Source organism: Nocardioides sp. 1609 (assembly GCF_004522105.1).
Classification (GTDB): Bacteria; Actinomycetota; Actinomycetes; order Propionibacteriales; family Nocardioidaceae; genus Nocardioides.
The window spans coordinates 230687-287844 of sequence record NZ_SPUJ01000002.1; the positions used below are offsets into that span (position 1 = coordinate 230687).

The following is a 57158-nucleotide window of genomic DNA, read 5'->3' on the forward strand; positions in this document are numbered from 1 at the left end:
CGTCGGCGTCGGCCTTGCCGCTCGCCTCGTCGTCGCTCCCGCCGCCGCAGGCGGCGAGGACGAGACTGGCGGTCGTGGCCAGGGCCGCGAGCTTGATCGCGGACCGGGACGGGGATGACCAGATCTTCATGGGGGTCTCTTCTCTCTGAGAGGACTCGCGGGTCGCTGTGACGCAGGTCGCACCGAGGACGTCGTGGGTGACCTTAACCACTTTGAGTCACTTGCCACAAGAGGTGAATCAACTAGTCCAAAACTTTGCTCGCCTGTCTTCGAGATTGATGCCTAGACTGCGGCCATGCCCCGCACCGCCGAACCCGCTGCCGCCGGCGATCCCGCCCCGGCCCCCCGCAGCCGTGCCGCGGACCGTCGCGAGGGCTCGGGAGCGCCGTCCGAGCTGATCGCCGCCGCCGAGCGCCTGTTCTCGGCCCGGGGCATCGACGGCGTCTCGCTGCGGGAGATCACCCGGGAGGCGAACCAGCGCAACACCACGGCGCTGCAGTACCACTTCGGCGGGCGCGACGGGCTGCTCCGCGCCCTCGTCGAGAAGCACATGGACACCGTCGCCGTGCGCCGGGCCGCACTCCTCGACCACGTCGAGGGACGCACCGACCTGACCGCTCGCGACGGCGCGTCGATGCTCGTGCAACCGCTCATCGCCAAGCTCACCAGCGACGACGGCGGACCGGCGTTCCTGCAGGTCGCCGCCGAGATGCTCAACCGCACGCACCGGCTGATCGACCCCGACGAGCCGGTCGGCCCGGTCATCTACGACGCGCTCGGCTCGCTCGACCGATGGTCGGCGACGTTCGAGGACGTGATGCCCGCCGGCTCCACCGGGGCCCCGCTGCACCGCCGCTTCGCGGTGATCCGCTTCGCCCACATCGAGATCGGCCGGCGTGCCCGGGTCGGCCCGCCGATCAACGTCCCGCTCTTCACCAGCCAGCTGATCGACATGGTGGCCGGCCTGCTCACCGCCGAGCTCTCCGAGGAGACCCAGCGCCTGCTCGCCGAGCGCGAGACCAGCGGCGGCACCGGCTCGTAGCCGGCCGGCGTCAGGCGGGGGCGCCGGCCCAGGCCGTGGCGACGTCGTCGAGGGTGCTGGCGCGGCCGGGGGACGCCGGCACGGGGTCGCCGGCCGAGAGCCGCGGGGCGGCGCCGCCGACGGCGTACCCGTCGGCGGTGGCGACCAGCGAGGAGCGAGCGGCGACGTGCGGGTGGGACGGCGCCTCGGCGAAGGTCAGCACCGGGGTGACGCACGCGTCGGTGCCGCCGAAGACCTGCTCCCAGTGCGCGCGCGGCCGGCTCGCGAAGACCTCGGCGAACCTCGTGCGCAGGGGCTCCCATGTCGAGCGGTCGTCGCGGTCGGGCAGGGCGGCGACGTCCAGGCCCAGGCCCTGCAGGAGCAGCGCGTAGAACTGCGGCTCGATGGACCCGACGGCCATGAAGCCGCCGTCGGCGCAGCGGTAGGTGCCGTAGTACGGCGCGGCGCCGTCGAGGAGGTTGTCGGACCGCTCGTCGCGCCAGTCGCCCGTCGTCCGGAGCTCGAGGATGCCGGCGAGCAGCAACCCCGCGCCGTCGACCATCGCGGCGTCGACGACCTGCCCCTCCCCCGTCGTCGCGCGCTGCACCAGCGCCGCGAGGACGCCGTTGACGAGCAGCATCGAGCCGCCTCCGTAGTCGCCGACGAGGTTGAGCGGCGGCAGCGGCTGGCCGGCGGTGCCGATCGCGTGCAGGGCGCCCGTGAGCGAGATGTAGTTGATGTCGTGCCCGGCCGTGGTCGCGAACGGGCCGGTCTGGCCCCACCCGGTCATCCGCGCGTAGACCGTGCGCGGGTTGCGGGCGCGCACCTCGGCGGGACCGAGACCGAGCCGCTCCATCACGCCGGGACGGAAGCCCTCGACCAGCACGTCGGCGCCGGCCACGAGGTCGAGCACCCGGTCGCGCTCGTGCGGGTCCTTGAGGTCGGCGGCGACGGTCGTCCGGCCGCGGAGGGTGTGCTCGCTCGGCGGCTCCACGACGCCGGGCCGGACGACGCGCACGACGTCCGCGCCGAGGTCGGCCAGCATCATGCAGGCGTGGGGGCCGGGCCCGATGCCCGCCATCTCGACGACGCGGACACCGGTGAGGGGCTGGTTCATGCGGGGGACTCGCTTCCATCGGGACGACGTGGGGACGACGTCGGGCGGGTGGGTCAGACTCCGGCGACCTCGCGGGCGCGGCGGAGCAGGACGAGGGTGGCGGCGTGCAGGCGGTCGCCCACGTCGCGCGGCGCCAGGCCGGCGCGGGAGCGGGCGTAGGTGCCCTCGAGCACGATGCCGAGCTTGAAGCAGGCCATCGCGACGTACCAGTCGACGGCGCCCAGGTCGCGCGTCGAGTGCTCGCCGTAGTGGCGCACGAGCTCCTCGCGGGTCGGCAGCCCGCCGGCCCGCCCGATCGCGGCGTCGACCACCTCGACGTCGTCGCCGCGCGGCCAGGTGGCCAGCAGGGCGCCGAGGTCGAGCAGGGGGTCACCGACGGTGGCCATCTCGAGGTCGACGATCGCCGCGACGTCGCCCGACGTGGGCGTGAGCATGACGTTGGCGAGGTGGTAGTCGCCGTGGATCAGGCCCGGGGTCCAGTCGACCGGACGGTGGGCGTCGAGCCAGTCGCCGAGCGCGTCGACCCCGGGGAGGTCCGGGCCGGCGTACCCCGCGAGCGAGGAGTACGACGCGAGCTCGCCGCGCCAGCGCTCGACCTGCCGCTCGAGGAACCCGACCGGCTTGCCGAGGTCGCCGAGCCCGACGGCCTCGTGGTCGACGGCGCCGTACGCCGCCAGCGCGCGGGCGACCGCGAGACCGGCCCGGTGTCGCAGGGCCGGGTCGCCGGCGTAGGGCTCGGGGAGCTCGAGCGCCGGGTTGAACCCGTCGACCGGCTCCATCAGGTAGAAGACCGCGCCGTCGAGGACGTCGGTGTCGAGGCAGGCCGCGACCAGCCGCGGGTGCGGCACGTCGGTGCCGGCGAGCCCGGCGAGGACCCGGATCTCGCGGCGCAGGGCGTCGTTCGAGCGCGGCCGCAGGTGTCGGGGTCCGCGCCGGAGCACCAGGTCGCGGTCGCCGCGGCGCAGCCGCAGCATGATGTTCTGCGTGCCGCCGCCCAGCGGGCGGACGTCGGTGACGGGGCCGGCGCCGAGCCCCTCGGCGTCGAGCCAGCCGAGCAGCACGTCGAGGTCGACCCCGTGGTCGACGCCGGGCCCGCTCACCCGGTCAGGCCTCGACGCCGTAGAGCGCGCGGGCGTGCCGCTCCTGCTCGTGCCGGACGTAGGAGGGGAACTGGGCGTCGTCGGCCTTGTAGTCCTTGAGCACCTCGCGGGCCACGACCATCTTGTGCACCTCGGTCGGGCCGTCGGCGAGACCGACGTGGAAGGAGTTGATGACCCACTCGGCGAACGGCATCTCGTGACTCAGCCCGAGCGAGCCGTGCAGGTGCAGGGCGCGCGAGGAGATGTCGTGGAGGACCTGCGGCATGATCGCCTTGACCGCGGAGACGTTCTTGCGGATCGCCTTCCAGTCCTGCCCCTGGTCGGCCATCCAGGCGGTCTCGAGCACCAGCAGGCGGAACTGCCGCAGCTGCACCCACGAGTCGGCGATCTTCTCCTGCACCATCTGCTTGCGGGCGAGCACCTCGCCCTTGGTGCTGCGCGACAGCACCCGCTCGCAGGTCATGTCGAAGGCACGGGTGGCCTGCGCGAGGGTGCGCATGGCGTGGTGCATCCGGCCGCCGCCGAGGCGGGTCTGGGCGATCGCGAAGGCCTGGCCGGGCTCGCCGAGGATGGCGGAGTGCGGCACCCGGACGTCGGTGAGACGCAGGTGGGCGTGCGTGTCCTCGCGCTCGCCGTAGAAGCCGTAGTTGCGCACGATCTCGATGCCGGGGGTGTCGGTGTCGATGATGAACATCGAGGCCCGCTGGTACGGGCTCTCGGCGTCGGGGTCGGTGACGACCATCATGATGTAGAAGGCGGCGGTCTCGGCCTCGGAGGCGAACCACTTCTCACCGTTGATGACCCACTCGTCGCCGTCGCGGACGCCGGCGGTCTGGAACAGCAGCGGGTCGGCCCCACCCTGGGGCTCGGTCATCGAGAAGCAGGAGACGACCTCGTTGGCGAGCAGCGGCTCGAGGTACGTCCGCTTCTGCTCCGGGGTGCCGAAGTGCGCCAGGATCTCGGAGTTGCCGGTGTCGGGCGCCTGGGCGCCGAAGACGATCGGCCCGAAGCGCGACATGCCGAACTTCTCGTTCATCAGCGCGAGCTTGAGCTGGCCGTAGCCGGGGCCGCCGAGCTCGGGGCCGAGGTGGCAGGCCCACAGGCCCCGCGCCTGGACCTCGGCCTGGAGCGGGCGCACGAGCCGGACGAACTCGGGGTCGTGGATGTTCCACTGGCTGCCGAGGAGGTAGTCGAGGGGCTGCACCTTCTCGCGGACGAAGGTGTCGATCCAGTCCAGCTCGGGCTGGAACTCGGGGTCGTTCTCGAAGCTCCACATGGCGGTTCGACCGTCCTCTCGCGCCCGCCGGGTCGTTCCCGCGGCGTCGCCACCTTGCAGTACGGACGCCCGACAAGTCAATGCGTCCTACTCATTAAGTCATACAGTTGCATTATCGAGGAGGGTGAGACCGCGCTCGAACAGCACCGGCACGCCGCCGCCCATCAGGGCACTGACCTCGTCGACGCGCCGACCGGTGACGTGGAGGTGCAGGTTGAACGCGGCGATCGCGCCGTAGCGGAAGCACGCGAGGGCGCGGTACCAGTCGTAGTCGGGCAGCGGCGCGCCGCCGGCGTCCTCGTACCAGCGGAGCAGCTCGGCGGGGTCGGCCTCGGTCGCCAGGACGGCGCGACGCTCGGCGTGCCAGCACGCGGGATCGGTCATCATCGACAGCCAGCCGAGGTCCAGCCCGACCGGACCGACGCCGGCGATCTCCCAGTCGATGACGGCCACGAGCCCGCCGGCCGCGTCGTAGAGCACGTTGTGGGTCTGGAAGTCGCCGTGGAACACCCCGACGCGGTGCCGCCCGGGGTCGTGCGCGACGAGGGCCGCGCCGAGCCGGTGCCCGGCCCCGACCCAGGCCGGCTCGGGAGAGCGCTCGAGCAGCCGGCCCCAGAAGGCGACCTCGGACGCCGCCGTCCGCGGCTCGTCCCAGCCGGGCAGGGCGGCCTCGGCGTCGACGGCGTGCAGCGGCACCAGCGCCGCGACCGCCTGCCGGAGGTACGGCGCGACGGCGTCCGGGTCGACCCGCGCGGCGCCGGCCCGGCCGTGCATCGGCAGCGGAAGGGCGTCGAGGTAGGGCTGGACGACGGCGTCGGTGCCGAACCAGGCGGGGTCGTCGGTCGACCAGAGCACCGGGGCGACCGCGACCCCGTGCCGCTCGAGCGCGCCGATCAGCGGCACCTGGCGCAGCACGTCGGTGTTGCCGCTTCGTCGCACCCCCGGCGGGGAGAGCCGGACGACGAGACGCTCGGCGCCGCCGTCGTGCCCCACGCGGAAGCCGAAGCTCAGCCCGGCGTTGCCGGGCATCGGGGCGACGTCGCTCACGACGGCCGTCGGGCCGTGGCGCTCGCGCGCCCACGGGGCGAGCAGGCCGGTCATCCGGGCCACGTCGAGGGGGGCGGCGGGTGACGGCGGCATGCCGTCGAGACTAGCGTGGAATCCGAACGAGCGTTCGGGTATGAATGGGGCCATGCCGCAGCCGACGTACGACGACCTCACCGCCCGGACCGACCTCCTGCCGGCCTACCAGCGGCTCGTCGTGCCGCCCGAGTACGAGGACCACAACGGGCACATGAACATCGCGCACTACCTGACCACGACGTCGTGGGGGGTCCAGCACGCCTTCCACGCCTGGGGCGTCCCGGAGAGCTGGATGGGCGAGGCCCGGGTCGGCACGTTCAGCGCCGAGCACCACCTCGCCTACCTCGGCGAGGTGCACGTCGGCTCCGAGGTGTCGGTCCGGGTGCGCTGCGTGGCGCGGTCCCCGCGCGGCCTGCACGTCGTCGGCTACCTGCTCGACGACACCCACCGCACGCTCGCCTACGTGATGGAGCTCCTGACCCTCCACGTCGACCTGACCACCCGGCGCACCCGCACCTGGCCCGACGACGTCGCCGCCGGGCTCGACCGCGCGGTCGCCGCGCACGCCGTCCTCGACTGGCCGGTCACGGGCTGCCTCGCGGTCCGCTGAGACGACCCGCCCGCACCGGTGGGTCGCGGCGGACCGGTCAGCGGGCGCCGCGGACCATCGCGCCGCCGATGATGTGCTTCATGATCTCGTTGGTCCCGCCGTAGATCTTCTGCACGCGGGCGTCCTGGTAGGCCCGGGCCACGGGGTACTCGACCATGTAGCCGTAGCCGCCGTGCAGCTGCAGCGCCCGGTCGACCACCCGCGTCTGGACGTCGGTGGCCCACCACTTCGCCTTGGCCGCGTCGACCTCACCCAGGTCACCGGCGTTCCAGGCACGCACGCAGTCATCGACGTAGGAACGGGTCACGTCGGCCTCGGTGGCCAGCTCGGCGAGCTCGAAACGGGTGTTCTGGAAGTCCGCCACGGCCCGACCGAACGCCTGGCGGCCCACGGTGTACTCGAGCGTCGTGGCGACCACCGCGTCGGTGACCGCGACCGCCTGCGCCGCGATCGAGAGCCGCTCCAGCGGCAGCATCCGCTTCAGCTGTGCCAAGCCCCCACCCTGGACGCCGAGCAGGTTGTCCTCGGGCACGAACACCTCGGTGAAGGCCAGCTCCGCGGTGTCCTGGGCGTGCAGCCCGATCTTCCTCAGCTGCCGACCCCGGCTGAACCCGGGCATGCCCCGCTCGACCACCAGCAGGCTGAACGCGTCACGCCCGGCGTCCGGGTCGGTACGGGCCACCACCACGACCACGTCGCACTGGATGCCCGAGGTGATGAACGTCTTCGCCCCGTCCAGGACCCACCCGCCCTCCACCCTGCGAGCCGAGGTCCGGATCCCCTGCAGGTCACTGCCGGTCCCCGGCTCGGTCATCGCGACCGCAGCGATCAGCTCACCGCTGCACAACCCCGGCAGCCAGCGCGCCTGCTGCTCGGGGGTGCCCAGCTCGGTGAAGTACGGCACCAGGATGTCGTCCTGGAGCGAGAACGACGACGCGAGGCTCCCGGCGTACACCCGGGCGAGCTCCTCCAGCACCACCATCCGGTAGCGGTAGTCGCGCGCCACCGCACCACCACCGTGCTCCTCGGGCCCACTCAGCCCCACCACGCCCTGCCGGCCCGCAGCCACCCAGGTCTCGCGGTCCACGTGACGCTGCTCGTCCCACCGCTCCACGTTCGGCTCGACCTCACGCGCGACGAACTCCCGCACGCTCGCGCGGAACTGCTCGTGCTCGGCCTCGTACAGGTGTCGCTTCATCGGGTGCCCTCCAGGGTGCCGGGATCGGAGCTGCTCGGGTCGAGGTCGCTCGGGTCGAAGACGGGGGCGGGGAACGCCGCGAGGACGTCGGGGACGTCGTCGGGCACGCGGTCGACGAAGACCGGAGCCCGCTTCTCCAGGAACGCCGCGATGCCGTCGTGCGCGTCGGCGCTGACGCCGCGCAGGTTGATGCCGAGGGTCTCGGCGGTGTGGGCGACCACCGGGTGCTCGGCGCCGAGCATCCGCCACATCATCCGCCGCGTGAGCGCGGTCGAGACGGCGGCGGTGCTGTCGGCGATCTCTCGGGCCAGCGCGTACGCCGCGGGCAGCAGGTCCTCGGGCGCGTGCAGGCTGCGGACCAGCCCGCGCTCGTGCGCCTCGGCGGCCTCGACGACGCGCCCGGTGTAGACCCACTCGAGGGCGGTCTGCATCGGGACCACCCGCGGCAGGAACCAGGTCGAGCAGGACTCCGGCACGAACCCGCGCCTGTTGAAGACGAAGCCGAACCGGGCCGTCTCCGACGCCATCCGGACGTCGCACGGCAGGGTGATCGTCGCGCCGACCCCCACGGCGGCCCCGTTGACCGCGGCGATGATCGGCTTGTCGAGGTCGAACATCCGCAGCACCACCCGGCCGCCGCCGTCGCGCCGCACGGGCAGGTCCTGGCCCGGGACGTCGTACGTCGTCCCGGGCGGTGCGGTGTCCGAGGCGCGCCAGCGCGCGAACGCCTCGGCGGACTCCGACAGGTCCATGCCGGCGCAGAAGGCCCGGCCGGTGCCGGTGAGGACGACGACCCGGACGTCGGGATCGGCGTCGACGGCGTCCCAGACCGCCATCAGCTCGGCCTCCATGACGTCGGTGAAGGCGTTGAGCCGGTCCGGGCGGTCGAACCGCACGGTGGCGATCCCGTCGGCGACCTCGAGGGTGATCTCCTGCATGCTCCCACGCCCTTCTAAACGTTCGTTCGGTTTTCTGAGCCTAGCCGAGGACCACCCCCGGGACGCGCGGAACGACGGGGGGTGGTCCGAGCCGCACGGGTCCATGACACGGTGGGGGTCCGGCGCCGCGTGCGTGCCGGCTCCCCAGCCGGTCGGCGTCGATCCCCCCATCTACCCGACGCGCACGTATGGAGGCACCCCCATGCCTGTCAACCTGAAGATCCACACCCGCCTCGCCGGACTCGCGGCCACCGCCGCGGCGACGGCGCTCGTCGTCGTCGGACCGGTGCCGACCAGCACGGCGTCCGCCCCCGCACCCGCGGCCGGCCCGACGTCCAGGGCAGCATCCGGGCCGCCGCCCGGCCACCCGATCACCGAGCTCGTCGGGCAGTTCCCACTGCCCAAGCTCACCGAGACCGAGGCCCACCTCAGCCTGTCGAAGTGGGGCTACCGGTTCCAGGCCGGCATGGCCGACAACCAGGTGAGGATCACCGAGGTCGGCAACCGGCTCCGCTTCGCCGACGCCGCCGCGCGCCGCTGGGCGCACCTGCCGAAGACCTGCCAGCGCCGCCCGGCCGACGTCGGCATCGCCGCGTCGTGCCGGATCCCGGCGAGCTTCAGGAGCAGCCGGATGTTCCTCGAGGTCTGGCCGCGCCTGGGCGACGACACCGTCGACGGCTCGACCCTGTCGGCGAAGTACCGCATGTGGGTGCTGGTCGACGAGGGCGACGACACGATCCACCTCGGCGCCGGTGCCGACTTCGCGAACGGCGCGTTCGACGACGACACCGTCACCGGCGGCCGGGGCAACGACTGGATCCGCGTCGGCACCGGGTCGAACGCCGTCGACGGCGGTCCCGGCCGGGACCGCCTGATGGGCGGCGACGACCGCGACCTCATCCGCGGCGGACCGGGCGTCGACCGGCTCGGCGGCCACGGCGGGCAGGACGTCCTGTGGGGCGAGGGAGCCGACGACATCGTCGTCGGCGGCTCGGGCAGCGACGTCGGCTACCGCGAGGGCGAGGACCGGTTCCGCGAGGTCGAGTCGGTGCGCTGAGCAGGCACCACGCGCCTCCGGGACGTGTGACGCCCCCCGCACCGTGGTCGACGGTGCGGGGGGCGTGCTCGTGGTGCAGCGGGCCGGGTCAGGCCGGCTGCAGGGCGCCGAGGATCGCGCGGACCTCGGCCTCGGTGCCGGCCGCCTGGAGGCGGGCGACCTGGTCGGCGTCGACGAAGATCTCGGCGATCTTGGCGAGCAGCTTGAGGTGCTCGTTGCCGGCGGAGGCGATGCCGATGACGAACCTGACCTCCTTGCCCTTCCAGTCGACGGGCTCGGCGTAGCGCACGAACGTGATCGCGGTCCGGCTGACGCCGCTCTTGGCGTCGTTGGTGCCGTGCGGGATCGCCAGCAGGTTGCCCATGTAGGTCGACACGGAGCCCTCGCGGGTGTGCATCGCGTCGGCGTAGGCCTGGTCGGCCGCCCCCGAGGCGACGAGCAGGGCACCGGCGCGGGTGATCGCCTCGTCCCGCGACTCCGAGGGCGCGTCGAGCACGAGCGAGCCCTCGGGGAGCAGCGAGTCGGCCGAGGCCAGGGACTCCGTGGTCGCCGGCTCGGCCGCGGTGGCCGAGGCTGCGCCGCCGGCACCGTTGCGCTGCTCGACCAGCTCGACGATCTCGTCGTAGCGCGGGCTGTTCATGAAGTTCTCGACCGACACGTGCGCCGCGGACGGCGTCCGCTGCTGGGCCCGGGCGGTGAGGTCCTGGTGGGTGACCACGAGGTCGATGTCGTCGTTCAGGTTCGAGATGGCCTTGTTGACGACCGAGACGTCGGCGAACCCGGCCGCGCGGATCTTCTTGCGCAGCACCGAGGCGCCCATGGCGGAGGAGCCCATGCCGGCGTCGCAGGCGAAGACGATGCTGTTGATCGGGCCGCTGGCGGCACCGGTCAGCATCGAGGAGACCGAGGACTTCTTGCCCTTCGTGGCCTCCATCTGCGCCGTGGCGGCGGCGAGGTCGCCGTCGTCCTCGGACCGGTCGGTCTTGAGCAGCAGCGAGGCGATCGCGAAGGTCACGGCGGCCGAGGCGGCCACCGACAGGGCGACGCCGAAGTAGGAGCCCTTCGCGGTCTGGGCGAACACCGCGATGATCGAGCCGGGCGAGGCCGGGGCACGCAGGCCGGTGTCGAAGGCGACGTTGACCGCGACGCCGGTGGCGCCACCGGCGATGACGGCGAGGAGCAGCTTGGGCTTCATCAGGACGTAGGGGAAGTAGATCTCGTGGATGCCGCCGAAGAAGTGGATGATCGCCGCGCCGGGGGCCGAGGCCTTGGCCAGGCCCTTGCCGAAGAACGTGAACGCCAGCAGGATGCCGAGCCCCGGGCCGGGGTTGGCCTCGAGGAGGAAGAGCACCGACTTGCCGTTCTCCGCGGCCTCCTGGAGGCCGAGCGGGGTGAGCGCGCCGTGGTTGATCGCGTTGTTGAGGAAGAACACCTTGGCCGGCTCGATGAACACCGAGGTCAGCGGCAGCAGGTTGTTGTCGACGAGGGTCTCGACGATGTTGCTCGCGATGTTGGTGATCTCGTTGACCAGGCGGGCCACGGCGAAGAAGCCGAAGATCGCCATCGCCAGGCCGGTGATGCCGGCCGAGAACTGGTTGACCAGCATCTCGAAGCCGGACTTGACCTTGCCGTCCCAGAGCGAGTCGAGCTGCTTCATCACCCAGGCCGACAGCGGCCCGAGGATCATCGCGCCCAGGAACATGTGGATCTGGCCGAGCTCGGTGAACTCCGCCTGGGGCTTGCCGGCGGCGAGCCAGTCGGTGAGCGCGTCGGCGTTGGTGTTGGCGATCAGCAGGTCCGAGCCGGCGATCGCACCGATCACCGCGAACGCGCCGACGACGGCACCGCGGTCGCCGTAGATCATCCGGCCGCCGGTCGCGGCGATGATGATCGGGAGCAGGTAGTGGATCGCCGGGCCCACGATGGTGGCCAGGTCCGCGTTGGGCAGCCAGCCGTCCGGGATGAAGAGCGCGGTGAGGAAGCCCCACGCGATGAGTGCCGGGATGTTCGGCATGATCATGTTCGACATCGCGGTGCCGAACTTCTGGATGCGTACGCGGAGCCCGTCCGAGCTCGTCGCGTGCGTTGTGCTGGTCGCCATCAGCGCCTTCTCCCTACACGGGGGCTCTCGGCCCCGACCTGGGCACGGACCGCCGGACACCCGCCGGAGCGGCTGTGACGGCAGTCACGCGAATCTGTGAATGCCTTTATATCTTCGACCTGAACCCCCGTCAAGCAAAACGAACCAACATGTTCGGGTCCAATCCCACATTTGTGCGTTAGGGTCCCTTCATCCCGGACAACGACGTTGAGGAGAGACACCATGAAGGCCCTGAGGTTCTACGCACCCGAGGACGTCCGACTGGTCGACGTCCCCGAGCCCGAGTGCGGCCCGGACGAGGTCAAGATCAAGGTCAAGAACTGCTCGACGTGCGGCACCGACGTCAAGATCAAGAAGAACGGCCACGTCAACATCACCGGTGAGACCACGCTCGGCCACGAGGTCGCCGGCGAGGTCGTCGAGGTCGGCGCGGACGCGCTCGGCGGGTTCCAGGTCGGCGAGCGCGTGCAGTGCATCGCCGCCGTCCCCTGCGGCGAGTGCCACGAGTGCCGCAAGGGCTGGATGGAGGTCTGCCAGAACCAGACGTCCGTCGGCTACCAGTACGACGGCGGCTTCGCCGAGTACATGATCGTCCCGCAGCAGGTCCTCAAGGTCGACGGCCTCAACCGGATCCCCGACAACGTCGGCTACGACGAGGCCTCCGCCGCCGAGCCGTTCGCCTGCGCGATCAACGCCCAGGAGCAGCTCGGCATCGAGGAGGGCGACTTCGTCGTCGTCTTCGGCGCCGGCCCGATCGGCTGCATGCACATCCGCATCGCCCGCGGCGTCCACCAGGTCGGCACCGTCGTCCTGGTCGACATCAACGACGAGCGGCTGAAGATGTCGGCCGACGCCGTCCAGCCCGACCACGTCATCAACGCCGCCGACGTCGACGTCGTCGCGAAGGTCATGGAGCTCACCGGCGGCCGCGGCGCGGACGTCGTCATCACCGCCACCCCCGCGAACGTGACCCAGGAGCAGGCGATCGCGATGGCCGCGCGCCAGGGCCGGATCTCCTTCTTCGGCGGCCTGCCCAAGAACGACCCGTTCATCAAGGCCGACTCGAACCTGATCCACTACCGCCAGCTGCACGTGCACGGCGCCAACGGCTCCTCGCCCGAGCACAACAAGCGGGCCCTCGAGTACATCTCGACCGGCCAGGTCCCGGTCAAGGACCTCATCACCCGCCACGTCCCGCTCGACGACGTCATGTCGGTCTTCGACATCGTCGCGAAGGGCGAGGCGATCAAGGTCACCGTCGAGCCGTAGGTCCGTGGCGCGCTGACCCGTCACCCATTGGTGACGGGTCAGCGTGATCTCGACGCTGACCCGTCACCTATCGGTGACGGGTCAGCGGGAACGGGGGGCGAAGGGAGCGCCGGGGGCGAAGGCGCGGCCGGCGAACCGCTCCCCCACCAGCTGGTGCGTGGCGGCGTCGGGGTGCAGCCCGTCAGGGAGCGGGTGCTCGGCCTCGTCGGGCTCGCCGTACAGGTCGGGACCGTCGAGCAGGTGCAGGCGGGGGTCGGACGCCGTCCGCTCGGCGACGACCCGCGCGAGCTCCTCGCGGACCACCCGGAGCGTGAGCCGGCCGGCCGGGACGTCGGCGGGGTCGCCGGTGGCGACGAAGCCGAGCCGGCCCTCGGCCAGCGCCGCGAGGTCGGGGGCGAGCGGGCCCGGGGTGTCCTCGTGGAGGGGGCAGCGGAGCGGGGTGACGAGGAGGAGCGGCACGTCCGGGTGTCCCTCACGGATCGTGTCGAGGAACCCGTGCACCGCCGGGCCGAACGCGCGACGCCGCATCAGGTCGGTGTTGACCACGTTGATGCCGACCTTGATGCTGACCAGGTCGGCGGGGGTGTCGCGCAGCGCGCGCGCCGTGAACGGGTCGAGCAGTGCACCGCCGCCGAAGCCGAGGTTGACCAGCTCGACGCCCGCGAGCCGGGCCGCGACGACCGGCCAGGTGCCGGTCGGGGTGGCGGCGTTCGAGCCGTGGCTGATCGAGCTGCCGTGGTGGAGCCAGGTACGTCGTCCGGTGCGGTCGAGCGGCCCGACCGGGGCGTCGGCGCGCAACGCGACCAGCACGGTCGTCTCGTCGTGCGGCAACCAGATCTCGACGTCCTTGGTCCCGGCGGCGAGGCCGTCGAAGCGCACCGTCGCCGGCGCGCCCGCCTCGTGGCCGAACGTGCCGGTCGTCATGTCGACGGTCAGGACGTCGCCGCCCACCGCGCTCCCCCGGGCGACGACGGCTCCGTCGACCACGAGGTCGTAGCTGCCGTCGGGCCGGCTCGGGGCGCCGACGTAGACCCGCTTGGTCGGGATCGTGTCGAGCTCGAGCACCGTCGCCGCGGTGCGGAACGCCAGCCGGACGCCGGCGGGCTGCGACTCGGCCATCGCCAGCTGCGGGTCGGCGTTCTGCGCGCGGGCACGGGCCGGGAGCCGGTGCGGGACGAGCCCGCGGTCGGTCCGCTCGAGCTCGATCGCGCCGCGCACCAGGTGGTCGAGCGGGATGTCGGTCAGGGTGGGCACGTCAGGTCCTCGGGTCGTCGTCGGTGGTCGGCCACGAGCGCAGGAGCGCGTCGAGGCTGTCGATCACGCGCACCCAGGACTCCTGGGAGTCGGGCGCGCTGTGGCTGAAGGCGCCGCGGAGCTCGAGGCTCACGTAGCCGTGGAACACGCTCCCGAGCAGCCGGACGGCGTGGGTCCGGTCGGGCTCGGCGAGGTGGTAGTCGCGCAGCACGGCGCGGGTCATCGCCGCGTGCCGGGGGCCGGCGCTGGCCAGCGCGGTCTCGTGGTCGAGGGGGTGCTGCGCGGCGGCGTACCTCCCGGGGTGCTCGCGGGCGTAGTCGCGGAACACCCCGCCCAGCGCGGCGAGCGCGTCGCGGCCGGCCCGACCGGCGAGCTCCCCGGCGGCCAGGTCGGCGAGCTCGGCGAGCGCGAGCAGCGCGATCCGGGTCTGGAGGTCGCCCAGGCCCGCGACGTGGGAGTAGAGGCTGGCCACCTTCACGCCGAGGCGCTCGGCGAGCGCCGACAGCGTCACCTCCCCGAAGCCCACCTCGTCGGCGAGGTCCGCTCCGGCGACGGTGACCCGTTCCGCGTTCAGTCCTGCTCGCACCATGTCTCCATCGTAATTCACCTACAGGCATTAGGTAAATTCCGATTTTCTTCAGTCTCGGCAGGGCGTGGATGGGTGGTGCGGCCGACGGCGTGGTGGGATGCACGCATGACGAGCACGAGCAGCAGCCACAGCCCCGTCGGCATCGACTTCGGCGGCTCCGGGATCAAGGGGGCCCTGGTCGACCTGGAGCGGGGTGACTTCGACGGGGAGCGCAGCCGGATCCCGACACCGGAGCCCTCGACCCCGGACGCGGTCGCCGCGGTGCTGGTCGAGCTGCTGGAGGCGCTCGGCGGCGACGGGCCCGTGGGGGTCACGGTGCCCGGGGTGGTGCGTGAGGGCGTCGTGCGCAGTGCCGCGAACATCGACCCCTCCTGGATCGGTGCCGACGCCGCCGCCGTCTTCGGCACCGCCACCGGACGCCGGGTGCTCGCGCTCAACGACGCCGACGCGGCCGGCCTGGCGGAGGCGACGTACGGCGCCGCGCGGGGCCAGCGCGGCCTGGTCATCGTCACCACCCTCGGCACCGGCATCGGCTCGGCGCTCCTGCAGGACGGCGTCCTGGTGCCGAACTCCGAGCTCGGCCACCTCGAGGTCGAGGGCCGCAACGCCGAGTCGCACGCCGCCAACAGTGCCCGCGAGAAGGAGGACCTCTCCTGGGAGGAGTGGGCCGAGCGGCTCACGACCTACTACGGGACGGTCGAGCGGCTGCTCTCGCCCGACCTGTTCGTCGTCGGCGGCGGGGTCAGCAAGCACGCCGACCAGTTCCTGCCGATGGTCCGCATCGACACCCCGATCATCCCCGCGGTGCTGCGCAACAAGGCCGGGATCATCGGCGCCGCGCTGCACGCGAGCCGGGCCTGAGAGCCGGGCCTGAGAGCGGGCCTGGGACGACGATGAGCGGCGACAACGAGGGGCAGCGCTCCGACTGGACCGACGCCGGGCGCGGCTGGGTCGCGCAGGAGGCCGTCTTCGACGCCGCCTTCGCGCCCGTGACCGAGGCCATCCTGACGGCCGCCCGGCTCACGACGGGTGATCGCGTCCTGGACGTCGGCTGCGGCTCCGGCACCCTGCTCGCCGCCGCGACCGCGGCCGGTGCCGAGGCGGTCGGGGTCGACATCTCCCCCACGATGGTCGAGGCGGCCCGCCGCCGGGTGCCGGCCGCGACGGTCGCGCTCGCCGACGTCCAGGAGAGCGACCTGCTCGACGTCGCCCCGGGACGCCCGTTCGACCGGGTGGTCTCGCGCTTCGGCGTGATGTTCTTCGCCGACCCCGTCGCCGCGTTCTCCCGGGTCCGGGCGGCCGTCGCCGACGACGCCACCCTCGTCTTCGCGTGCTGGCGCACCCGCGAGGAGAACCCGGTCTTCACCCGCGGCACCGACGTCCTCACCCGGCGGCTGCCGGCCGCCGAGCCCGAGGCGGACGACGCCCCCGGCCCCACGACGTTCGCCGACCCCGCGCGGCTCCGCGCCGTGCTGTCCGCGGCCGGCTGGGCGCCCACGGTCGCGCCGTTCGACTTCGTGTGCGACTACGCCGCGGCCGACCCCACCGGGCGCAGCGACGGGGTCGAGGAGCGCCTGGCCGTGGTGCTGGCGACCTCCACCGGCGCCCGGGCCCGCGCCGTCCTCGAGCCCGGGCTCGGCCCGGACGGATGGGCCGCTCTCGTCGAGGAGGTCCGCGCCGACCTGCGCTCGCACCTCGACGACGACGGTGCGCTGCGGATGCCCGGTGCCGTCTGGCTCGTCACCGCGACCCCGGCCTGACCGCACGGCGCGTCTCCGCGGTCAGGACTGGACCGCCACCTCCCCGCCGGCACGACTACGCTGGTCGTCCAAGGGTGCGAGCCGGGGTCCTCCACCGAGATGGCAGCGGGGAAAGGGGCCGGACGTGCCGCACGGCGACCTCTACCGCCAGATCGTCCGGTCCTTCACGGACGGGATCGTCGCCCTCGAGCTCGACGGCACGATCCGCTTCGCGAACCCGAGCGCCGAGGCGCTGCTCGGCGTGGCGCCGCTCCAGGGGCTGCACATGGAGCAGTTCCTCGACGACGCGGGCCGAGGTCACGGCGCCGACTACCTGCAGCGTGCCGCCGGCGGCGAGATCGTCGGCGTCGAGCTCGACACGATGCTGCTGCGCCACGACGGCTCCCCGCTGTGGGTCAAGCTGCGCCAGACGGGACTCATGGACGGCGACCGCGTCGTCGGCGTCATCCTGCGGCTGACCGACAACCACGAGACCAAGCAGCTCCTCGAGGACGTCAGCGCCAGCCGGGAGCGCCTCGTCCGGGCCGAGCGGATCGCGCGCAGCGGCAGCTGGACCTGGGACGTCGCGGCCGAGGTCGCGTCGTACTCCGACGGCCTGGTCGAGCTCTACGGCGAGCACACCGAGGCCCTGATGGGACGCCGGCGCGAGGCCCTCATGGCCATCACCCACCCCGAGGACCACCAGCGCCTGGACGCCGCGATCGACGCCCTCGCCTCCGGCGCGGAGCCGGTCGTCGACCTCGAGGTCCGCCAGCGCGGCCGCAAGGGGTGGATGTGGGCCCGGCTGCGGGCCATCGGCACCTACGACGAGGACGGTGGCCTGGTCGAGGCGGTCGGCACCTACCAGGACGTCACCCGCGCGCGGGACACCGAGGACCAGCTCCAGGACCTGGTGGCGCAGAACTCGCTGATGCAGGCCGTCGCCACCGCCGCGAACGAGGCCGCGTCGCTGCACGAGGTCCTCCTCGAGGCCCGCCTGCTGGTGCTGGTGCACGACGACTGGACCCGCGCCCGCGCCTTCGTCCCCTCCCCCGGGGCGACCTCCTTGGTGCCCCTCGTCGTCGACCCCGACAGCAGGTTCACCCCGGTCGAGGACCCCGACGACCCGGACGACCCGGACGCCGCCGCACGTGAGCTCGCGACCGCCGAGGAGGCCTACCGGCGCGGCGAGCCGGTGTGGGACACCGACCGCCGACTCACGATCGCGTTCCCGGTGATCCTCGACGACGAGATCCTGGCCGTCCTCACGATGACGTCGCGCCCGCCGCTCTACCGGCACGAGATGATCCGGGCCATGGCCGAGCAGGCCGCGGTCCAGCTCGCCCGCGTCGCCGAGCGGGAGCGCTCGGCGCGCCAGCTCGCGGCCGCCCGCGACCGGGCGGTGCGGGCCTCCGAGCACAAGTCGGACTTCCTGGCGACGATGAGCCACGAGATCCGCACCCCGCTCAACGGCATCATCGGGCTCAACGAGCTGCTCCAGTCCACCGACCTCTCCGACCGCCAGCAGCACCTGGTCTCGGGCATCGCGGTGTCGAGCCGGTCGCTCATCGAGCTCACCAACGACATCCTCGACTTCGCCAAGATCGAGGCCGGCCTGCTCGAGGTCGAGGCCGTCGACTTCGAGGTCCGCGAGGTCCTCGCCGAGGTCGCGAACGTGCTGGCCGAGAGCGCCCGCGCGCGCGACATCGAGCTCCTCGTCTCGTGCAGCCCCGACGTCCCGGGCGTCGTCGCCGGCGACCCGGTCCGGCTCAAGCAGGTGCTGCTCAACCTGGGGTCCAACGCCGTCAAGTTCACCGCGTCCGGCTCGGTCGAGATCCGCGCCACCACCGAGCCGACCCCCGCGCCCGCCGAGCCGACCACCGAGCCGCCCGCCGAGCCGACCGACGCCGGCGCCGTGCTGCGCGTCGAGGTCCGCGACACCGGGATGGGCATCACGCCCGCGCAGCTGCGCCACATCTTCTCGCCGTTCGCCCAGGGCGACACCTCCACGACCCGGCGCTTCGGCGGCACGGGGCTCGGGCTGGCGATCTCCTCCGAGATCGTGGCCGCGTTCGGCGGCGAGATCGGGGTCGAGAGCCGGCCGGGGGTCGGCAGCACGTTCTGGTTCACCGCCCGGTTCGGGGCCGCACACGGCGGCCCCGTCACCGCGACCCTCGCCCGGGCCCGCCGCGCCCTCGAGGGCAGACAGGTGCTCGTGGTCGGCGACGAGGCCCCCAACCGCACGATCCTGCGCGAGCAGCTCGGCTGGTGGGGCGTGGTCTCCACCGAGACCGGGAGCTCCCCGGAGGAGCTCGCCGCCCTGACCGGCACGACCCCCGACGGCCGCCCGTACGACGCCGTCCTGCTCGACCTGGCGGTGCCCGACGCCGACCGGCTCGCGCTGGCCACGACGGCGCCGCGGGCCGCCCACCCCGGTGACCCGGCGATCATCCTGCTCACGTCCGCGGCGGCACCGCCCGACGACACCCTCGCCGCGCTCGGCATCACCGGCTGCCTGACGAAGCCGGTGCCGTCGGTCACCCTCCGCGAGGTCCTCCTCGCCGCCCTGGTGCCGCACGCCGACCGCGACGCCGCAGCACCGCCGGAGAGGGCCCCGAGCGGGCGGGGCGTGGTGCTGGTCGTCGAGGACAACGCGATCAACCAGCTTGTCGCCCGCGGCCTCCTCGAGGCCATGGGGTACGCCGTGGAGACCGCCGACGACGGCGAGGAGGCCCTCGTCCGCATCGAGGGCGGCGCCTTCGACGCCGTCCTGATGGACGTCCAGATGCCCCGTCTCGACGGCTACGACACGACGCGGGCGCTGCGTCGCGCCGATGCTCGCGACCGGCGCGGACGCCGGCTGCCGATCCTCGCCATGACGGCGGCCGCCGTCTCCGGCGAGCGGGAGCGGTGCCTGGCCGCCGGCATGGACGACTTCATCACCAAGCCGGTCTCACCGACCGGGCTCGGCGCCGCGCTGGCCCGCTGGGTCGGCGAGGACCACGACCCTGCCGACGTCCCCGCCGACGTCCCCGCCGACGGTCCCGTCGAGGGCGTCGAGGGCGACGGGGACGCCGCCGAGGTCGACGGCCGGCGCGAGCCCACCGGCGAGCACCTCGACCGCGAGCGGCTGGGCATGCTGCTCGAGCTGCGCCCCGACGACACGTCGTACCTCGACCGCGCGATCGGCAACTTCCTGGGCCGGCGCCACGAGGTCGTCGCCACGTTGACCCGGGCCGTCGAGGACGCCGACGCGACGGCCCTCGTCGCCGCGGCCCACTCGCTGCGCGGCAGCGCCGGCAACCTCGGGCTCCCCGTCGTCGCCAGCCTCTCCGCCGCCCTCGAGGAGCTCGGCCGGCTCGGCGGCACCGCCGGCTCCGCGGCGCTGCTCGACGACCTCCTCCTCGAGCTCGACGAGTCCTGCGTGGCCCTGGAGCGCTACCGGTCCTGGTACCAGTCGCGGGCCGCCACCCCGTGACCACGGCGCGCGCCACCCGTGCGTCCGGCGCGTCGTCCTCCCCGGCTTCCCGCTGACCCGTCAGCGATCGCTGACGGGTCGGCGTCGAACGCGCGGTGACCCGTCAGCGATCGCTGACGGGTCGGCGAGGCGGCGAGGGCTGGCGACCCGGACCCGGCGCCGGACGCCGTCGACGACGGCGGCCAGGACGTCGTCCCAGCGGTCGTCGTGGGTGCCGTGCTCGACCGCGCGGGCCAGGTCGGCGTCGTCGTGGCACCCGAGGCCGGCGAGCAGCCGTGCGTGCGCGCGCTCGTCGTCGACCGCGACGAGCTCGCGGACGACGGTGTCGAGGACCCCACGCGCGACCCGGGCCTCGAACCCGGCCGCGCCGGGCTGGCGCATCGGGCCGCCCTCCAGGTAGTCGCGGACCCCGCCGAGCAGGTCGACCGCCGTCGGCCGGCCGTGCACACCGGTGGCGCCGACGGCCGGGCCGGTGGCGCCGGTGGATGCCGCAGGGACGCCGTCGCCCGGCAGCGCGTGCCCCAGCTCGAGCAGCACGTCGTGCTCCTGCTCGCACGCGCGTCGACCGATCGCGACCAGCTCCACCGAGCGCTCGACGCCGCTCAGGTGCCGCTCGGCCATCACGCCGCACATCAGCCCCCACCGGACCGTCCCCCAGAGCTCCCACCAGCGCAGCTCGTCGAGGCCGGGACGCCAACCCGCGACGGCGGCGTAGCCGTCGAGCAGGTCCTCGCGCGACCCGAGCCCGCCGACCGGCGGCTCCGCCCCGAAGCGCCAGACCTTCGCGCACAGCCACCCGAGGTCCTCCAGCGGGTCGCCGAGGTGCACGAGCTCCCAGTCAAGCAGCGCGGCCAGGCCGTCGGGGTCGACCACCACGTTGCCGAGGCGCAGGTCGCCGTGCACCAGCACCGGGTCCCGCCGCGCCGGGGCGTGCTCCCGCAGCCAGCGCAGCCCGAGCGCGATCCCGGACGGCGGCGGCGCCGGCCCACCGAGGTCGGCCAGGAGCAGGTCCACCGGGTCGCCCGCGGTGGCGGTCACGACCGCCGGCGGCGCGGCGGCGTGCACCCGGGCGGCGGCCTCGCCGAGCGCGCGGGCCAGGCCGGCCCGCGCCCCGGCGTACTGCTCGTCACGCAGGATCCGCCGGGCGATCGTCTCCCCCGGCACCCGCCGCATCACCATCAGCGTCCCGCCCAGGTCGGGCGCCGCCTCGACCCCGAGGACGTCGGGCACCGGGGTGCCGGTCGCGGCGGCGGCGGTGATCGCGGCCGCCTCGGTCGCGAGCGGGACGCCGCGCGCGTCGTCGAGCGCGATCCGCGCCACCGCCGCGACCGCCTCGCCGCCGACCAGGAGGTCGACGCTCCACGTCTCGCGGCTGGCGCCGCCGGTCAGCCGCACCACCGAGGAGGCCGCCGTCGCGCCGGCGACCCGGGCGGCGGCGGCGCCGACCAGCGCGGCCCGGTCGGCCGGCTCCGGCGCGGCACTCACAGGAACCCGAAGAGGTGCCCGGCGACGCGACGGATCTGGATCTCCTCGCTGCCCTCGGTGATCCGGTAGCGCCGGTGGTGGCGGTAGATGTGCTCGAACGGCTCGTGGCGGGTGTAGCCCAGCCCGCCGTGCACCTGCATGGCCCGGTCGGCGGCCTCGCAGACCAGCCGGTTGGCGCGGTAGTTGCACATCGACACCAGGTGGCCGACCTCGACCGGCGACCGGCCGGCGGCCCGGACGTCGTCCAGCGCGACGGCGGCACGGTGCACCAGCGCGCGCAGCATGGTGGCCTCGGTGTGCAGCTCGACGAGCGGCCACTGGATCGCCTGGCGGGTCGCGAGCGGCCGCCCGAACGTCGTCCGGTCGCGGGCCCGCTCGACGGACCGGTCGATGCAGTACTGCGCGGCGCCGAGGCTGCCGGCGGCCTGGCGGATCCGGTTCTCGTGCACGAAGGCCTGGGCGACGTCGAGGCCGGCGCCCTCCTCACCGAGGATCGCGGTCCCCGGCACCCGGACGTCGCGCAGCTCGACCTCGGCGTGGTCGGTGGGCATGTTGAGCGTCCACCAGTAGAACGGGACGTCGACGCCCGGCGTGTCGAGCGGGACGACGAACGCGGTGATCCCGCGGGCGGCGCCGTCGTCGCCGGAGGTGCGGGCGAACACGACGTCGTGCGTGGTGTCGTGGCCCAGGGTGTTGAACCGCTTGGTGCCGTTGATGACCCAGTCGTCGCCGTCGGCGACCGCGGTCGTGGTCATCCAGGTCGCGTCGCTGCCGTGCTCGGGCTCGGTGAGCGCGAAGGCCAGCCCCTTCTCGCCGACGATCGAGGCCTCGACCAGCTCGGCGCGCTGCTCGTCGGTGCCGAAGCGGGTGAGCAGCTCGACGAAGACCAGGTTGCCGACGATCGAGTGCTCGGTCTGGAGGTCGTTGTGCAGGCCGAGCCCGCGGTGGGCGAGGTGCTCGCGGACGACGGCCATGTCGAGGTTGGTGGCCCCGCCGCCACCGAGGTCGCTCGGCAGGCCCCAGCGGAAGTGCCCGGCCGCGTCGGCGCGCCGGCGGGCCTCGTCGAGCAGGGCGACCCACTCGGCCCGCGGCACGCCCCCGCGCTCGACGTCGGTGCGCGCGAACTCGCGGCGGTGGTCGAAGAACCGGGCGTTGTCGTCCTGCTCCTCGAGCGGGCGGATCTCGGCGTCGATGAAGGCGTCCAGGTCGGTCAGGACGGCGCGGGTGCGCTCGGGGATCTCGAAGTCCACGGGTTCTCCTCAGGTGAGTCGGTCTCGGGCGAGCTCCACCAGCCGGGCGGGCCGGCGGCGCAGGGCCTCCAGCGGCTGGGGCGGGTCACCCATCTGGCCGCCGGCGTAGCGCAGGTGGACGCCGTGCGCGATGCACGCCAGGCGCCACAGGGCGAAGGCCTCGTAGTAGGCCAGGCCCGCGACGTCGCGACCGGTGAGCTCGGCGTACCGGGTCGCGACGGCGTCGGCGTCGACGAAGCCGGGCAGTCCCTCGGGCGCCCACGCGTCGAAGTCGCGGCCGCGCCACCAGGCGACCAGCCAGCCGACGTCGACGAGGACGTCGCCGCCGGTGCAGAGCTCCCAGTCGACGACGGCCGCGACCTCGCCGCCGGGCGCGACGATGAGGTTGCCCGGCCGGTAGTCGCCGTGCACCAGTCCGGTCGCCGTCTCCTCCGGCGCCCGCGCGGCGAGCAGGTCGTGCACATCGAGCAGGCCCTCGGGCACGGGTCCGGCGTCCAGCACCTGCGCGCGCCAGCGACGCAGCTGGCGCACCAGGTACGACGCCCGGGGGCCGGACCCGGTCCGGGGGCCGACCCCGGCGACCTCGGGCGGCACGTCGTGCACGGCCACGAGGGTCCGCACGCACGACTCCACGAAGGCGGCCCGGGCCGGCAGGTCGAGCTCGTCGGCGGCGCGGTCACCGTCGAGCACCACGCCGCCGACGAAGTCCATCAGGTAGAACGGCGCCCCGGTGACCCCCGGGTCGCGGCACACGCCGGCCGCGGGCGCGACCGGCACCGGTGTGCCGGCGAGCCCGGTGATGATCTGCCACTCCCGGACGACGTCGTGCGCCGTCGGCCGCAGCTCGCCGACGGGCGGTCGGCGCAGCGCCCAGCAGCGGCGCTCGCCGTCCTGCTCGTCGACCCGGTAGGTGAGGTTCGACTGGCCGCCGCCGACCGAGGTGTAGGTGAGCGGCCCCCTGACGTCGAGCTCGGCGGCGAACCACGCGTGCAGGCCGTCGGGGTCGATGCCGGGGAGGCCGCCCGCCGTCACGCGCCCACGGGCTCGAGCATCGTGGCGAGCCGCCCGGTGATCAGCGCGTGCGCCTCGGCCATGATCCGCTCGACCAGCTCGCCGGCGGTCGGGATGTCGTGGATCAGGCCCTGGACCTGCCCGACCGACCAGACGCCGGCCTCGACATCGCCGGACTCGTAGACCGAGCGACCGCGCTGCCCGTCGACGAGGTGGCGGACGTCCTCGAACGCCTTCCCCGAGGCGAGCAGCTCGACGGTCTCGCGGCTGACGGCGTTGCTGGAGACCCGCGAGGTGTTGCGCAGCGGCCGGAAGATCAGCTCGGTGTCGCGCTCGTCGGAGGCGACGATCCGCTCCTTGACGGAGTGGTGGATCGGCGCCTCGGCGGTGCACATGAACCGGGTGCCCATGTTGATGCCGTCGGCGCCGAGGGCGAGCGCCGCGACCAGGCCGCGGCCGTCGGCGAACCCGCCCGAGGCGACCATCGGGATCGTGACGTGCCGGCGGGCGGCCGCGATGAGGATCAGGCCCGGGACGTCGTCCTCGCCGGGGTGGCCGGCGCACTCGAACCCGTCGATGCTGATGGCGTCGACGCCGACCGACTGCGCCTTGACGGCGTGCCGCACGCTCGTGCACTTGTGGATGACGCGGACGCCGTGCTCGCGGAAGAACTCCATGTGCGGTGCCGGGTTGGCGCCCGCGGTCTCGACGATAGTGACGCCGGCGTCGACGATCGCGTGCCGGTACTCGTCGTAGGGCACCGGCTTGATGGTCGGCAGGATGGTGAGGTTGACCCCGAACGGCTTGTCGGTGAGGTCCCGGGTGCGGCCGATCTCACGCACCAGCGCCTCCGGCGTCGGCTGGGTGAGGGCGGTGACCAGGCCGAGCCCGCCGGCCGCGGAGACGGCGCCGGCGAGCGGCGCGGTGCCGACCCACTGCATGCCGCCCTGCACGACCGGGTGCTCGACGCCGAAGGCCTCGGTGAACGCGGTGCGCATCAGATGCCCCGGCTCGGGCCGGCGTCGGTGGTCGAGGCGCCGGCGAGGCCCGCGGTCTGCAGCGCGGCCTGCTTGGCGCCGTCGAGGTCGTAGTGCTTGCGGGTGACGATCCGCTGGGCGTAGAGCCCGCCGCCGGCCTGGATGTTGGTGACCAGCTTCCAGCCGCCGTAGGCGTCGGCGGTCAGGTCGCGGATGGCGTGGAAGAGGCGGGTGCGGTACTCGCCGTCGATCTCCGGCTTCGTCGACATGTACTTGCGGACCAGCGGGCCCACCTCGGGGTTCTCGAGGTCGGCCATGGACGGCGCGGTGACGATCGCGGCACCGGCGATGTCGTGCAGGTGGCGGACGAGCTTGTGGTACTCCGTGGCGCCGGTGTACTTGCCGGCGTTGGTGTAGAGCTCGTTGGGGAACACGGCGCCGAAGACCCCGGTCTCGGCGTGGCTCAGCGCCGCCTCCAGGCACGCGCGGACGACCGTCGCGTGGATGATCATCTCCGAGATCTTCTCCCGGACGTGGCTGATCCTCTCCAGCCCGTTGGCCTCCGCGACGAGCTGCGCGAACCCGACCAGGACGTCGGCGCCGTCGGCCATCGCGCTGAGGCCGCCGAGCCGCTCCCACAGGCCGAGCGAGTGCGCGAAGACGGCCGCGCTGCCGGTCTCACCGTCGAGGAAGACCCGCTCGTGCGGCACGAAGACGTCGTCGAAGATGACGAAGCCCTCGGGGAAGTGCTCCTGGCCCGACATCGGGAAGATGCGGAGGTCGTCGTGCCGCGGCGCGTAGGTGGTGTTGACGATCTTCACGCCCGGGGCGTTGACCGGGATCAGCGCGGCGACCGCGTAGTCCTCCTCGCCGGGCTTCATCGCCTTGGTCGGGATCGTCATCAGCTCGTGGCCGAACGACGCCGCGGTGATGTGCAGCTTGGCTCCGCGGATCACGATGCCGTCGGCCTGGCGGTCGACGACCCGCACGTAGGCGTCCGGGTCGCTCTGCTTGACCGGCGAGAGCGACCGGTCGCCCTTGGCGTCGGTGATGCACTGGGTGATCCGGATGTCGCGCTCCTGCGCGTCGGTGACGAACGCCTGGATCCGCTCCGCGTACTCGGCGCCCTGGCCGGCCAGCCGGCTCGCGGCCGTGGTCAGCGTCATCAGGGAGGTGTAGTTGACGTGCGCCATCATCCCGGCGGTGTGGACGAGCTCGACCTTCTCGCGCAGCTCCTCCGGGGTGGTCGGGACGCCGCTGACCGGGCTGACGCCGTCGACGGCCTTGAGGGCGAGCCAGTCGTAGCCGTCCGCGACGTTGTCGACCACGGTGCCGAGCACCGGGTGGCCCGGCAGGTCGGTGACCCGCTCGCCCTCGAAGAAGGTGGCGCGGCCGTCGTCGAGGCTGGCCCGGTACTGGTCTCCGGTGAGCATGCGGTTCTCCTGGGGTGGGTCGGTGGTCGGGCGGTGGTCTGGTGCTGTCTGGGCGGGTCAGGCGGTGGTCTGGGCGCGGCCGCGGTCGCGGATCGCCGCGCGGCGCTCCTCGACCCGGGCCGGGTCGAAGCCGCGGGCGAGCCAGTCGCGCGAGGTCGCGGCCTCGATCGCGAAGCCCTCGCCGACCTGGGCCTCCTCGATCCGGCGGTACGACGCCAGCAGCTCGCGCACGGCGTCCTGCTGGTTGCCGGCGATGGTCGCCGCGATGGCGTGGACGGTGGGCAGCAGCTCCTCGTGCGGCACGACCTGGGTGACCAGGCCGACGGCGGCGGCCTGGTGGGCGTCGAGGAAGTCGCCGGTCAGGCTCATCCGGCGGGCGGTGCCGCGACCGACCGCGAGCGGCAGCAGGACCGACAGGCCCCAGCCCGGCAGCACGCCGACCCGGGCGTGGGTGTCGGCGAACCGGGCCCGCTCGGAGGCGACCAGGAGGTCGCAGTTCAGGGCGAGCTCGAGGCCGCCGGTCACGGCGACGCCGTTGACCGCCCCGATCAGCGGCTTGGTGAGCGTCGGCCACGGCAGGTGCGCCGGGCCACCGCCGCCGTCGGCGCTGGTCGCGCCGAGCGAGAGGTTCTCCCCGGAGCTGCCGAGCTGCTTGAGGTCCAGCCCGGCGCAGAACGCCGGGTCGGCGCCGGTCAGCACGACGACCCGGACGGCGTCGTCGGCCCCGACCTCGGCCATCGCGGTGCGCAGGGCGGCGATCAGCTCGGCGCTGAGGGCGTTGCGGGACGCCGGGCGGTTGAGCGTGAGGGTGGCGACGCCGTCGCTCCGCTCGACGAGCAGCACGTCGCTCACCGGCCGGTCCAGACGGGCGGGCGCTTCTCGGCGAAGGCGATCGCGCCCTCGCGGGCGTCGTCGGACTGCCCGACCGGGCGCGCGATCCGGTCCTGCTCGGCCCAGCGCCGCTCCTCGCTCCAGTCGGCCGACTCCACGATGATCCGCTTGCTCGCGGCGACGGCGAGGGGGCCGTTGGCGGCGATCTCGCGGGCCAGGGCCAGCGCGGCGTCGAGCGCGCCACCGTCGTCGACGAGGCGGTTGACCAGGCCGAGGGCGGCCATCCGCTCGGCGCCGACGTGGTTGCCGAGCAGGGCGAGCTCCATCGCGACGTGGTACGGGATCCGCTCGGGCAGCCGCAGCAGCCCGCCGCCGGCGGCGACCAGGCTGCGCTTGGCCTCGGGGATGCCGAACGCGGCCCCGCGGGCCGCCACCACCAGGTCGCAGGCCAGCACGATCTCGAAACCGCCGGCCAGCGCGTACCCCTCGACGGCGGCGATCAGCGGCTTGCGGGGCGGCCCCTGCACCAGGCCCGCGAAGCCGCGGCCCTCGACGACGGGGTTCTCGCCGCGCACGAACGCCTTGAGGTCCATGCCGGCGCAGAAGTGCCCGCCGGCGCCGGTGATGACGCCGACCTGGAGCGCCGGGTCGTCGTCGAGGCGGGTCATCGCCGCGGCGATCGAGCGGGCGACGTTCTCGTTGACGGCGTTGCGGGCGCGGGGGCGGTCCAGGGTGACGACGAGGACGCCGTCGACCACCTCGACGTGCACCTCCTCGGCGCTCTCGTCGTTCGGGTCCGTGGTGTGGCTGGGCATGGCTGACCTCCCGATCAGGACGCGGCGTCGAGGACCGACGCGGCGAGTCGCTCGACGGCCGCGGCGCGGCCCCCGAGCAGGGCCGCGTCGCCGACGGCGCGCTTGTAGTAGAGGTGGGTGGGGTGCTCCCAGGTGAAGCCGATGCCGCCGTGCACCTGCACGGTGTTCTTGGCGAGCGCCGGGAAGGCGGCGGCGGTCACCACGGTGGCGAGGTCGACGGCGGTGCGGGGGTCGTCGTCGGTGGCGCCGTCGAGGGTCCACGCCGCGTGGTAGGTCACCGAGCGGGACTGCTCGACCGCCACGAGCATGTCGGCACAGCGGTGCTTGACACCCTGGAACGACCCGATCGGCCGGCCGAACTGGAGCCGGCCCTTGGCGTGCTCGACGGAGGTCTCGAGCAGCCGGGCCCCGGCGCCGACGGCGCCGGCGGCCAGCACCAGCGCCCCGACGTCGCGGGCCGCGGCGACGGCGGCGACCGCCGCGGCCCCGGCGGTGCCGATCGGCGTGGCGGGGGTGGCGTCGAACCGGACGAGCGCGAGCCGCCGGGTCTGGTCGAGGGTCGTCTGCGGCGTCGTCCGCAGGCCCTCGGCACCGGCCCGGACGACGTGCAGGCGCGGACCGTCGGGTGTCCGGGCGAGGACGAGCAGGGTGTCGGCCGCCGCGGCGTCGAGCACGTGGGAGGCGGTGCCGGTGAGCCGGACCTCGGTGCCGCCGTCGGTGCCGCCGTCGGTGCCGCCGTCGGTGCCGCCGTCGGTGGTGACGTCGGTGGTGTCCGGCGACCAGCGGCCGCGGGCGTCGGTGGCGACCAGGGCGAGCACGGTGCCGCCGTCCACGACGCCGCCGACGAGCTCGGCGGCGAGGCCGCCCGGGTCGTCGCCGACGTGGGACAGCGCGGTGCCGGCGAGCGCGACGGTGCCGAGCAGCGGGACGCCGGCCAGGGTGCGGCCGAGCTCCTCGGCGAGCAGCGCGAGCTCGACGTGGCCGGGGGCGCCCGGCTCGCTGTCGCCGCCGAGCGCGGCGGGCAGGGTGAGCCCGAGGACGCCGAGGTCGGTCCCGAGGGCGCGCCAGGCGTCGCGGTCGAAGCCGTGCTCGGTGTCGAGCTGGGCCCGCACGGCGGTCTCGTCGAAGGTCCGGGTCGCGAACGAGCGCGCCAGGTCGCGCAGCGAGCGCTGCTCGTCGGTGAGGTCGAACTCCATCGGGGCTCCTACGGGGGGTCGGGGGTCGGTGTCAGCCACGGGGCACCTCCCGCCACGGCTTGCCGGTGTCGACGCGGACGTCGCCGGGCAGCCCGAGGAGTCGCTCGCCGAGGATGTTGCGCAGCACCTCCGAGGTGCCGCCCTCGATCGTGTTGGCGCGCGAGCGGAGGAAGAGCCGGCCGTAGTCCTCTACCGGCTCGCCGCCGGGCCCGCCGGGCCCGCCGGTCTCGTCGGTCTCGTCGGTCTCGTCGGGCGGGCCGTACCCGCTGTAGAGGGCGGCGTCCGGGCCGAGGACGTCGAGGCAGAACTCGTAGACCTCCTGGTTCAGCTCGGCACCGGTGAGCTTGCCGATCGAGCCCTCGGCGCCGGCGGGCCTGTCGCCCTGCTCGATGCGGAACCGGTCACCGGTGAGGCGGGCGGCGTCCGCGCGGGCGAACAGCTCGACCAGACGGGCCCGCAGCTCCGGGGTGTGCAGGTCGGGTCGCGAGCGCCACAGCCGCAGGGCCGAGCCGATCGACCCGCTGCCGCGGACGCTCGAGCCGCCTCCGATGGCGCTGCGCTCGTTCATCAACGTCGTCATGGCGACCCGCCAGCCCTCGCCGACCTCGCCGAGCCGGTGGCTGTCGGGGATCCGCGCCTCGGTGAGGTGGACCTCGTTGAACTCCGCCTCGCCGGTCATCTGGCGCAGCGGGCGCACCTCGACGCCCGGCCCGTGCATGTCGAGGACGAAGTAGGTCAGCCCCCGGTGCTTGGGCTGGTCGGGGTCGGTTCGGGCCAGGAGCAGGGCCCACCGGGCGAGGTGCGCGCTGCTCGTCCACACCTTCTGGCCGCTCACCACCCACTCGTCGCCGACCTTCTCGGCGCGGGTCGCGAGCCCGGCGAGGTCGGAGCCGGCGCCGGGCTCGCTGAACAGCTGGCACCAGAGCTCGTCGCAGACGTACAGCGGGCGCAGCAGCCGCTCCGACAGCTCGGCGCTGCCGTGGTCCAGCACCGTCGGTGCGGCCATGCCGTAGCCCATCGGGTTGAGCCAGAACGGGATCGGGCCGCCGGCGCCCTGCAGGATCTCGTCGACCGCGGCCTGGACGCCGGGCTCGGCCCCGAGCCCGCCGAGGCCCTCGGGGAAGTGCACCCACGCGAGGCCGGCGTCGAAGCACGCCTCGAGGAACGCGCGGCGCGGCGTGCTGGTGGGCGGGTGGGACGCGACGACGGCGCGGGCGGCGTCGAGCGCCCGGGCCCGTCGGGCCCCCGGGTCGCTGCCGGTGCCGGTGCCCGTGCTGCTGGTGGTGGTAGCGGTGCTCACTGGTCTCCTCGGGTGGTCATCGGTCCTCGAACGCCGGCGCGCGGCGTTCGCGGAAGGCCGCGGCCGCCTCGTCGTGGTCGCGGGTGAAGGACGTGAGGGTCTGGGTGCGGTTCTCCAGGTCGATGCCGGCCTGGAGGCTGCCGACCTCCAGCTGGCTCCACATGACCTCCTTGGTCATCCTGACCCCCATCGGGCTGTTGGCACAGATGGCTCTCGCAGTGAGCAGGACGCTGTCGAGCAGCTCGTCGTCGGGCACGACCCGCGTCACGAGGCCCATCCGGTCGGCCTCGTCGGCGTCCACGAGCCGTCCGGTGAGCAGCATCTCGAAGGCCCGCGAGGCCCCGACGAGCCGCGGCAGCAGCCAGCTGACGCCGATGTCGCAGCCGGACAGCCCGATCCGCACGAAGGCCACGTTGAAGCGGGCGGTGCGCGCCGCGATCCGGACGTCGGCGGCCAGCGCCAGCGCCAGCCCGCCTCCGGCGGCCGGACCGTTGACCGCCGCGATGACCGGCACCGGCAGCGCGCGGAGCCGGGGCACGAGCGAGGCGATGTGCTGCTGGAGCCACATCCGCTGCTGCGGGGAGAGGACGTCGGCGTCCTGGTTGCCCAGGTCGTACTCGGTGAGGTCGAGACCGGCGCAGAACCCCCGCCCGCGCCCGGTGAGCACCAGTACCCGGACGGTCGGGTCGACGGCGACCTCGTCGAGGACGGCGTGCAGCTCGGCCAGCAGGTCGGGCGAGAGCGCGTTGAGCCGGTGGGGCCGGTCGAGGGTGAGCAGCGCGATGCCGGGCTCGGGCCGGCTCAGCTCCAGGGTCCGGTACGTCGTGGCCATCAGGTGGTCCGGGCGCGCTGGTTGAAGGGCAGGTCCTTCTCGGGGTCCGGGTCCTTGGGGAGCCCTAGGAGCCGCTCGGCGATGATGTTGCGCTGGATCTCCGAGGTGCCGCCGGCGATGCTGGTGGTCTTCATCGCCAGGAAGTCGTGCGCGGCGGACGGCGTCGGCTCGCCCGCCGGCCACGCGAGGACGCCGAGGGGGTCGACCTCGGCGGCGAGCGCGCCGGTCTCCTCCTCGATCTGGGCGTTGACGAGCTTGCGGACCGATCCCTCGGCGCCGACGGCGGTGCGACCGGCCTCGGCGTAGGAGCGGACGGTGGTCATCTGCAGCGCGCGCTCCTCGACGAGCAGGAGCAGCAGCCGGTCACGCAGCACCGGGTCGGCGAGCGCGCCCGTCTCCGCGGCGCGGCGCAGCAGGTCGTCGGAGCGGCCCTCGCCCACGGCGGGCCGGCCGGTGAGGCCGTTGCGCTCCTGCATCAGGGTGGTGATCGCGACCGCCCAGCCGCCGTTCACCTCGCCGAGGAGGGCCTCGGGCGGCAGGTGCACGTCGGTCAGGAAGACCTCGTTGAACTCGGCGTCGCCCGTCATCTGCCGCAGGGGGCGGGCCAGGACGCCGGGCGTCGTCATGTCGACGAGGAAGTAGCTGATCCCGCGGTGCTTGGGCAGGTCGGGGTCGGTGCGGGCCATGAGGAGGCCGAAGTCGGACAGGTGCGCGAACGAGCTCCAGACCTTCTGCCCGTTGACGACCCAGGTGCCGTCGCCCTGGCGCTCGGCGCGGGTGCTGAGCCCGGCGAGGTCGGAGCCCGCGCCGGGCTCGCTGAAGAGCTGGCACCAGCGGTGCTCGCCGCGGGCCAGCGGCCCGAGGAAGCGCTCCTTCTGGGCGTCGGTGCCGTGCTCGATGATGGTCGGCCCGCCCAGGGCCAGCCCGACGAAGTCGGTCATCGAGCGACCCACCCGGTACTGCAGCACCGCCTCGGCGACGCCGCCGGCCGCCGCGGCCGACAGGCCGAGGCCGCCGAGCTCGCGGGGCCAGGTGGGGGTCGAGAGGCCGGCGGCGCCGAGCGCGGCGTACCACGCGGCGCCACGCTCCTCGTCGTCCAGGAACGCGGTCACCGCGTCCCACTCGGCGCCCAGCGCGGCCGCGAGGACGTCGTCGGGCAGGTGCTCGCGCAACCAGGCGTCGGCGGCCGCGAAGGCCTCCGACTCGGTCGCGTCGGCGGAGAGGTCGAGCAGCATCAGGAGACCCCCTGGAGGTCGGGGTGGGTGTGGGCCAGCAGCCGCTCCCGGGCGTGCCGGGTGTCGCCGAGCAGCGTCGCGTCGAGCCGGGCGCGGCGCAGGAACAGGTGCGCGTCGTGCTCCCAGGTGAAGCCGATGCCGCCGTGCAGCTGGATGCAGTCCTTGGCGGTCTGCAGCAGCGCGTCGGAGCAGTAGGACCGGGCGACGAGCGCGCCGAGTTCGAGGTCGGCCGAGCCGCGCTCCTGGAACGCCGCCCAGTACGCCGCCGAGCGGGCCATCTCGACACGGACGGCCATGTCGGCGAGCCGGTGCTTGACGCCCTGGAAGCTGCCGACGGGACGGCCGAACTGGCGCCGGGTGGTGGCGTGCTCGGCGGTGCGACGGACGACCTCGGCCGCGGCGCCGACCTGCTCGGCGGCGAGCAGCACCGAGGCGACGCTGCGGACCCGGTCGGCGACCGCGACGCCGTCCAGGTCGCCGAGCACCTGGCCGGGGGCGTCCGCGAGCCGCACGGTGGCGCTGGGCCGGGTGAGGTCGAGGCCCTCCTGGCGCTCGCGGGTGACGCCGTCGGCGGTGCCGTCGACCAGGCACCAGCGGGCGCCGGCGTCGGTGCGGGCGAGGACGAGCAGGAGGTCGGCGTCCGCGCCGTCGAGCACCAGCTGCTTGGTGCCGGTGAGCCGGACGGCGCCGTCGGACGTCGGCCCCGTGGCCGTCGTCCGCACGGTGCCCGGGCTCCAGGCCCGGCCGTCCTCGGCGAGGGCGACGGCGACCGTGGCGCCCCCCTCGGCGATCCGGCCCAGCAGGTCGCCGGCGGCGTCGGCGACCGGCGCGAGCTCGCGCAGCACCTCGACGGCGAGGACCGCGGTCGACAGGAACGGGCCACCGTGCAGCACCGCGCCCATCTCCTCCAGGACGACGGCGACGTCGACGAGCGAGCCGCCCACCCCGCCGTGCTCCTCGGGCACGTCGAGCGCCTGGAGCCCGAGCTGCTCGGCCATCGTCGCCCACAGCTCGGTGTCGTGCCGGACGCCGTCGGCGGCGAGCGCGCGGGCCCGGTCGACGGGGGCCCGGGTGGTCATCAGACGGCGCACCGCGACCCTCAGGTCGCGGTGCTCGGACGTCCAGGTGAACTCCATCGTTCTCCTCCAGCGTCGTTGGGTCGAGCGGGTCGAGCGGGTCGAGCGGCAGCTCAGCGGGGGCTCATCCGGATGGCGCCGTCGAGCCGGATCGTCTCGCCGTTGAGCATCGGGTTCTCGACGACGTGCTGCACCAGGGCGGCGTACTCCTCGGGCCGGCCGAGCCGCGACGGGTGCGGCACCTGCTGGCCGAGGGACTCCCGGACCGGCTCGGACAGGCCGCCGAGCATCGGGGTGTCGAAGATGCCGGGCGCGATGGTGACCATGCGGACCAGCTGCGGTGCGAGGTCGCGGGCGATGGGCAGCGTCATCCCGACCACGCCGCCCTTGGACGCCGAGTAGGCGGCCTGCCCGACCTGGCCCTCGAACGCCGCGACGGACGCGGTGCCGAGCAGCACCCCGCGCTCGCCCTCGATCGGCTCGGTCCGCACGATCGCGGCGGCGGCGAGCCGGAGCACGTTGAAGGTGCCGACCAGGTTGACCTGCACGGTCCAGGCGAAGCCGTCGAGCGGGGCCGGGCCCTGCTTGCCGACGATCTTGCCGGCGACGCCGGTGCCGGCGCAGCTGACCGCGATCCGGAGGTCGCCGAGCGCGGTCGCGGCCGCGACGGCGGCCGCGACGTCGTCCTCGGAGCGGACGTCGCCGCCGACGAAGGTGCAGCGCTCGCCGAGCTCGTCGCTGACGAGCCCGCCGTCCGAGGTGGGTAGGTCGAGCAGCACGACCGAGGCGCCGGCCGCGTGCAGCCGGCGGGCGGCGGCCAGGCCGAGCCCGGAGGCGCCGCCGGAGACCAGGGCCACGGAACCGTCGATGCGCATGTCACTCCTGAGGGATGGGGCGGTGGGGGTGGGGTTCGGGTGCGGCTCAGTGCCCGCGGAACTGCGGCTCGCGCTTCTCGAAGAAGGCGGCGCCGGCCTCGGCCGCGTCGTCGGTGGCGAGGTTGACCGCCTGGGCGCGCGCCTCGTCCTCGAGGGCCCGCTCGAGGCCGACCTCGAAGGCGTCGTGGAGGAGCCGCTTCGACTGGGCCATCGCGATGGGCGGGCCCGCGACGAGGCGCTGGGCGAGCGCGTCGACGGCGGCGTCGAGCTCGGCGGGCGCCACCACCTCGCGCACGACGCCGAGCTCGTGGAGGGTGGCGGCCTCCAGCATCTCGCCGAGCAGCACCATCTCCTTGGCCCGGTGCAGCCCGACGAGCCGCGGCAGGAGCCAGGAGCCGCCGAAGTCGACCGAGAGGCCGCGGCGCACGAAGATCTCGGAGAACTTCGCGCGGTGCGTGGCCACGACGAAGTCGCAGCCGAGCGCCAGGTTCATGCCGGCGCCGACGGCGTAGCCGTCGACCCGCGCGATCGTCGGGACCGAGAGCCGGTGCAGGGCCAGGCACGCCTCGTTGACGACGTGCATGTTGGCCAGCGGGTGCCGCGAACCGCCCTCGGACAGGTCGGCGCCGGTGCAGAAGTCCTCTCCCTGACCGGTGACCACCAGCACCCGAGCACCGCTGGCCTCGACCTCGGCGAGCGCGGCGCGCAGCTGGGGCCAGCCGGAGTCGCCGATCGAGTTGCGGCGTCGCGGGTTGGCGATGGTCAGGGTCGCGACCGGGCCGTCGAAGGTCACCTCGACGGACACCCGGAGCGCACCGTTCTCAGACACGAGGGTCATGTGCCCGAGTATCGGCCGAACCCGATACTGATGTCAATGTCATGTTTGGGTCGTCCGCCCGGACGCGCAGCTCGCGCTTGAGGATCTTGCCGCTGGCGTTGAGGGGCATCGCGTCGAGGACGACGACGTCCCGCGGGACCTTGTAGCGCGCGAGCCGGGTCGCGCAGTGCGCGCGGAGCACGCCCGCGTCCACGACCTGTCCGGCGGCGGGGACGACGAAGGCCCGCACCACCTCGCCCCAGTGCTCGTCCTCGACCCCGACGACGGCGACCTGGGCGATGCTCGGGTGCTCGGCGAGCACGGTCTCGATCTCGATCGGGTAGATGTTCTCGCCGCCGCGGATGATCATGTCCTTGGCGCGGCCGTGCAGGTAGAGGTAGCCCTGCTCGTCGCGGTAGCCCATGTCGCCGGCACGGAACCAGCCGCCGGCGAAGGCGCGGGCGGTCTCCTCGGGCATCTCGAGGTAGCCGTCCATCACCTGGTCGCTGCGGGTGGCCACCTCCCCCACCTCGCCGACGCCGACCTCGCGCAGGTCGGCGTCCACGACCCGCATGGCGACGCCGAACGACGGCCGCCCGCACGAGCGCAGCAGCTCCGGCCGGCCGGCGAGGGCGAGGCGGTGGTCCTCGGGGGTCAGGACCGACTGGAGGCCCGCCTCGGTTCCGGCACCGAACGCCTGCAGGAACTCGCACCCGAAGACCTCCATCGCACGGCGCAGCAGCGTCGGGGAGATCGGGGAGGCGCCGTAGATCATCAGCCGGAGCCGGTCGTAGGACCGCTCGGCCGCGCCCGGCTGCTGGAGGACGCTGCTGATCATCGTCGGCACCAGGAACGCCGCACTCACCTCGCCGCCGGAGAGCAGGTCGAGGACCGTCGACGGCTCGAACTGGGGCAGCAGGTAGGACGAGTAGCCGGTCGCGATGCCGAGGAAGAGCCCGCACACGCCGCTGATGTGGAACGTCGGCGCGGCGGTGTAGCGGACGTCGTCGGGTCGCGCCTGGTACTCGGCCAGGCCGGCGTAGGTGATGTTCTTCAGCATCCGCTGCGACTGCATCACGCCCTTGGGCAGCCCGGTGGTGCCGGAGGTGAAGGCGAGCGCGATCTGGTCGCGGTCGTCGCACACGACGTCCGGCTCGACGTCCCGCCCGGCGGCCAGCAGCGGCTCGTACCCGGTCGCGTCGCCCTCGTCGTCGAGGCGGACGACGAGCCGCAGCGTCGGGTGCGCCGCGGCGACGCCGGCCAGCAGGTCGTCGTAGCGCGCGTCGTGGAAGAGCGCCACCGGCGCCGCGCGGGCCAGGAGCGTGTCGACCTCGTCGCGCTGGAGCCGGTAGTTCAGCGGCACGTAGACCGCACCGAGCTTCATGCAGGCCAGCACGACCTCCATGTAGCGGTGCGAGTCGAGGGCCAGGACGGCGACGCGGTCGCCGCGGCCGAACCCCTCGGACCGCAGGGCGTCCACGAGCCGGTTCACCCGGGCGTTGGTCTCGGCGAAGGTGAACCGCCGCCCGTCGGCGAGGGCGAAGCACGTGCGGTCGGGGTGCCGGGCCGCGCTGAGTGGCAGGAACTCCCCGAGGGTCACTCCGGGCGGGGACTCGTGCACCGCGGCCTCCAAAACTGATGATGATGTCAAGATCGAAGTATTGCCCGAGACACCGTGCCTGTGTCAACGGTCACAGATCTGCACTACGCTCGCCGGAGCGACCTGACGACCGCGTCAGGTCTGCGCGACGGCCAGGACGGCTTCCCGCGACCAGGAGGAGAACCATGCGACCCCGGACCCGGGTGGGCGACTACCTGCGACTCAGCGCCCAGCGCTCGCCCGACGTGCCCTGCTTCGTCTTCCCCGACGGCTCCGAGCAGACCTTCGCGGAGACCAACGAGCGGGTGAACCGGCTCGCCGACGCCATGCGTCGCCGCGGCGTCGAGCAGGGCGACCGGGTGGCCGTCGTGGCCACCGACTGCGGCGGCTACGTCGAGGTGCTGCTGGCGTGCATGAAGCTCGGCGCCGTCTACGTGCCGCTGAACAACCGCCTCGTCGACAGTGAGCTGCTCACCCTGCTCCGCCGGGCCGAGCCGCGACTGCTGTTCGTCAGCGGCCGCTACCTCGCGACCTGCCGGGCCCTGCTCCCCCAGGTCGCCTCGCTGACGGGGCTCGTCGACTTCGACCAGTCCGAGGGAGCCGAGGCCTACGAGGCGCTGCTCGCCTCCGGCGACGACGTCGAGCCGGACGTCGACGTGGCCGACGACGACGTCATCGGCCTGGCCTTCACGTCCGGCACGACGGGCCTGCCGAAGGGCGTGCTCCAGTCGCAGCGGATGATCAAGTCGCTCATCATCACGATGTCGATCGACTACGAGATCCAGCCCGGCGAGTTCCGGTACACCGCGTCGCCGACGTTCCACATCGCCGGCCAGGGCATGATCCTGATGCACATCTTCCGCGGGTTCCCGACGCTGCTGCTGCCGCAGTTCGAGCCCGGCGAGGTGCTGCGCTGGATGCGGGGTGGCCGGCTCACCGGGGCGTTCCTGGTGCCGACCATGATCAGCACGCTGCTCGACCACCCCGACGCCGCCGCGGGCGGCTACGACGCGATGCGCTCGATCATCTACGGCGGCGCCCCGATGTCGCCGACCCTGCTCCGCCGGGCGATGGAGACCTTCGGCTGTGGGCTGATCAACGCCTTCGGCGCGGCCACCGAGGGCGGCCTGCAGACCGTGCTCGGGACGGCCGACCACCGCCGGGCCCTCGCAGGGGAGACCCACCTGCTCGGGTCGCTCGGCAAGCCGGCGTTCGGCGTCGAGCTCCGCATCGTCGACGAGCTCGGTCGCGACGTCCCGCGGGGCGAGACCGGCGAGGTCGTGACCCGCTCGGACGCCGTGATGAACGGCTACCTCGAGATGCCCGAGGAGACCGCGCTGGCGATCCGGGACGGCTGGTTCTGGGGCGGCGACCTGGCGCGGATGGACGAGGAGGGCTACCTCTACCTGGCCGGCCGGAGCAAGGACATGATCATCCGCGGCGGCGAGAACATCTACCCGATCGAGATCGAGACCGTCATCGCCGGCCACCCCGGCGTCGCGCAGGTCGCCGTCGTCGGTCGTCCGCACGACCACTGGGGCGAGGAGGTCGTCGCGTTCGTGACAGCGGCCCCCGACGCGGTGGTCGACGTCGACGCGCTGCGGGCGCGCTGCCGCGCGCAGCTCGCGGCGTTCAAGGTGCCGGCCGACGTCGTCGTCGTCCCCGAGATGCCGCTGAACGCGAGCGGGAAGATCCTCAAGCGGCGGCTGCGCGAGCGCTTCCCGGCGCCCGTCGGCGCCGAGGCCTGAGCGCCCGGCGATGACCTTCGACCCGCCGTTCACCGCCGCCGACGCGGAGCCCGACGGACACGCGCTCCTCGACGCGCTCCACCTCGAGACCGTCGACCGCGACCTCTACCGCGCGACCTTCGTGGTGCCCGACGACCGGTCCCTGTACGGCGGCCAGGTCGCCGCCCAGGCGCTGCGGGCGGCCGGGCTCACCGTCGAGCCCGACCGGCTGCCGCACTCGCTGCACGGCTACTTCCTCAGGGCCGGCGACTCCGACCACCCGACGCTCTTCCGCGTGCACCGCGACCGCGACGGCCGGTCGTTCTCGTCCCGCCGGGTCGAGGCGGTCCAGCACGGGAAGGTCATCTTCAGCATGGCGGCGTCGTTCCACGTCCGCGAGGACGGCCCGGAGGTGCAGGTGCGCGCGGCCCCCGAGGTGGCCGCACCCGAGGCCTCCCCCGCCGTCGGGCTGCCGCGGCTGCTGTCGTTCGAGGGCCGCGCGGTCGACCAGCCCCACCCCGACACCCCGTGGCCGACCCAGTTCTGGGCCCGGACGACGGCACCGCTCGACGACGACCCGCTGCTGCACGCCGCCGTCCTGACCTACCTCAGCGACATCTCCAGCGGCATCGCCCCGCTGAGCCGCGACGGCGCGCTGCCGGGCGCCAGCCTCGACCACGCCCTGTGGTTCCACCGCCCGGCCCGCGCGGACGCCTGGGTCCTCACCGACCTCGAGCCGCACGTCGCCGGTCGCGGACGCGGCTGGTACACCGGCACCCTCTACGACCGCGCCGGCCGTGCCGTGGCGAGCACCACCCAGGAGTGCCTCTTCCGGCCCGCCCGGTGAGTCGGGCGACCGGGCGACGACTCAGCCGGACCGGGGCGGGACGACGATCTCCTTCATGCCCGCCCCGCGCAGCCACAGCACGGTCAGGGCGTGCACGAGCTCGGCCTCGTCGAACTCGTGGCCGAGGTTCAGCCAGACGTGACAGACCTGGTCGACCATCGAGCCGACGAGCTCGGCGGTGAGGGCCGGGTCGAGGGAGTCGTCGGCCAGCCCGATCTCCTGCTGGTGCGCGATCGCCTGGGCCAGCCGGTCGACGTGCGCCTCGCGGACCTGGAGCCGGATCCGCTTCATCTCGGGGGTGAAGGTGCCGACCTGCTCGATCAGGGCCAGGATCTTGGCGTTGCGACGGTAGGAGTCGACGAAGCGCTGGGTGGCGGCGTAGGTGCGCTCGTAGGTGGCCGCGGCGAGCGGGCGGTTCGAGCCGAGCTCGACGATCATGTCGCCGGCGACCCGGGCGGCGACGGCCTGGAAAATCGCGTCCTTGGAGTCGAAGTAGGTGTAGAAGGTGCCCTGGGCGACCTTCGCCTCGGCCGCGATGTCGGCGACCCGGGTCTCGAGGAACCCCCGCTCCTCGAAGACGCGGCGAGCGGCGTCCAGGAGGGCCGCGCGGCGGGCGTGCCCGCGACCGGTCAGCGGCCCGGTCTCCCGCCGCTCCTGCTGCTCGGCGCTGACCGCCACGCCCATCCGGTTGCTCTTCGTCTTCGGCATCCCGTTGCCTCCCGCCTCGTGTGCCGGGGAGTCTCCCACTGTCCTGAACCCGACATCAAGTCAGCGCCCCGGAGCGGCGGTGCCTCGACCCCTGGCGCCCGGTGCCCGACGCGGATAACATCGCCCACATGCAATTTGACAATGACGTCACAAAGCAGTTGGGCGTGGAGGTCCCGCTCTTCTCCGCGCCGATGGGCATGGTGGCCGGTCCGGCGCTCGTCACCGCGATGGCCGAGGCCGGCGGGATGGGGCTCGTGCCGGGCTCGCTCCCGGTGCCGCAGGTCCGCGACGACATCCGCCGGGTGCGCGAGCGCACCGACCGGCCCTTCGGCGTCAACATCCCCCTCGCGTTCGCCAAGGACCCCGCCGTCGTCGACATGATCGTCGAGGAGGGCATCGGGTTCGTGACCACCTCGGCCGGCTCCCCCGCGCGGCTGACGCCGATCCTCAAGGACGCCGGGCTGGTCGTCTACCACGTCGTCCCGACGCTCGAGGCCGCCCTCAAGGCGGTCGACGCCGGCGTCGACGGACTGGTCGTCGAGGGCAGCGAGGGCGCCGGGTTCAAGAGCCCGCACGAGGTGTCGACGATGGTGCTGCTGCCCCTGGTGGTCTCGCGCGTCGACGTCCCGGTCGTGGCCGCCGGCGGGATCGTCGACGGCGCCTCGCTGCTGGCGGCGTTCGCCCTCGGCGCCCAGGGCGCCCAGATGGGCACCCGGATGCTCGCCTCGCTCGAGTCGGGCGTGCACGCCGACGTCAAGCGGGCCGTCGTGACCGCCCGCGAGGTCGACACGATGATGTACAACCGCAGCATCGGGCGGCCGATGCGGGTGCTGCGCACCGAGACCACCACCCGCACCGACGGCACCGACCCGCGGCCGCTGCTCGCCGAGATCCGGCGCACCTACGACGACGGCGACCTCGAGGCGTCGCTGGCCCAGATGGGACAGGTCGCCGGCCGGGTCGACGACGTCCTGGCCGTCGAGGAGATCGTCCGGGCCACGATCGCCGACTTCACCGCGCGGCTGAGCGCGCTCGCCGGCTCCTACGGGGTGGTGGCCGGCGCCCGTGGCTGATCCCGGCACCCGTCGGACCGGACCGCCGGCGACCGTGGACCGCTTCGACGGGTGGCGCGTCGTCGCCCTCCTCGCGGCGATCCTCACCATCGGCGTCGGCATCACGTTCTACGGGCTGTCGGTCTACCTGAGCGCGCTGACCCGCGACGACGACGGCTTCACGCTCACCACCGTCTCCGTCGCCACCGGCGCGTTCCTCGTCGTCGCCGGCGTGGCCGGCATCCCGGTCGGGCGGCTGCTCGAGCGGTACGACGCGCGCGCCGTCCTCGTCGGCGGGCTGGTCGCGTCCGCGGTCGCCGTCCTCGCGGTCGGCCAGGTGCGCGACCCCGCCCAGCTCGTCGCGGCCTACGCCGTCCTCGGCGTCGGCTTCGCCGCGATCTCGGTCATCCCGGTGAGCCGGGTGCTGGCGGCGTGGTTCGTGCGTCGGCGGGCGCGGGCGATGTCGGTCGCGTTCCTCGGGCTGCCCGTCGGCGGCGCCGTGGTCACCCCGGTCGTCGCCGCGCTGGTCGAGCGGCACGGGGTCGCCGGCGCGAGCCCGTTCCTGGCGGCCGCGCTGCTCCTGGTCGCCGTCCCCCTGTGCCTGCTGGTGCAGCCCGACCCCGCCCGGGTCGGTCAGCGGGCCGACGGCGCCGCGCCGGCGTCCGACCCCGGCGCGGGCGCCGGGCCCGCGACCGGCGTCCCCCTGGCCGAGGCGGTCCGGACGCCGTGGTTCGTCACGGTCACCGTCGCCCTCACTCTCGGCATGCTGTCGCAGCTCGGCGCGCTCTCGCACCTCTACAACGCGGTCGCCGAGACCTCCGGGGTGTCGACCGCGGCGGCGGTCGTCTCGCTCCTCGCCGCCGCCAGCCTCGGCGGCCGGATCGCCGGCACCTGGGTCTTCGAGCGGGTCGCGCTGGCCCACGCGACCGTCGCGCTGCTGCTGCTGCAGTCGGGCGCGCTGGTCTGCTTCGCCGTGGCCCCGGGCCGCGCGGCCGTCCTGGCCGCCACCGTCGCCTTCGGCGTCTCGATGGGCAACATGCAGGTCCTCCAGCCGCTGCTGATCGCCGAGCGGTTCGGCACCCGTGACTTCTCCCGGATCCTGGCCCGCGGCAACCTCGCGGTGATGCTCGGCATGGCCGCCGGACCGGTGCTCGTCGGCGTCCTGCACGACGCCACCGGCGGCTACCCCACGGCGTACGTCGCCGCCGCGCTGCCGGCGCTGCTGGGCGCCGCGCTGATGGCCTGGGCCGCGCGCTCGCCCGCCCGCACCGACCTGGCCTGACCTGACCTGACCCGACCCGACCCGCCCGTCCGTCCACCCCATCCGAGGAGTCCCCGTGCACGTCCTGCCCCACCCCACCGCCCTGCTCGAGCTCGCGCCGTCCGACCTGGGCCACACGCCCTGGCGCACGCTCGGCCAGGACGACATCGACACCTTCGCCGACCTCACCGACGACCACCAGTGGATCCACGTCGACCGCGACCGCGCGGCCGAGGGGCCCTACGGGACGACGATCGCGCACGGCATGCTCACCCTGGCCCTGGTGCCGGTGCTGGTCGGCGAGGTGCTCCGCGTCGACGGCAGCTCGTTCGGCCTCAACTACGGCTTCGAGAAGGTCCGCTTCACCAACCCCGTCCCCGCCGGCGCCCGCATCCGGGGTGCGGTGCGGCTGGCCGCCGCCGAGCTCCAGGGCGACTGGGTCCGTGGCTCGTTCGCAGTCACCGTCGAGGTCGAGGACGTCGAGCGCCCCGCCCTCGTCGCCGAGAACGTCATCCTCTGGCGCGTCTGAGCCCGGGGCGCGCCCCCCCATCAGCGCAAAACTGCGCCGAGTCGGCGAGGGGTGGGGGCCGGCCGGCTAGCCGACCTGGGCCTTCTCGGGCTCGAGGGCGACGTAGCCGTTCTCGTCGACGGGGGCGAGGGTGCCGTCGTCCTGGACCTCGAAGAAGATGCCCTCCGAGCTGCAGGCGCCGGGACGGCCGGGCCACTGCTCGCCGTCGCAGGTCACCTTCGGGCCGAGGTAGGTCTGGAAGTCCTTGAGGGACTTCATGGCCTCGTCGACGGAGGTGTTGGTGATGTCGCCGTCGATGTCGTTGAGGATGGTGGCGAGGTTGATGATGCCGGCGAAGGAGTACAGCGACCGGGCCGAGAGCTCGTCCTCGTAGCCGACCGCCTCCATCGCCTCGGAGAACTCGTCGAGCTGCGTCTGGATCTCCTCGGGCGCGTTGTCGTAGGACTTCGGCACCCACAGCCGCGGCTGGACGATCGCGCCGGCGGCGTCCTCGCCGAGGTCGTCGATGAACTGCGAGCACGAGCCGGCGAAGATGGTGCCGTCGAAGCCGCCCTGGCGCAGGGCCTGGATCAGGCCGGTGCAGGCGTCCTCGGGCAGGGCGATGACGCCGGCGACGTCCGGGTCCTCCGAGAGCTCGGTGGCGGCGACGACCTGGAAGTTGATGTTGTCGACCTCGGCGTAGACGGCCGAGACGTCGATGCCGACCTGCTCGCCGAGCGGCTTGACGAGCTCGTCGACGTAGCCGTGGGACGACGGCGCGTCGGTGACGGCGAGCGAGGCCTTCTTGTGGCCGAGGTCGCTGAGGATCTTGACCATGCCGAGCGCGCTGGTCTCCAGCGGGCCGGAGAAGTAGAACGCGGTGCCGAAGGTCTCGGCCTCGGCGACGCCCTGACCGGCGAGGGTGCCGACGATCGGGATCTCCGCGGACTTCAGGATCGGGGTCATCGCGCCGACGCTGGTGCCGTCGTAGGCGTCGAAGACGACCGGGACGTCGTCGGCGACGAAGTCGTTCGCGCACTTGACGCCGGTCTCGGGTGTGCCGTCGCCGGAGCAGATGTCGAGCTCGAGCGGACGCCCGCCCACGCCGTCCATCTTGTTGTTGACGTACCACTCGGCGGCCTCGGCCCCGTAGGTGTTCTGCGGGTACGCGACCGGGCCGGTGTCGAGCGACTGGACGCCGATCACCAGCGCTTCGCCCTCCAGACCCCCCGAGGTGTCGACGTCGTCGCCGCCGCCACAGGCGGCGAGTGCAGTGGCCAGGAGCAGTGAGCTCGAGGCGGCCAACAGTTTCCTCATCGATGAACCAGCCTTCTTGCGAGTGCGACGCCGAGCTGTCGCGGTGAGATGGGGTGTGATCGAGATCATAGAGACATTGACGTCAGTGTCAAGAACTTGGGAGCCGATCACCGCGGGCGAACCGCAGCATCCGGTCGAGCGCGGCGGGTGAGTCGTCGAAGGGGCGGCCGTCGTCGAGCGACGCCAGCTCGTCGAGGAGCCGTCCCATGCCCGCCACGTCGTCGGCACGCGGCACCTCGCGGGTGCTCGAGGTGGTCACGCGCACGGCGGCCGCGAGCCCCGCGGCGAGCTCCAGCACCAGCCCGCTGTGGCGGCACTCCTCCCGGCACAGGTGGGCCACCACGCCGGCCACGTGCACCGGGTCGAGCCCTGTCAGCACGTCGGAGGGCAGCAGCGGCTCGGTCATCCGCGTCGTCGCCACCGGGGCGATGACGTTGACCCCGATGCCGTGCCGCTCCCCCTCGAGCCTCAGCACGTTCGCCAGCCCGAGGAGACCGGCCTTCGCGGCCCCGTAGCCGGCCTGCCCGAACTGCCCGAACAGCCCGCCCGCCGACGACGTCAGGACGACGCGACCCGACCCGGACTCCCGCAGGTGCGGCCACGCCGCTCGGGTCGTGTGGGCGGTGCCGCCGAGGTGCACGCGCACGACGGCGTCGAAGTCCGCGGGGGTCAGCTTGGCGAAGGACCGGTCACGCAGGATCCCCGCGCTGTGGACGACGGCGTCGAGGCCGCCGTACTCCTCGACCGCGCGGCGGACGGCCCGCTCGCCGCCGTCGGGATCGGCGACGTCGGAGTCGTCGGCCACCGCGGTGCCGCCGCGCCCACGGACCTCGGCGACGACCTGCTCGGCCACGGAGGCCACGTCCGGCCCGGGGTCCTCGACGGGCGTGCCGTCCAGGGCGGCGCCGGTGTCGTTGACGACGACGGCGAAGCTCGCGTCGGCCAGCGCGAGCGCGTGCGCCCGGCCGAGCCCACGGCCGCCGCCGGTCACGAGGGCGACCCTCGCGCGACCGCTCACGGGGTGGCGACCAGCTCGAGCAGGTCGGCCTTGCGGACCTTGCCGGTCGGGTTGCGGGGCAGCTCGCGCAGCACGTGGTACTCGACGGGCACCTTGTAGCCGGCCAGCCGGTCACGGCACATCGCCTCGAGCGCGGCGGCGGTCGGCGCCTCCTGCCGGTACTCCACGAAGGCGACGACGACCTCGCCCCACTTCTCGTCGGGCCGGCCGACGACGGCGGCGTCGGCCACCTCGGGGACGTCGGTGAGGACCAGCTCGATCTCCGAGACGTAAATGTTCTCGCCGCCCCGGATGATCATGTCGCGGCTGCGGCCGCCGAGGAACAGGAAGCCCTCGGCGTCGACGTAGCCGCGGTCGCCACCCCAGAACCAGCCGTCGTGCAGCGCCTCGCGGGTCTGCTCGGGCATGTCGAGGTAGCCGGCCATCACGCAGTCGGTGCGCGCGGCGATGTTGCCCACGACGCCGGGTGGGCACTCGCGGCCCTCGTCGTCGAGGATCCGCATGTCGACGAAGAGAACCGGCTGCCCGACGGAGGCGAGCAGGTGCTCCTCGCCCGCGAGCGCGCGGCGGTGGTCGTCGGGCCGCAGCAGCGTCTGGACGCCGGACTCCGTGCCCGCCCCGAACAGGTTCCAGAACCCGCACTCCGGGTAGCGCTCGAGCCCCCGGCGCAGCAGGCTCGGCGGCATCGGGGCCGATCCGTAGAGCATCGTGGTCAGCCGCTCCCGGCCGGTGGGGCCGTCGTCGGCGTCGAGCACCGCCTGGAGCATCGTCGGCACCAGGAAGACGCCGGTGAGCAGGCCCTCACGGATCGCGTCGGCGGTCACCCTCGCGTCGAACTGCTTCTCGATGAGCGAGGTGCAGCCGGTGGCGACCTGCTCGAAGACCAGCGCCCACCCGGCGATGTGGAACAGCGGCGACGCGGTGTATCGCACCTCGCCGGGCCGGGCCAGGACCTCCCACCCGAGCGCGAGCATCCGCTTGAGCATCCCGTGGGTCTGCATCACGCCCTTGGGCAGCCCGGTCGTGCCGGAGGTGAACATGACGCCGAGCAGGTCGTCGTCCTCGAGCACCACCTCGGGCTCGACGTCGCGGCCCTCGGCCACGAGCACCGCCAGGTCGTCGTCGAGGGAGCCGTCGAGCGACCACAGCGCGCACGGACCCAGCGCCGGCAGCACGGAGCGCGCCATGGCGACGTAGCGGTCGCCGACGAAGAACCAGGTCGGCTGCGCGCGGCCCAGGATGTTCTCGATCTCGCCCTGGGCGAGGCGGAAGTTGACCGGCACGTACGTCGCGCCGAGCTTGAAGCAGGCCAGCATCAGCTCGGCGTACTCGAACGAGTCGGTGTCGAGCAGCGCGATCCGGGTGCCCTTGCCGACGCCCCGCGCGGTCAGGGCGTCGCAGATCCGGTTCACCCGCTCGTTGACCTCGGCGAAGCTGCGGGCCTCGCCGGCCGCGGTTCGGAAGCAGGCCACGTCGGGCGACCGGCGGGCCGACTGGGTCAGGCCTCGGCCGATGGGCCAGGACACGTTCATGGGGACTCCTCGTCGAGCGGCGGGTCGGGCGGTGGGTCGGGCGGGGCCGGGGTGAGGTCGTCGAGGACGCGACGCAGGATGCGTCCGAACGCCGGGCCCTGGTCGACCATCACGTGGTGGTAGGCGTCCGGGACGTCGTGCTGGACGACGTCCGCGCCGAGCAGCCGCCCCAGCGTGCGGCCGGCGTCGGGCGGCACCAGGGTGCTCAGCTCGCCGCGGATCAGGACGGTCGGGCAGCCGATGCCGGCGAGCGCGCCGGTGAGCGACGCGGCGTCGAGGGCCGCGAAGATGGCGGGGTCGACCTTCCAGGCCCAGCCGCCGTCGTCGTGGCGCAGCGAGTGCCGGGCCACGTAGGCGAGGGTGCGGTCGTCGGGCACCGGTTGCGGCGGCATCAGCCGGTAGCGCGCGAGGCCCTCGCGCTCGCTGGCGAACCGCGCGGCCGGTCGCAGCACGGGCCGGGTGCGGGCCGCGCCGACCGGCTCGTCGACGATCGAGTCGACCAGCACCAGGCCGTGGACGACGTCCGGCCGGGTCGCGGCGACGCCGGCCGCCACGAGCCCGCCGATGCTGTGCCCCACGAGCAGGGCCGGCCCGGCGCACTCCTCGACGACCACCGCGGCCACCTCGGCCGACCAGGCCTCGAGCGAGTAGCGCTCGCGCCGTCCGCTCTCGCCGTGGCCGGAGAGGTCGACGGCGACGACGTCGAAGGCGCCCCCGAGCCCCTCGACGGTGTGGTGCCACCAGGCGGTGTGCGCCGACGTCCCGTGCACGAGGACGACGCACGGCCGGTCGCCGGAGGCGCGCGCGGCGTCCCACCGCTCCCAGGCGACGGTGGTGCCGTCGACCGTCGTGGTGCCGGCGCGCCCGGCCAGCGGCGGCGCGGGCGCCGGCACCTCGAGCGACGTCATCGTGCCTCGGCCTAGGACGGGAGGACTTCGGCGTCGACCTCGACGCGGTCCTCGACGCCGAAGTACGCCGCCTCGACCTGCTCGCGACGCGCCAGCAGGTCCGACGCCGCGCCGTCGAGCACGACCTCGCCGTGGTTGAGGATCAGGCCCCGGTCGGCGACCGAGAGGGCGAGCTCGATGTGCTGCTCGACCAGGACCAGGCCGATGCCCTCCTCCTTGGCGAGGTCGCGGATCGAGGGCAGCATCTCCTGGACGATCTTGGGCGCCAGGCCCAGGCTCATCTCGTCGATCATCAACACCTTGGGGCGGGCCAGGATCGCCTTGGCGATGGTGAGCATCTGCTGCTCGCCACCGGAGAGCAGCCCGACCTTGCGGGCGGTCAGCCGGCGCAGCGCCGGGAACCGCTCGAGGACCTGCTCCTGGCGCACGGGGTCGGCCTTGCGGCGGGCCAGCCGGAAGTGCTCGCCGACGCTGAGGCCGAAGAAGATGCCGCGGTCGTCGGGCACGAGCATCACGCCGCGACGGGCGAGCTGGTGCGGCCGTCTGGTGTCGACCCGCTCCCCCAGCGCGTGCACCTCGCCGCCGATGAGCGGGAGCAGCCCGACCATCGCCAGGAGGGACGTCGTCTTGCCGGCGCCGTTGGGGCCGAGCAGCGCCACGACCTCGCCGGGCCCGACCTCGAAGGACAGGTTGCGGATCGCCTGGACGCCGTTGTAGCCGGCGGTCAGGTTCGACACGCGGAGCAGGGGCTCAGACATCTGCGACCTCCATCGGGACTCCCAGGTAGGCCGCGACCACGGCCGGGTCGGTCCGCGCCCGGTCCGGCGTGCCGGAGAAGATGATCTTGCCGAACTCCATGACGTAGACGACGTCGGAGACCGCCATCACCAACGACATGTCGTGGTCGATGAGCAGCACCCCGGGGCCGCCGGCCGCGATCTCGCGGACCCGGTCGCCGAAGCGCAGGCTCTCGTTGCTGTCGAGGCCGGCCGCGGGCTCGTCGAGCAGCACCGTCCGGCAGCCGCCGGCCAGGGCCCGCGCGACGCCGACCAGCTTCTGCTGCCCGAGGGTGAGGTCGCGGGCCAGGGTCTCGGCCACGTCGTGCAGCCCGACCCGCGCCAGCGCCTCGTCGACCCGCTTGTCGGCCTGCTTGACGGGGCTGAAGATGTCGCGGAACAGCGACCCGAAGCCGACCGTGCGGGCCGAGACGAGCAGGTTCTCGCGCACGGTGAGGTTGAGGAACAGCTCGCCGGACTGCCAGGTGCGGCTGAGGCCGGCGGCCTTGCGGCGGTGCGGGGCGAGGGCGTCGATCCGCTCGCCGTCGAGGGAGATGGTGCCCTCGGCGACGGTGAACCCCGTGACGGCGTCGACGAACGTCGTCTTGCCGGCGCCGTTGGGACCGATCAGACCGACGACCTGGCCGGGGCGCACCTCGATGGTGACGCCGCTGTTGGCCACGACGCCGCCGTAGCGGACGGTGAGGTCGCGAGCGACCAGCCCGTCGTCCTCGGAGCCGGGGGCGCGGGTGGCGGCGGTGGTGGGCTCAGGCACGGCCGGCCACCTCCTTGCGCTCGGAGCCGGCGCCGGGATCGACCGCGCGTCCGTCGTCCGGTGGTGGCTTCGGTGCTCGCCGCGCCCCGCCGCCGGTGTGGTCGCGGATCCACCCGATCTGCATGCGGGTCTGGCCGGCGATGCCGGACGGGTTGAGGATCGCGGTCACGATCAGGCCGATGCCGGTGATCAGGGCGTAGTAGTTGCCCATCTCGAACCACTGGTGCAGCGCGGTGTAGACGAGGCCCAGCGGGCCGAGCATGCCGGCGACGATGGCCCCGCCGAACGACGTGATGCCACCGAGGTAGGCCATCGCGAGCACCTGCAGGCCGACGACGACCGAGAACGACTCCGCCGACAGCTGGCCGTGGCTGTAGCCGAGCAGGCAGCCGGCGACACCGGCGATGAAGGCCGAGAGCCCGAAGCCCATCAGCTTCGTGCGGCGCACGTCGATGCCGGCCGAGGCGGCGGCGCGCTCGTTGGCGCGCACCGCCAGGAAGGCGCGGCCGGTGTCGCCCTTGGCGACCCGGACGAACATCAGGATCATCAGCGTCACGACGGCCAGCACCATCAGCGAGAACTCGATGCGAGCCAGGTCGCGGCCCTCGCGGATCGCGAAGCTCGCGCCGAAGAGCTCGGGGTCGGCGATCGGGTTCCCGGTCGGCGGCGTGAGGCTGTAGTTGCCGAAGACGAACCGCTCGATGGCCAGGGCCGCGGCGATGGTGACGATGGCGAGCTGGACGCCGCGGATGCGGAACGCCGGCAGCGAGACCGCCATGCCGAGGAGGGAGGCGACCACCGCGCAGAGCACGATCGCCAGCGGGAACGGCATGTTCCACTGCTCGGTGAGCTTGGCGAGCGCGAACCCGGCCGCGCCGGCGAACGCCGACTGCGCGAGCGAGATCTGGCCCAGGTAGCCGGTGATCACGACGTACGACAGCGCCAGCAGGGTCACGATCAGCGAGCTGGTCAGGCCGAAGCGGTAGGTGTCGTTGGAGACGAATAGCGCGACCACCGCGACCCCGACCAGGACGAGCGTCGGCACCAGCCGGAACCGGGGCACGGCCACGTCGGGCAACCGCACCGAATGCAGGGAGCCGCGCGAGGGCAGCCGCTTCCCGAGCACGAACAGGATGATCATGATGACGACGAAGGGGACCACCTGGTCGAGCCCCGACTTCGCCCACACCGGCCACCACGACTTGGTGGCGATGAGGCTGAGCTCGGACTGGAAGATGCCGAGGGCGATCGAGGCGACCGCGGCGACCGCGACCGACTCGAGCCGGGCGACGAGCAGCACCGCGAGGGCCGGGACCACCATGAGCGTGTAGTTGGCCGGGCTGAGACCGGTGAGGGTGCTGCCGAGCATCACGCCGATCGTGCTGACCACGGCACCCATCACCATCGCGACGAGCGCGAGCCGGTCGGGGGCGAAACCCATCAGGACCGCGCCGCGCTCGTTCTCGGACGCCGCCCGGGTGGCGGCGCCGGAGTAGGTGAAGCGCAGGTAGGCCCAGACCAGGGCGGCGACGACCAGCATCGTGGCCGCCATCAGCAGCTCGCGCTTGGCGAGGTCGGCGCCCAGGAAGGTGATCTCGCCGCGCGGGATGATCGACTCGACGGGCACGTTGTTGGGTCCGAACCGGATCACGGCCAGCGCCTGCAGGGTGACCATGAGGCCGATCGAGACGACGACCTGGGCCAGGTCGGGCGCGTGCCGCACCGGCCGGAACACCACGTAGTGCGCGACGACCCCGAGCGCGGCGGCGTTGAGCAGCCCGATCAGGATGGCCGGCCACAGCGCCATCTCGTCACCGAGCTGCACCGACCCGACCGGCAGCACGAGCAGCCCGTCGTCGTACAGCGTGGCGAAGACGTAGACGCCCCACATGGCCATCGCGCCCTGCGCGAAGTTGATGATGCCGGTCGACCGGTACACGAGCAGCAGCCCGGTCGAGAGCCCGATGTAGACCGAGGCCAGGCCGAGGCCCAGCACGGCGAACTCCAGGTAGGTCGTCACGTCGGTCTCCTTGGATCAGCGGGGCGGGCTAGGACGACGGCAGGCCGGCCGCGCGGAACGCGAGCCGCTTGGCGCGGTCCATGTCGTAGTGGCGCCGGGTGACCAGGCGCTGGGCGAAGAGACCGCCGCCGGACTGGATGTTGGTCACGAGGTGCCAGCCGCCGTAGGCGTCGGCGGTCGTGTCGCGGATGGCGTGGAAGATCTTCGTGCGGTACTCACCGGAGACCTCGTCGCCGGTCGACATGTACTTCTCGAGGAACGGGCGCAGCGTCTCGTTGTCGAAGTCGCTCATCGACGGGGCGGTGAGCACCGCACCGCCGGCGATGTCGTGCAGGTGCCGGACCATCGTGCCGAACTGCACGGCACCCTGGTACTTGGTGACGTTGGTGTACATGTCGTCGGGGTAGTAGAAGCCCTCGGGTGTGGCGTGCGCGTGCATGATCGCGGCCTCGAGGCCCGCCCGCAGCAGCGTGGCGTGGATGATCATCTCGTCGATCTTCTCCCGCACGTGCGAGATCTTCTGGGTGCCGTTGGCCTCGGCGATCAGCTGGGCGAGACCGACCAGCTCGTCGGCCTGCTCGACCATGAACGCGGTGCCACCGAGGCGCTCCCACAGCCCGAGCGAGTGCGCGAAGACGGCGGCGTGCTCGACCTGGCCGTCGAGGAAGATGTGCTCGTTCGGGATGAAGACGTCGTCGAAGATGCACATGCTGTCCGGCACGCTCTTCTCCGAGGAGACCGGGAAGTCGCGCGGGTCGCGGTCGGTCGGGTGGTACGTCGTGTTGGTGATGTGCACGCCGGGGGCGTTGACGGGGACCGCGCAGGCGATGGCGTAGTCCTCCTCGCCCGGCTTCATCGTCTTGGTCGGCATCACCATCATGTGGTGGCCGAGGGCGGCGGCGCTGATGTGCAGCTTGGCGCCGCGGATGACGACGCCGTCCTCGCGCCGCTCGACGACGCGCACGTAGGCGTCGGGGTCGTCCTGCTGCGACGGGGACTTGCTGCGGTTGCCCTTGGCGTCGGTGATGCACTCGGTGATCCGGATGTCGTCGCGACGGGCCTTCTCGATGTAGGCCTCGATCCGCGGGATGAACTGCGGCGCCGACGTCGCGATCCGCGAGGCGGCCACGATCAGCGTCATGATCGACTGGTAGGTCACGTTGAGGAGCAGGTCCATCTCGAGCAGCTCGGGGATCTTCTCCCGCAGGTCCTCGGCGCTGCGCGGCGCGGTGATGACCGGGTTCAGCGCACCCGGCTCGGCGGAGAAGTACTTGTCGTACCCCTCGGCCGCGACGTTCATCGGCACGGCGAGACCGGGCTCGGTGCTGAAGTCCTCGATCAGCCGGCCCTCGAAGTAGACCTTCCGGCCGTCTTGGAGCGAGTCCTTGTACTGCTGTCCCGTCAGCATGCTGCGGGCCTCCTCTGGCTTGACGTGAATGTGACGTCGTCGTCATGTCCGAGACTGACATGGGGTCCGGAGCGTGTCAAGGGTCACACCGAACGATCGCTCGGGTGGTCGGAAGCCCCGGTCCGCGCCTCAGGTCCAGTCCCTCAGCTCGCGCTTGAGGATCTTCCCGCTGGCGTTGATCGGCAGTGCCGGGACGAGGCGGAACTCCGCCGGCACCTTGTACTTGGCCAGGCGCTCGGCGCAGTGCGCGGCGAGCTCCTCGGGGGTGACCTCGACGCCGTCCGCGACCTGGATCCAGGCCCGCACGACCTCGCTCCAGTGCTCGTCCTCGACGCCGACCACGGCGCACTGGACGACCGCCGGGTGCTCGGCGAGGACCGACTCGATCTCGACGGGGTAGATGTTCTCCCCACCCCGCACGATCATGTCCTTCTTGCGGCCGTGCAGGTACAGGTAGCCGTTCTCGTCGAGGTAGCCCATGTCGCCGGCGCGGAACCAGCCGCCGCGGGTCGCCTCCGCGGTCTCCTCGGGCATCTCGAGGTAGCCGTCGAAGAGCATGTCGCTGCGGGTCGCGATCTCCCCGACCTCGCCGACCGCGACCTCGCGGAGGTCGTCGTCGACGATGCGCAGCGCGACGCCGAACGCGGGCTTGCCGATCGAGCCGAGCAGCTCGGGCCGGCCGGCGAGCGCGCGCCGGTGGTCCTCGGGCCCGAGCAGGGCCTGCAGGCCGGCCTCGGTGCCGGCGCCGAAGGCGTTGAGGAAGTCGCAGCGGAAGGTGTCCATCGCCCGGCGCAGCAGGTTCGGCGACATCGGCGCGGCGCCGTAGTACATCAGCTCGAGGCGCTCGTAGTCGTGGTCGTGGACGCCGTCGAGCCGGAGCAGCGTGCTGATCATCGTCGGCACCATGAAGATGCCCGTGAGCCGGTCGGCGGCCAGGTGGTCCAGGGTGACCTGCGGGTCGAACTGGGGGACGACGAGCGAGGTGAAGCCGTAGGAGACGCCGGCGAGCAGCTGGCAGACGCCGGTGATGTGGAACGTGGGGGCCGCGGTGTAGCGGACCTCCTCGGGCAGCATCCGGAACTCGATGACCTGCTCGGCGACGATCGCCTTCATCATCCGCTGCGACTGCAGCACGCCCTTGGGCAGCCCGGTCGTGCCGGAGGTGAAGGCCAGCCCGACGACGTCGCGGTCGCCCGCGACCACCGGCGGCTCGGCCTCGGAGCCGGTCGCGAGGAGGTCCTCGTACCCGGAGGTCGACTCCCCGGGCCGCTCGTCGAGGGCGAGCACCAGCGGGATGCCGTGCTGCTCGCCGATGCCCTCGAGCATCTCGGCGTAGCGCAGCTCGTGGAAGAACGCCGTGGGCCGGGCCCGGGCGGTGAGCACGTCGACCTCGCCGCGGCGCAGGCGGTAGTTGAGCGGCACGTAGACCGCCCCGAGCTTGCAGGCGGCCAGCACGATCTCGACGTAGCGGTGCGAGTCGAGGGCGAAGACCGCGAGCCGGTCGCCGCGGCCGACACCCTGGGCCCGCAGCGCCGAGACGAGCCGGTTCACCCGGGCGTTCGTCTGGGCGAAGGTGTGGTGGCTGCCGTCGGGGAACAGGAAGCTGGCGCGGTCGGGCTGGGCGCGCGCCGTCATCGTGATGCTCTCGCCGAGGCTGACCTGCATGGTCTCGCCCAGGCCGGTGGCGAAGGTGGTCACGGGACGCTCACGTCCTCTCGCTGGTGGTCGGTCAGGACCGCCGCGGCCGCGGGCGACAGACCCCACGCCTGCAGGCGGTCGACGGTCGCGGCGGTGCGGGCGCCGGGCAGCGAGCTCGGCGTCCGGTCGAAGCGGGGCGCGGGGGCCGGCTGGCGGCCGCCCGGGCCGTCGACGAAGGTCTGCCGGGCCCGCACGTGCGGGGCGTCGGCGACCTCGGACGGCGCGTGGACCGGGTGCACGCAGGCGTCGCTCGCGCCGAAGACGGCGTCCCACTCCGTGCGGGTGCGACCGGCGAAGACCTCGGCGAAGCGCTGGGCGAGCACCGGCCAGCCGGCCCGGTCGAGCTGGTCCGGGAGGTCGGCGTCCGCGAGACCGAGCCCGTCGAGCAGGGCGGCGTAGAAGGGCGCCTCGATCGACCCGACGCTCATGTGGCCGCCGTCCGCGGTGGCGTAGCAGCGGTAGAACGGCGCGGCGCCGTCGAGCAGGTTGGTGCCGCGCTCGTCGTTCCACACCCCCTGGGCCCGCATCGAGTGCAGGTGGGTGGTCAGCAGCGCGGCGCCGTCGACCATGGCGGCGTCGACGACCTGGCCGCGCCCGGACGTCGCGCGCTCGACCAGGGCGGCCAGCACCCCGAAGGCGAGGAGCAGGCCGCCCCCGCCGAAGTCGCCGACCAGGTTGAGCGGCGGCACCGGCGGGCCGCCGGCGGGACCGATCGCCCCGAGCGCGCCCGAGAGCGCGACGTAGTTGATGTCGTGGCCGGCGGCCCGGGCGAGGGGGCCGTCCTGGCCCCAGCCGGTCATCCGTCCGTAGACCAGCCGCGGGTTGCGCGCCAGGCACTCGTCGGGCCCGAGGCCGAGCCGCTCCATGACGCCGGGGCGGAAGCCCTCCACGAGGACGTCGGCGCCGTCGACCAGCGCGGCGACGGCGTCGCGGACGACGGGGTCCTTGAGGTCGGCGGCGACCGTCGTCCGGCCGCGGCCGAGCAGGTCGGGCTCGGCCACCGTCGGCACCGGCCGGTCGATGCGGACGACGTCCGCGCCGTGGTCGGCCAGCATCATCGTCGCGAACGGCGCGGGCGCGAGGCCGGCGAGCTCGACCACCCGCAGGCCGGCGAGCGGTCCGGTCACAGGCGCTCGATGATCGTCGCGTTGGCCAGGCCGGCGCCCTCGCACATCGTCTGGAGGCCGTAGCGACCGCCGCTGCGCTCGAGCTCGCACAACAGGGTCGACATCAGCTTGCTGCCCGAGGAGCCGAGCGGGTGGCCCAGCGCGATGGCGCCGCCGTTGACGTTGACCTTGGCGAGGTCGAAGCCGGTCTCCTTCTGCCACGCCAGGACGACGGAGGCGAAGGCCTCGTTGATCTCGACGACGTCGATGTCGTCGACGCCCAGCCCGGAGCGCTCGAGGACCTTCTGCGTCGCCGGGATCGGGGCGGTGAGCATCGCGATCGGGTCGGCGCCGGCCACCGCGAACGTGTGGAAGCGGGCCCGGGGGGTCAGACCGAGCTGGAGGGCGCGCTCCTCGGACATGATGAGCACCGCCGAGGCGCCGTCGGTGATCTGGGAGCTGTTGGCCGCCGTCACCCGGCCGTCGGGCAGGAAGGCCGGCTTGAGGTTCGCCAGCTTCTCCGCGGTGCTCGCGCGGATGCCCTCGTCGGCGGTGAGGTCGCGGCCGTGGTGGGTCGCGGCGCGGGCCTCGGGGTCCCAGGTGCGCACCTCCACCGGGAGGAGCTCCCGGTCGAAGCGACCTCCGTCGCGGGCGGCCGCGGCGCGCTGCTGGCTCTGCAGCCCGAAGGCGTCGAGGTCCTCGCGGGTGAGGTCCCACCGCTCGGCGATCAGCTCGGCGCTGAGCCCCTGGTGGACCAGCCCCTTCGTGCCGAACGTCTCGACGTCGGCGTAGCGCTCGTGGACGAGCGGGCCGAACGGCTCGCCGCCGCCTCGGGTCGAGCCCATCGGCGTCCTGGTCATCACCTCGACACCGGCGGCGACCACCACGTCGTAGGCCCCGGCGATGACGCCCTGGGCGGCGAAGTGGGCGGCCTGCTGGCTCGACCCGCACTGCCGGTCGATGGTCGTGGCGGGCACCGTGTCCGGCCAGCCCGCGGCCAGCACGGCCGAGCGGCCGACGTTCACCCCCTGGTCGCCCACCTGGGAGACGCAGCCCATGATCACGTCGTCGACGAGGGCGGGGTCGAGGTCGTTGCGCTCTCCCAGGGCGCGCAGGACGGTGCCGGCCAGGTCGGCGGCGTGCCACCCGCCGAGCGAGCCGTTGCGCTTGCCGCCGGGGGTGCGGATCGCGTCGACGATCACCGCGTTTCGTGACATGGGAGAGCTCCTCGATCGGTTGCTGCCGGGACGTACGACGTTTGATATTGACGTCGCTGTCACATTAGGGTCGGGCCCGAGACGTGTCAACGGTCACGTCCAGGTGCCAGGTCAGCCAGGTGAGGTGGAGGTCGTCGTGCGGGTCGGGATGTCGTTGGCGTACGCAGGGGGGTTCTGGGAGACCGTCGAGGACCTCGTGGCCTACGAGCGGGCGGGCCTGCAGATGGTCTTCGTGCCCGAGGCCTACAGCTTCGACGCGGTCAGCCAGCTCGGGTTCATCGCCGCCCGCACCGAGCACCTCGAGATCGCCTCGGGGATCCTCCAGATCTACAGCCGGACGCCGACGCTGACCGCGATGACGGCGGCCGGTCTCGACCACGTGTCGAACGGCCGCTTCACCCTCGGCCTCGGCGCGTCCGGGCCCCAGGTCGTCGAGGGGTTCCACGGGGTGGCCTACCACCAGCCCCTGGTCCGCACCCGCGAGGTGGTCGAGGTCTGCCGCAAGGTCTGGCGCCGCGAGGTGCTGCGGCACGAGGGTCGCCACTTCACGATCCCGCTCCCCGAGGGCGAGGGCACCGGGCTGGGCAAGCCGCTGCGCCTGATCAACCACCCCGTCCGCGACCGGATCCCGATCATGCTGGCCGCGCTCGGCCCCAGGAACGTCGCCCAGGCGGCCGAGATCGCCGACGGGTGGGAGCCGCTCTTCTACTACCCCGA

The 57158-nt window shown here is 73.4% G+C and carries 50 protein-coding genes (2 of these 50 running past the window's edge); 13 read left to right on the forward strand and 37 right to left on the reverse strand.

The genetic code is table 11. The annotated features are described in order from the left end of the window. Positions 1–130, reverse strand: partial view of an ABC transporter substrate-binding protein gene (locus tag E4623_RS06050; RefSeq protein ID WP_134765632.1) — the 5' end (the start) only. Its footprint begins 1106 nt before the window's first position; 130 of the gene's 1236 nt are visible here — the first part of the coding sequence; it begins with the start codon at positions 128–130; the stop codon falls past the left edge of the window. Between the two features lie 165 nt (positions 131–295). Between E4623_RS06050 and E4623_RS06055 the strand changes: the two genes are divergently transcribed. Next, entirely contained in the window at positions 296–1042 is a 747-nt protein-coding gene (locus tag E4623_RS06055) for a helix-turn-helix domain-containing protein (protein ID WP_134765633.1), read from the forward strand. Positions 1043–1052: 10 nt separating this feature from the next. Here the strand turns inward: E4623_RS06055 and E4623_RS06060 are convergent, their stop codons facing one another. The 4 genes from E4623_RS06060 to E4623_RS06075 form a co-directional block, all read right to left on the reverse strand. Continuing rightward, the gene (locus E4623_RS06060; protein WP_134765634.1) at positions 1053–2138 is read right to left on the reverse strand and encodes a CaiB/BaiF CoA-transferase family protein; all 1086 of its coding nucleotides are present in this window, start codon (positions 2136–2138) and stop codon (positions 1053–1055) included. A gap of 53 nt (positions 2139–2191) precedes the next feature. Next, positions 2192–3238, reverse strand: coding sequence for a phosphotransferase family protein (locus E4623_RS06065; protein ID WP_134765635.1), 1047 nt, complete (start codon positions 3236–3238; stop codon positions 2192–2194). A gap of 4 nt (positions 3239–3242) precedes the next feature. Then, positions 3243–4514, reverse strand: coding sequence for an acyl-CoA dehydrogenase family protein (locus E4623_RS06070; protein WP_134765636.1), 1272 nt, complete (start codon positions 4512–4514; stop codon positions 3243–3245). Positions 4515–4613: 99 nt separating this feature from the next. After that, on the reverse strand, positions 4614–5654 hold the full coding sequence (locus E4623_RS06075) for a phosphotransferase family protein (RefSeq protein WP_167736500.1): 1041 nt from the start codon (positions 5652–5654) through the stop codon (positions 4614–4616). Between the two features lie 52 nt (positions 5655–5706). Between E4623_RS06075 and E4623_RS06080 the strand changes: the two genes are divergently transcribed. Continuing rightward, positions 5707–6207 carry a thioesterase family protein gene (locus E4623_RS06080; protein WP_167736501.1) on the forward strand — a complete coding sequence of 167 codons (501 nt, stop codon included), beginning with the start codon at positions 5707–5709 and terminating at the stop codon, positions 6205–6207. Positions 6208–6244: 37 nt separating this feature from the next. Here the strand turns inward: E4623_RS06080 and E4623_RS06085 are convergent, their stop codons facing one another. Together E4623_RS06085 and E4623_RS06090 are read right to left on the reverse strand one after the other, a co-directional pair. Then, on the reverse strand, positions 6245–7405 hold the full coding sequence (locus E4623_RS06085) for an acyl-CoA dehydrogenase family protein (RefSeq protein ID WP_134765639.1): 1161 nt from the start codon (positions 7403–7405) through the stop codon (positions 6245–6247). After that, positions 7402–8343 carry a crotonase/enoyl-CoA hydratase family protein gene (locus tag E4623_RS06090; RefSeq protein WP_134765640.1) on the reverse strand — a complete coding sequence of 314 codons (942 nt, stop codon included), beginning with the start codon at positions 8341–8343 and terminating at the stop codon, positions 7402–7404. Before E4623_RS06090 ends, E4623_RS06085 begins: the two co-directional genes overlap by 4 nt. A 202-nt stretch (positions 8344–8545) precedes the next feature. Between E4623_RS06090 and E4623_RS06095 the strand changes: the two genes are divergently transcribed. After that, the gene (locus E4623_RS06095; RefSeq protein ID WP_134765641.1) at positions 8546–9400 is read left to right on the forward strand and encodes a calcium-binding protein; all 855 of its coding nucleotides are present in this window, start codon (positions 8546–8548) and stop codon (positions 9398–9400) included. A gap of 88 nt (positions 9401–9488) precedes the next feature. Here the strand turns inward: E4623_RS06095 and E4623_RS06100 are convergent, their stop codons facing one another. Beyond that, entirely contained in the window at positions 9489–11501 is a 2013-nt protein-coding gene (locus E4623_RS06100; protein WP_134765642.1) for a PTS mannitol transporter subunit IICBA, read from the reverse strand. Positions 11502–11723: 222 nt separating this feature from the next. Here E4623_RS06100 and E4623_RS06105 point away from each other — a divergent pair, with 222 nt between their 5' ends. Continuing rightward, positions 11724–12770 (forward strand): zinc-dependent dehydrogenase, encoded by a 1047-nt coding sequence (locus tag E4623_RS06105; protein ID WP_134765643.1) that lies wholly within the window; start codon positions 11724–11726, stop codon positions 12768–12770. Positions 12771–12851: 81 nt separating this feature from the next. Here the strand turns inward: E4623_RS06105 and E4623_RS06110 are convergent, their stop codons facing one another. After that, positions 12852–14024, reverse strand: coding sequence for a GDSL-type esterase/lipase family protein (locus tag E4623_RS06110; protein ID WP_134765644.1), 1173 nt, complete (start codon positions 14022–14024; stop codon positions 12852–12854). 1 nt (position 14025) lies between these two features. After that, on the reverse strand, positions 14026–14613 hold the full coding sequence (locus tag E4623_RS06115; protein WP_134765645.1) for a TetR/AcrR family transcriptional regulator: 588 nt from the start codon (positions 14611–14613) through the stop codon (positions 14026–14028). A 105-nt stretch (positions 14614–14718) separates the two neighbouring features. On the opposite strand from E4623_RS06115, the gene ppgK reads away from it, so the two are divergent. The 3 genes from ppgK to E4623_RS06130 all read left to right on the forward strand — a co-directional run bounded on the left by ppgK (position 14719) and on the right by E4623_RS06130 (position 19830). After that, on the forward strand, positions 14719–15474 hold the full coding sequence (ppgK, locus tag E4623_RS06120; protein ID WP_134765646.1) for a polyphosphate--glucose phosphotransferase: 756 nt from the start codon (positions 14719–14721) through the stop codon (positions 15472–15474). A gap of 32 nt (positions 15475–15506) precedes the next feature. After that, entirely contained in the window at positions 15507–16373 is an 867-nt protein-coding gene (locus tag E4623_RS06125; RefSeq protein ID WP_134765647.1) for a class I SAM-dependent methyltransferase, read from the forward strand. Positions 16374–16497: 124 nt separating this feature from the next. After that, positions 16498–19830: a PAS domain-containing hybrid sensor histidine kinase/response regulator gene (locus tag E4623_RS06130; RefSeq protein ID WP_167736502.1), complete on the forward strand. Its 3333-nt coding sequence runs from the start codon at positions 16498–16500 to the stop codon at positions 19828–19830. A 60-nt stretch (positions 19831–19890) separates the two neighbouring features. On the opposite strand, the gene E4623_RS06135 is transcribed toward E4623_RS06130, so the two are convergent. From E4623_RS06135 to E4623_RS06205, 15 genes are read right to left on the reverse strand one after another with little or no spacing between them, the layout of a single operon-like run. Further along, positions 19891–21315, reverse strand: coding sequence for a phosphotransferase (locus tag E4623_RS06135; protein ID WP_209020537.1), 1425 nt, complete (start codon positions 21313–21315; stop codon positions 19891–19893). Beyond that, positions 21312–22565, reverse strand: coding sequence for an acyl-CoA dehydrogenase family protein (locus E4623_RS06140; protein WP_134765649.1), 1254 nt, complete (start codon positions 22563–22565; stop codon positions 21312–21314). The genes E4623_RS06135 and E4623_RS06140 overlap by 4 nt, the downstream gene beginning before the upstream one ends. A 9-nt stretch (positions 22566–22574) precedes the next feature. Further along, complete coding sequence (locus E4623_RS06145) at positions 22575–23597, reverse strand: phosphotransferase family protein (protein ID WP_134765650.1); 1023 nt, start codon at positions 23595–23597, stop codon at positions 22575–22577. Next, positions 23594–24574: a nitronate monooxygenase family protein gene (locus E4623_RS06150; RefSeq protein ID WP_134765651.1), complete on the reverse strand. Its 981-nt coding sequence runs from the start codon at positions 24572–24574 to the stop codon at positions 23594–23596. The genes E4623_RS06145 and E4623_RS06150 overlap by 4 nt, the downstream gene beginning before the upstream one ends. Next, on the reverse strand, positions 24574–25986 hold the full coding sequence (locus E4623_RS06155) for a 4-hydroxyphenylacetate 3-hydroxylase N-terminal domain-containing protein (protein WP_134765652.1): 1413 nt from the start codon (positions 25984–25986) through the stop codon (positions 24574–24576). The genes E4623_RS06150 and E4623_RS06155 overlap by 1 nt, the downstream gene beginning before the upstream one ends. A gap of 57 nt (positions 25987–26043) precedes the next feature. After that, a complete protein-coding gene (locus E4623_RS06160) occupies positions 26044–26838 on the reverse strand; it encodes an enoyl-CoA hydratase (RefSeq protein WP_134765653.1) in 795 nt (264 codons plus the stop codon). Beyond that, the gene (locus E4623_RS06165) at positions 26835–27632 is read right to left on the reverse strand and encodes a crotonase/enoyl-CoA hydratase family protein (RefSeq protein WP_134765654.1); all 798 of its coding nucleotides are present in this window, start codon (positions 27630–27632) and stop codon (positions 26835–26837) included. The genes E4623_RS06160 and E4623_RS06165 overlap by 4 nt, the downstream gene beginning before the upstream one ends. A gap of 14 nt (positions 27633–27646) precedes the next feature. Continuing rightward, positions 27647–28828 carry an acyl-CoA dehydrogenase family protein gene (locus E4623_RS06170; protein ID WP_134765655.1) on the reverse strand — a complete coding sequence of 394 codons (1182 nt, stop codon included), beginning with the start codon at positions 28826–28828 and terminating at the stop codon, positions 27647–27649. Between the two features lie 31 nt (positions 28829–28859). Further along, positions 28860–30128 carry an acyl-CoA dehydrogenase family protein gene (locus E4623_RS06175; RefSeq protein WP_134765656.1) on the reverse strand — a complete coding sequence of 423 codons (1269 nt, stop codon included), beginning with the start codon at positions 30126–30128 and terminating at the stop codon, positions 28860–28862. 16 nt (positions 30129–30144) lie between these two features. Then, the gene (locus E4623_RS06180; RefSeq protein ID WP_134765657.1) at positions 30145–30960 is read right to left on the reverse strand and encodes an enoyl-CoA hydratase/isomerase family protein; all 816 of its coding nucleotides are present in this window, start codon (positions 30958–30960) and stop codon (positions 30145–30147) included. Continuing rightward, positions 30960–32195, reverse strand: coding sequence for an acyl-CoA dehydrogenase family protein (locus tag E4623_RS06185; protein ID WP_134765658.1), 1236 nt, complete (start codon positions 32193–32195; stop codon positions 30960–30962). Before E4623_RS06185 ends, E4623_RS06180 begins: the two co-directional genes overlap by 1 nt. Then, positions 32195–33331, reverse strand: coding sequence for an acyl-CoA dehydrogenase family protein (locus E4623_RS06190; RefSeq protein WP_134765659.1), 1137 nt, complete (start codon positions 33329–33331; stop codon positions 32195–32197). Before E4623_RS06190 ends, E4623_RS06185 begins: the two co-directional genes overlap by 1 nt. Before the next feature lie 53 nt (positions 33332–33384). Beyond that, positions 33385–34146, reverse strand: coding sequence for an SDR family NAD(P)-dependent oxidoreductase (locus E4623_RS06195; protein WP_134765660.1), 762 nt, complete (start codon positions 34144–34146; stop codon positions 33385–33387). Between the two features lie 46 nt (positions 34147–34192). Then, positions 34193–34984 carry an enoyl-CoA hydratase-related protein gene (locus E4623_RS06200; RefSeq protein WP_134765661.1) on the reverse strand — a complete coding sequence of 264 codons (792 nt, stop codon included), beginning with the start codon at positions 34982–34984 and terminating at the stop codon, positions 34193–34195. After that, positions 34968–36584: an AMP-binding protein gene (locus E4623_RS06205; protein ID WP_134765662.1), complete on the reverse strand. Its 1617-nt coding sequence runs from the start codon at positions 36582–36584 to the stop codon at positions 34968–34970. The genes E4623_RS06200 and E4623_RS06205 overlap by 17 nt, the downstream gene beginning before the upstream one ends. Before the next feature lie 164 nt (positions 36585–36748). On the opposite strand from E4623_RS06205, the gene E4623_RS06210 reads away from it, so the two are divergent. Further along, positions 36749–38311 carry an AMP-binding protein gene (locus tag E4623_RS06210; RefSeq protein ID WP_167736503.1) on the forward strand — a complete coding sequence of 521 codons (1563 nt, stop codon included), beginning with the start codon at positions 36749–36751 and terminating at the stop codon, positions 38309–38311. 10 nt (positions 38312–38321) lie between these two features. After that, positions 38322–39137 (forward strand): acyl-CoA thioesterase domain-containing protein, encoded by an 816-nt coding sequence (locus tag E4623_RS06215; RefSeq protein WP_134765664.1) that lies wholly within the window; start codon positions 38322–38324, stop codon positions 39135–39137. Between the two features lie 21 nt (positions 39138–39158). On the opposite strand, the gene E4623_RS06220 is transcribed toward E4623_RS06215, so the two are convergent. After that, a complete protein-coding gene (locus tag E4623_RS06220) occupies positions 39159–39845 on the reverse strand; it encodes a TetR/AcrR family transcriptional regulator (protein WP_134765665.1) in 687 nt (228 codons plus the stop codon). Positions 39846–39973: 128 nt separating this feature from the next. Between E4623_RS06220 and E4623_RS06225 the strand changes: the two genes are divergently transcribed. The 3 genes from E4623_RS06225 to E4623_RS06235 are packed head-to-tail and all read left to right on the forward strand — an operon-like array spanning position 39974 to position 42687. After that, on the forward strand, positions 39974–40918 hold the full coding sequence (locus tag E4623_RS06225) for a nitronate monooxygenase (protein ID WP_134765666.1): 945 nt from the start codon (positions 39974–39976) through the stop codon (positions 40916–40918). Between the two features lie 34 nt (positions 40919–40952). Further along, a complete protein-coding gene (locus tag E4623_RS06230) occupies positions 40953–42179 on the forward strand; it encodes an MFS transporter (protein WP_167736504.1) in 1227 nt (408 codons plus the stop codon). Between the two features lie 55 nt (positions 42180–42234). Next, complete coding sequence (locus tag E4623_RS06235) at positions 42235–42687, forward strand: MaoC family dehydratase (RefSeq protein ID WP_134765668.1); 453 nt, start codon at positions 42235–42237, stop codon at positions 42685–42687. Between the two features lie 66 nt (positions 42688–42753). Here E4623_RS06235 and E4623_RS06240 read toward each other — a convergent pair whose 3' ends face one another. The 11 genes from E4623_RS06240 to E4623_RS06290 form a co-directional block, all read right to left on the reverse strand. Beyond that, entirely contained in the window at positions 42754–43983 is a 1230-nt protein-coding gene (locus E4623_RS06240; protein ID WP_167736505.1) for an ABC transporter substrate-binding protein, read from the reverse strand. An 88-nt stretch (positions 43984–44071) separates the two neighbouring features. Next, entirely contained in the window at positions 44072–44974 is a 903-nt protein-coding gene (locus E4623_RS06245; RefSeq protein WP_209020539.1) for an SDR family NAD(P)-dependent oxidoreductase, read from the reverse strand. Between the two features lie 23 nt (positions 44975–44997). Then, positions 44998–46533, reverse strand: a complete 1536-nt coding sequence (locus E4623_RS06250; RefSeq protein WP_134765671.1) for an AMP-binding protein — start codon at positions 46531–46533, stop codon at positions 44998–45000. Further along, complete coding sequence (locus E4623_RS06255; protein WP_134765672.1) at positions 46530–47441, reverse strand: alpha/beta hydrolase; 912 nt, start codon at positions 47439–47441, stop codon at positions 46530–46532. Before E4623_RS06255 ends, E4623_RS06250 begins: the two co-directional genes overlap by 4 nt. Positions 47442–47452: 11 nt before the next feature. Then, positions 47453–48199, reverse strand: a complete 747-nt coding sequence (locus E4623_RS06260) for an ABC transporter ATP-binding protein (protein ID WP_134765673.1) — start codon at positions 48197–48199, stop codon at positions 47453–47455. Continuing rightward, entirely contained in the window at positions 48192–48992 is an 801-nt protein-coding gene (locus E4623_RS06265) for an ABC transporter ATP-binding protein (RefSeq protein ID WP_209020540.1), read from the reverse strand. The genes E4623_RS06260 and E4623_RS06265 overlap by 8 nt, the downstream gene beginning before the upstream one ends. Then, a complete protein-coding gene (locus tag E4623_RS06270) occupies positions 48985–51012 on the reverse strand; it encodes an ABC transporter permease (RefSeq protein ID WP_134765674.1) in 2028 nt (675 codons plus the stop codon). Before E4623_RS06270 ends, E4623_RS06265 begins: the two co-directional genes overlap by 8 nt. A 28-nt stretch (positions 51013–51040) precedes the next feature. After that, positions 51041–52420: a 4-hydroxyphenylacetate 3-hydroxylase N-terminal domain-containing protein gene (locus tag E4623_RS06275; RefSeq protein ID WP_134765675.1), complete on the reverse strand. Its 1380-nt coding sequence runs from the start codon at positions 52418–52420 to the stop codon at positions 51041–51043. Positions 52421–52549: 129 nt separating this feature from the next. Continuing rightward, entirely contained in the window at positions 52550–54118 is a 1569-nt protein-coding gene (locus E4623_RS06280) for an AMP-binding protein (protein WP_134765676.1), read from the reverse strand. Next, positions 54115–55245: a CaiB/BaiF CoA-transferase family protein gene (locus E4623_RS06285; protein ID WP_134765677.1), complete on the reverse strand. Its 1131-nt coding sequence runs from the start codon at positions 55243–55245 to the stop codon at positions 54115–54117. Before E4623_RS06285 ends, E4623_RS06280 begins: the two co-directional genes overlap by 4 nt. Continuing rightward, positions 55242–56441 (reverse strand): acetyl-CoA C-acyltransferase, encoded by a 1200-nt coding sequence (locus E4623_RS06290; protein ID WP_134765678.1) that lies wholly within the window; start codon positions 56439–56441, stop codon positions 55242–55244. The genes E4623_RS06285 and E4623_RS06290 overlap by 4 nt, the downstream gene beginning before the upstream one ends. Positions 56442–56565: 124 nt before the next feature. Between E4623_RS06290 and E4623_RS06295 the strand changes: the two genes are divergently transcribed. Continuing rightward, on the forward strand, positions 56566–57158 hold the 5' portion of the coding sequence (locus tag E4623_RS06295; protein WP_245154930.1) for an LLM class F420-dependent oxidoreductase. It continues 460 nt past the right edge of the window; 593 of the gene's 1053 nt are visible here — the first part of the coding sequence; the start codon lies at positions 56566–56568; its stop codon lies off the right edge, out of view.

Bases quoted from the DNA above. Each gene is read 5' to 3' on its own strand.
- E4623_RS06250 (WP_134765671.1), bottom strand. From the start codon at position 46,533: ATGAACGTGTCCTGGCCCATCGGCCGAGGCCTGACCCAGTCGGCCCGC.
- E4623_RS06240 (WP_167736505.1), bottom strand. From the start codon at position 43,983: ATGAGGAAACTGTTGGCCGCCTCGAGCTCACTGCTCCTGGCCACTGCA.
- E4623_RS06210 (WP_167736503.1), top strand. From the start codon at position 36,749: ATGCGACCCCGGACCCGGGTGGGCGACTACCTGCGACTCAGCGCCCAG.
- E4623_RS06255 (WP_134765672.1), bottom strand. From the start codon at position 47,441: ATGACGTCGCTCGAGGTGCCGGCGCCCGCGCCGCCGCTGGCCGGGCGC.
- E4623_RS06070 (WP_134765636.1), bottom strand. From the start codon at position 4,514: ATGTGGAGCTTCGAGAACGACCCCGAGTTCCAGCCCGAGCTGGACTGG.
- E4623_RS06060 (WP_134765634.1), bottom strand. From the start codon at position 2,138: ATGAACCAGCCCCTCACCGGTGTCCGCGTCGTCGAGATGGCGGGCATC.
- E4623_RS06190 (WP_134765659.1), bottom strand. From the start codon at position 33,331: ATGGAGTTCACCTGGACGTCCGAGCACCGCGACCTGAGGGTCGCGGTG.
- E4623_RS06200 (WP_134765661.1), bottom strand. From the start codon at position 34,984: ATGACCCTCGTGTCTGAGAACGGTGCGCTCCGGGTGTCCGTCGAGGTG.
- E4623_RS06220 (WP_134765665.1), bottom strand. From the start codon at position 39,845: ATGCCGAAGACGAAGAGCAACCGGATGGGCGTGGCGGTCAGCGCCGAG.
- E4623_RS06150 (WP_134765651.1), bottom strand. From the start codon at position 24,574: ATGCGCACCGCGTTCACCGAGGCCTTCGGCGTCGAGCACCCGGTCGTG.
- E4623_RS06125 (WP_134765647.1), top strand. From the start codon at position 15,507: ATGAGCGGCGACAACGAGGGGCAGCGCTCCGACTGGACCGACGCCGGG.
- E4623_RS06170 (WP_134765655.1), bottom strand. From the start codon at position 28,828: ATGGAGTTCGACCTCACCGACGAGCAGCGCTCGCTGCGCGACCTGGCG.
- E4623_RS06185 (WP_134765658.1), bottom strand. From the start codon at position 32,195: ATGCTGCTCGACCTCTCCGCCGACGCGACCGAGTCGGAGGCCTTCGCG.
- E4623_RS06085 (WP_134765639.1), bottom strand. From the start codon at position 7,405: ATGAAGCGACACCTGTACGAGGCCGAGCACGAGCAGTTCCGCGCGAGC.
- ppgK (WP_134765646.1), top strand. From the start codon at position 14,719: ATGACGAGCACGAGCAGCAGCCACAGCCCCGTCGGCATCGACTTCGGC.
- E4623_RS06195 (WP_134765660.1), bottom strand. From the start codon at position 34,146: ATGCGCATCGACGGTTCCGTGGCCCTGGTCTCCGGCGGCGCCTCCGGG.
- E4623_RS06090 (WP_134765640.1), bottom strand. From the start codon at position 8,343: ATGCAGGAGATCACCCTCGAGGTCGCCGACGGGATCGCCACCGTGCGG.
- E4623_RS06275 (WP_134765675.1), bottom strand. From the start codon at position 52,420: ATGCTGACGGGACAGCAGTACAAGGACTCGCTCCAAGACGGCCGGAAG.
- E4623_RS06180 (WP_134765657.1), bottom strand. From the start codon at position 30,960: ATGGCCACGACGTACCGGACCCTGGAGCTGAGCCGGCCCGAGCCCGGC.
- E4623_RS06290 (WP_134765678.1), bottom strand. From the start codon at position 56,441: ATGTCACGAAACGCGGTGATCGTCGACGCGATCCGCACCCCCGGCGGC.
- E4623_RS06055 (WP_134765633.1), top strand. From the start codon at position 296: ATGCCCCGCACCGCCGAACCCGCTGCCGCCGGCGATCCCGCCCCGGCC.
- E4623_RS06080 (WP_167736501.1), top strand. From the start codon at position 5,707: ATGCCGCAGCCGACGTACGACGACCTCACCGCCCGGACCGACCTCCTG.
- E4623_RS06115 (WP_134765645.1), bottom strand. From the start codon at position 14,613: ATGGTGCGAGCAGGACTGAACGCGGAACGGGTCACCGTCGCCGGAGCG.
- E4623_RS06155 (WP_134765652.1), bottom strand. From the start codon at position 25,986: ATGCTCACCGGAGACCAGTACCGGGCCAGCCTCGACGACGGCCGCGCC.
- E4623_RS06095 (WP_134765641.1), top strand. From the start codon at position 8,546: ATGCCTGTCAACCTGAAGATCCACACCCGCCTCGCCGGACTCGCGGCC.
- E4623_RS06260 (WP_134765673.1), bottom strand. From the start codon at position 48,199: ATGTCTGAGCCCCTGCTCCGCGTGTCGAACCTGACCGCCGGCTACAAC.
- E4623_RS06215 (WP_134765664.1), top strand. From the start codon at position 38,322: ATGACCTTCGACCCGCCGTTCACCGCCGCCGACGCGGAGCCCGACGGA.
- E4623_RS06075 (WP_167736500.1), bottom strand. From the start codon at position 5,654: ATGCCGCCGTCACCCGCCGCCCCCCTCGACGTGGCCCGGATGACCGGC.
- E4623_RS06100 (WP_134765642.1), bottom strand. From the start codon at position 11,501: ATGGCGACCAGCACAACGCACGCGACGAGCTCGGACGGGCTCCGCGTA.
- E4623_RS06225 (WP_134765666.1), top strand. From the start codon at position 39,974: ATGCAATTTGACAATGACGTCACAAAGCAGTTGGGCGTGGAGGTCCCG.
- E4623_RS06165 (WP_134765654.1), bottom strand. From the start codon at position 27,632: ATGCCCAGCCACACCACGGACCCGAACGACGAGAGCGCCGAGGAGGTG.
- E4623_RS06105 (WP_134765643.1), top strand. From the start codon at position 11,724: ATGAAGGCCCTGAGGTTCTACGCACCCGAGGACGTCCGACTGGTCGAC.